This is a genomic window from Sphingobium xanthum (genome assembly GCF_019737615.1).
GTDB lineage: Bacteria > Pseudomonadota > Alphaproteobacteria > Sphingomonadales > Sphingomonadaceae > Sphingobium > Sphingobium xanthum.
This window is the reverse complement of sequence record NZ_JAHKKS010000002.1, coordinates 509994-567664: the sequence shown is the minus strand read 5'-3', so window position 1 is coordinate 567664 and position 57671 is coordinate 509994. Positions and strand designations below refer to the sequence as shown.

The following is a 57671-nucleotide window of genomic DNA, read 5'->3' as shown; positions in this document are numbered from 1 at the left end:
GCGGTGATTCTGCCGAAGGGTGCCATGTGGGCGCGCAACATCCAGCTATCCGAGATCGACGTCGGGGTCTTCCTGCAGAAGATGTTCGAGAAGAAGCTCAAGGAGCCGGTGCAGATCAATTGCGGCCTGATCGCCTTCACGGTGCGCGACGGCGTGGCCTCGGCCGACCCGATCCTGATCGACACGCAAAAGAACGTGATCCTCGGACGTGGTTCGTTCAGCTTCAAGGATGAGAGCCTCGACCTTGCGATGCGCGCGGACGGCAAGAAATTCAGTCTCTTCTCGGGCCAGTCGCCGGTCGGCGTAAACGGCTATTTCGCAGCGCCGGGCATCAACGTGATCAGCCCGGAATTGCTCGCCCGGGCAGGACTCGGTCTGGGTGCGGGCATCGCTGCCTCGCCCTTGGCCGCCATCCTTGCCTTCGTGGACGTAGGCGATGCCAAGGCGGCCGATTGCGGCCCGGTCCTTTCCGGCGCGCAGGCGCTCTCGCAGCGCACGACCAAAGGCAAGCCGCGCGACGATGTCGGCCGCGGCACGCCGTCGAAGAGCGAGAACGGGCGCTGAGGTCCGGGCTGTCCTACAGACCTTCGTTCATGCCATGAACTTACCCACGCGGCGCGAAGATCGCCGCTCTTTGATCCTGTAAAATCCCGCAGAATCCGTGGCTCCCTCAAGGCCTCTGGCGGCTTCCGGCCATTCACCATGGACGATATGCGAGAAGTTTGTGAAGTTTTCGCCAGGAACTGGCTGAAATCTGGGCTTTTCGTCTTGCCGGACAATGCTTCCAATGGCGCAAACCGGTGAACTTTCCGGCCAAATCGTCATGATGATTGACGAACGGCCCCATTTACGGATGATCCGCGTACCAAATCGTGCGGGGGAAGCGATGGAGGGACTCGGGCCACTGGTCGTATTGGGCCTGATGCTGGCCGGCGTGAGCGCGCTGATTGCGAAACTGGTGCCGTCGCGGCGACTCGTCTGGGTGCTGGTCGGCTGGTCACTCGCACCGGCCATCTTGATGGCCTTCACGCTGCTGCTCGCCAATCTGCTCTCGCCGGCGCGCGACAGTACCGGCTCCAACGCCACCTTCGCGATCATGTTGATCGGCTCGTTCATCGTCGTCCCGTGGTTCATCGTCTGCGTCATCGGCTTCGCGATCGGTGGAGCCATGCGCAGGAAATCCCCGCCGGTTGAGCAATCCGCGCCGGAGCCGCCAGCACCAGCGCCTGTGCCCGCGCTTGCGAGGGCGACGGCGCTGCCCCGGGTCGCTCCGGCCGCTTCGGCCCCGCAGCAGCATTTCCTCTCTGCCGATGCGCCGCCCGCGCATTTCAGCCATGCTTCACCTGACGGCGGCATCCGTATCGACATTGATCCATCCGAGTTGGGGCCGAACCAATGGGTGCATCGGCCGCGCGTCGTTGAAACCGACACCGGACGCATCCTGCTCGATCTGCTGGATGGCGATTGGCAGGCGGATACGGCCTTCCCGCGTGAGGGCTATGTCTGGCTGGGGCTGCGCCGCTATCACTCGCCAGGCTATTTGTTCGCGGAGTTCGATCTGGCGGCCGGCGTTTATCGCATTGCAGTTCAGTCGCTCGACACGCCCGACGAGGAAGGGCCGGTCGGCGACATCAGCGACCGGCTGGAAGCCTGGTGGCAGCGCGCGACGGCACTGGCCATCGCCAATGCCCCGGCGCCGGAGCTACCGCTAAAGCCCAACCCCTTCGCCGCATGGCGCACGGCGCTGGTCATCCTAGGCGGCGCGATCATCGCGATCGCGGGCCTGACCTGGCTCTCGATGGAGACGGGCATCGAGCCACCCCGCATCCCGATCCTGCGACCGGGCGGCTACGGGACGCACCCGCCGGGCTAACTCACGAAAGCCATCAGGTCCGCGATCAGGTTCGCCTCGCCCGCCGGCTTGTCCTGCCGGATGCGGGCAATGCGTGGGAAGCGCATGGCGAGGCCGGACTTGTGGCGCTTGGAAAGATGGATGGAGTCGAAGGCGATCTCGATGACCAGCGTCTTCTCGACCTCGCGCACCGGGCCGAAGCGATTGGTCGTGTGCCGCCGCACAAAGCTGTCGAGCCATTTCAGTTCTTCGTCCGTGAATCCGAAATAGGCCTTGGCGACCGGCAGCAGCTCGCCGCCATCGCCGGGCGGCGCGGTCCAGCAGCCGAAGGTGAAGTCGGAATAATAGGAGGATCGCTTCCCCGATCCGCGCTGCGCGTACATGAGCACGCAGTCGGCGGTGAGCGGCTGGCGCTTCCATTTGTACCAGAGCCCGGTCTTGCGGCCCGGCGAATAGACGCTGTCGCGCCGCTTGAACATCAGGCCCTCATAGGCCTGCGCGCGCGCATCATCGCGCAGCTGGATGAGTTCCGCCCAGTCGGTGGCCCCGATGAGCTGCGAGATGTCGAACCGGTCCGGCGGCAGACTGTCCAGCGCGGCTTCGAGGCGGGCGCGGCGGACGCTCCAGGGGTGACCGCGCAGATCCTCCCCGCCGTCGATCAGCAGATCGTAGAGCCGCACGAAGGCCGGAAACTCGTCGATCATCGCGGCCGTGACCTTCTTGCGGCCGAGGCGCTGCTGGAGCGCGTTGAAGCTCGCAGCCCCGCCTTCCTCACCGCCCTGCAAGTCGCCGCGCACCAGCAGCTCGCCATCCATCACGCCACGAAAGCGGTAGGCGCTGGCGATCTCGGGAAAGGCGCCGCTGATCTCCTCGCCGCCTCGGCTGAACAGGCGCGTGGTCTCGCCATCGCCAATAAGCTGGATGCGGATGCCGTCCCATTTCCACTCGACCGCAAAGTCCGCGAGATCGAGCTGCTCCTCGCCTTCCAGGGAATGCGCCAGCATGAACGGCTTGAACTGGAATGGATCGGCAACGGGTGCGCTGCCCTCGGGCGAGGTCGCCCACGCGAACAAGCTCGCATAAGGCGGCTTCACCCCGTGCCAATGCTCCTCGACTTCCTCCACATCGAGACCGAAGGCCTGCGCGAAGGCGGTGCGGGCGAGGCGGCCGGACAGGCCGGTGCGCATCGCCCCCGTCGCCATCTTGATGAGCGCGAAACGGCCGTCCGGCTCCAGCCTGTCGAGCAGACGGGAGAGTTCGGCCATCACCGTCGAGCGTGACATGCCGGCCATGACCTCGACTGCCTCGGCCACGGTCGGCGGCGGCAGGTCGGTCGGCTGGCGCGGCCAGATCAGGCTCGCGGTCTCCGCGGTATCGCCCACGAAATCGCGCGAGAGGGAATAAAGCACCGCATCGACCCGCGTCGCGACCACCTCGCGAATGGTCGAGGCCTTGACCGCCGGGAAGTCCAGCCCACTGGTGAGCGCCGCCAATGCCCAGCCGCGATCGGGATCGGGCGTCGTTTGGAGATAGGCGGCGACGAGCGCGATCTTGTCGTTGCGCGAGCGCGTGTAGATGAGCCGGTCGAGCAGATGGGCGAAGCGCTCCACGGGCTACATCTCGTCTTCATCGTCATAGCCGACCAGTTCCAGCGCTCGCGCACGGATCTGGCGCATGCTGCACCAGTGGACCAGCGCATCCTCGCGGCCATGAGTGATCCAGGTCTCCTGCGGCGCGACTTCGACGATCGTGGCGGTCAGTTCCTCCCAGTCGGCATGGTCGGAAATGACCAGAGGCAGCTCAATCCCGCGCTGCACGCCGCGCTGGCGCACCCGCATCCAGCCCGAGGCGAAGGCCTGCAAAGGATTGGGGAGGCGTCGCGTCCAGCGATCGCCCAGCGCGGAGGGCGGGCAGATGACGAGCTTGCCCTTGAGATCGTCAAGATCGGCATCCGCAACCAGCGCAAGCGGGCCGAGCGGCACGCCATGCGCTTCGTAGAGCGCGCACATGCGCTCCATCGCGCCGTGCAGATAGATGGTGTCGGCAAAGCCACGCACCCGCAGCTCCGCGATGATCCGTTGCGCCTTGCCGAGCGCATAGGCGCCGACCAGCACGCAGCGGTCCGGCCGCTCGGCCAGCGCGTCGAGCAGCTTGTCGAGCTCCTGTCCGATCGGCGGATGGACGAAGACCGGCAGGCCGAACGTCGCCTCGGTGATGAAAATGTCACAAGGCGTCGGCACGAACAGGGGGCAGGTTGGATCGGGGCGGCGCTTATAGTCGCCAGTGATAACGACCCGTTCGCCGCGCCGCTCCAGCAGGATCTGCGCGGAGCCAAGCACATGGCCGGCGGGAAGATAGGTGGCGCTGATGCCGTCGCCAAGCTCGGTCGTCTCGCCATAGTCGACCGCTTGGGCGGCGGGCGTCTCGCCATAGCGCAGCGCCATGATCGCCAGTGTCGGCGCCGTCGCCACCACATGGCAGTGGCCGCCGCGCGCATGATCGCTATGGCCATGTGTGACCAGCGCCCGCGCGACCGCGATCGACGGATCGATCCAGGCGTCGACCGTCGGCAGGTAGATGCCCTGCTTCTCCGGGCGGAGCCAGCCGAACCCGCTGCTCATGGCATTGGCCTGGAGGATATCAGGGATCGCATCGTCATCGAAGTTAGGAACGCGCCGGCGCGCTGTCGAGCGTCGCCGCAGAAGGCGTGCGCGCTTTGCATGGACGCGGTGCCGACAAGCTGGCAAAGGCGAGGCATGACTTCCGCTGAGCCGGACCTGCCGGCCTCCACTTTCCCATTGCGTGTACTGCTCGTCGAGGACAATCCCGTCATCGCGATGAACACCGAAGCGCTGCTCGAAGATCTTGGCGCGCGCGAGATCATCATCGCAGCGGGCGTTACTGACGCGATGCGGTTGATCGACGATCGGTCATTTAATCTCGCCATTCTCGATCTCAAACTCGGCGATGGCGAGGATAGCCTGCCGGTAGCGGAACGGCTGGGCGAAGCGGGCGTTCCCTATGTCTTCGCGACGGGCTTCAACGAGGAGGATGGACTGCCTCCGGATCATGGCGCACTCGCGATCCTGAAGAAGCCCTATAGTTTCGAGGATCTGAGGCGCGCGATCGGCCGATGATGATCGCTTGAGGAACCAACTCGCCTCCCGTTTATTCTTCCAACAGAACGAACGGGAGACAGAAAATGGGCATTATCGTACTTCTTATCGTCGGCGGCGTCATCGGCTGGCTGGCGAGCCTCGTCATGCGGACAGACGCCCAGCAGGGCATTTTTCTCAATATCGTAGTCGGTATAGTCGGCTCGGTCTTGGCCGGACTTCTGCTGTCACCGCTGCTCGGCGCCGCACCGATCACGTCTGGCGCGATTTCGCTGACGTCGATCCTCGTCTCGCTGCTCGGCGCGATCGTGCTGCTTGGCATCGTCAATCTGCTGCGTCGCGGTTCGCTCCGTTAAGCTAAATCAGATTTGGATTGCGGAGGCGCCGGGCCGATGGCCGGGCGCCTCCTTGTATGTGGGGTCAGGCCGCGCGGCGCGCCCGCCCGCGGGTCCGCTCCGTCTTGGGCGTGGGCAGGAACTTGGCGCGGAATTCCTCCAGCGCGACCGGCCGGCCGACATGATAGCCCTGGATGATGTCACACTCCATCCTGGCGAGCGCATCGAGCACCTGCTGGTCTTCCACGCCTTCGGCAACCACCTGCATGTCCAGCTCGTGCGCGAGTTTGATCGTGGAGTTGATGAGCACGGCGTCGGAACGGCTGGTCAACACCTGACGCACGAAGCTCTGATCGATCTTGAGTTCGGTCGCCGGCAAGCGCTTGAGATAGGACAGGGTGGACTGGCCGGTGCCATAGTCGTCGATGGAGATATTGACGCCCATCGCGCGCAGAGCCTCCAACTCGGCAAAGCCCTGATCGTCGGCCATAGTGGCCGATTCCGTAATCTCGAGCGTCAGCTTCTCCGCTGGCATGCCATAGGTTTCCAGCAGCACGCGCAGCGGCGCCTCAATGCGGTTCTTGCCGAGCATGCGCATGGAGAGGTTGACTGCGACCGAGAGCTTCAGCGGCGCAAAATCGGCGATGGCGCGCTCCAGCACATAGAGGGTCAGCTTCTCGATGCGACCGGCGTCTTCGATGGCGCGGACGAACCGGTCGGGCCGGATGAAGCCGCGATCGGGATGTGTCCATCGGATCAGCGCCTCGGCACCGGAAATGCCTTTCTTGTGGAGATCGAGCTTGGGTTGATAGGCGACCCAGACGTCGCCACGGCCGAGCGCCTGCTCGAACTCGTTGAGGATGGAGAGCTTCCAGAAGACCTCGTCCTCGTCCGTCTCGTAGCGCTCCCAGAGGATGCCGCGATTGATCGCGTTGGTCGCGGCGAGAACGGCCTTGGGGAGCGCGTCTTGGACGGAAAGCGTGATTTCGTCGCAGAAGCCGGCATGCAGCGTGATGTCCACGGTCAGCTTGTCTACCTGGACGCCAGGTGCGAACAGGGCTTCGAGACCCTCCAGGCTCGCGACGACCTCGGGCACTTCCTCGGTGCTGCGCCAGGCGAAGCTGTGATTGTCGATCTGGTAGATGCGCTCATGGCCGGCAGCGAGGATGAGGCGATCGCGGATCTTGTTCAGCAGTTTGCCCTGTGCCGCGAAGCCGAGCAGGGCCGTCGTCTCGACATAGTTGCGCAGGCACACGACGACCGTGACACCCGGATCGCGTTCGTTCAGTTCCATGGCCGCCAGATTGGGGAGACCGGCTTCGGCCGACTTGGTGATGCGATCGAGCATGGCCTGAGCGATACCGAGCAGTGCGGTCGCCAGCAGCGCGGCGCCCAGAGCGACCGTGGCGGCGCCGACATCGAGACGCAAAAGTGTGAAATGCTCGACGAAGATCTGCGCGGGCGCTAGCGCGAACATGCCGGCCGCGAGAAAGGCATAGCGCCAGACCGGCCGGAACAGCAACGACATGGCGACAACCAGCAACCCGGCGAGCAGCGCCGGCCCGTCACCCAGCTCGATTGGGCGGCCAGCGCGTAACGTCTCTGATGCGGCCGCCTGAATATACATGCCTGCGAGCCTGCGATGGAAAGGCACGCTATACTGATCGCCGATGCCGAAAGCATCCCAGCCGACGAGTACGCTCTTGCCCCGGAAGAAGCCCCTGGGGAAGCGGCCGGCCAGCACATCCGAATAGGAAATGCGCGGGAACTCGTAGGGCCAATACGACCAGTCGATCAACACCCGGCCATCGTCGGGATGATGTGTTCCGGCGAGCGCCTGCGCCATGACTGGCAGATGCTTTCCGAGAACCGGCGCGTTAAGCGGAACGCGACGATGATATTGGTCCGCATCGCTCTGGACCCAGATGCTGACAGGCGTCACATAGGGTAGAACAGCAGCCGTCGGCAGTGCCTCGTGACGACCCCGCTCGTTGGCGAGATTTTCGAGGAGGGCAGCGAGGTACACTTCCGTCCGCGTCGTCGCTAATGCCTTCGCGAAGAGCTTGTCCTGCTGTGGATCGGCAGCCGGTTGATCGAAGATCACGTCGAACGCGATACGGCGCGCGCCAGCACGGTCCAGCGCGGCAACGATCTCGCCATGGCGGCCACGCGGCCAGGGCCAGGCACCCAGCGCCTTGATGCTCGGCGTGTCGATGGTGACGAGCACCAGATCACCGCTCGGCTTTTTGGGAAGGTAGTGATAGCGCTGTTCGCGGACCTGATTGTCGATATCCCGACCGGCACCAGTGAACGCCACGGCAATGCCGATCAGGCATGCCACGGTGAGCAAGATACTACGGGCCGACTTGGTCAGCCCCGCGAGGAGGCGTAATCGATACATGGTCCGTTCTCGAGGCGGAGCGACCCGCCGGGACCGTTTTTTTGACAGAAAACTATGAAGAAGTTCTTCTCAAACACCGGAAAACACTGGACCCCTATCAATGTAGGAAAAGATTGGAGCGCAGGAGGAGTGCTGCCCCAAGCCCTTCAAAACAGGACGTTTCTGATCATAATCACACAGAGGGCAGGGCGGCGGGAAGGCGGGTTCCGCGCATCGACCTCCGGCCCAATCGATATTCTGTTACGGCCGGCTCGAAAGCGTGTCAGTCCGCATCGATCTTCCCGGCGACGAGCCGCACGACCCGGCTGGCTGCGGCGATGGTCTGGGGCCGGTGCGCGATGATGATACGGGTGATGCCGAGATCGCCGATAGCGCGATTGACCTGCGCCTCATGCTCCAGATCGAGATGGGCTGTGCCTTCATCAAGCAGCAGCAGGTCCGGCTGACGGTAAAGCGCGCGCGCCAGCAGCACGCGCTGGCGCTGTCCGCCTGAGAGTGTGGAGCCCATGTCGCCGACCAGGGTATGGTGGCGCATCGGCATCGCCTCGATGTCATCGAAGATCGCGGCCGCCTTCAGGCATTGCGTCAGCCGCTCGTGATCCACCTCCTCGAAGGAGGCGACATTGTCCGCGATCGAGCCGGCGTAGAGTACATCGTCCTGCAGCACGGCGGCGACATGCTGGCGGAACGCGCGGCGGCCATATTGGCTGAGCGGTCGCCCATCGATCAGCACCTGGCCCTCGATCGGGTCGATCAAGCCGAGGATGATCTTGGCAAGCGTCGTCTTGCCCCCGCCTGATGGCCCGGTGATCGCGATATAGTCGCCCGGCGCGATCGAGAGATCGGCCCCCGCAAGGACCAGCGGATCATGCGGGCCATAGCTGAAATGAATGTTGCGCAGTTCGATGCGCCCCTCGAATTTCGGCTGGGTCAGCGGCTCGGAGAAGCCGCCATCTTCGTCGCTCTGGGCGATGTCGGCGAGTTGATCGAGATGCAGGTCGAGCAGTCGCAGCTTGATGCCTTCGTCGAGCAGGGACTGGCCCGCGGTGACGAACTGCTGACGATAGGCGAGATACGCGAACAGCGTGCCGAGGCTGAGCGCGCCGGCCATGCTGCCGCTGATCGCCAGATAGACGATGATGACCAGCTCGACCGCCGGAATCAGCACACGCGCCGTCTCGTGCCAGGCCTTGACGCGCTCGTGCAGATAGCGGGCGCCCAGTGCATCGGTCAGGCGGTTCTGCCAATAGGCATGGCGCATCGCTTCCCGTCCGGCGAGGCGCAGGGTGACGATGCCACGTAATGTCTCGATGATCGCGCCTTGCTCACGGCCAAGCGCCTTCACATAGTCCGCCTCGCGCAGCTTTTCTTCGCGCAGCAGGGCAAGGCGAATGACGCTGTAAATGAGCAGCCCGACCAGGGTGACGAGCGCCAGCAGCGGCGCGGTCAAAAGCATCATGCCGAGCGTCAGGATCGAGAGCAGCCCGTCGATGAGCGCGAGCGGCGCACTTTCGATGAGGAATCGCTGGATCGGCAGAACCGACTGAAGCTTGGTGATAATATCGCCGACCTTGCGCTTCTCGAACCAGGCGATCGGCAGGCGGAACAGGCGCCGGGCGAGATTGGAGGTGACGCCGTAGGAGAGCGCCGCACCGGACGAGAGCAGAACGAACTTGCGCAATAGCGCCGCGCCCGCGCCGATCACGGCGAGCGCGGCGAAACCGATCGCCAGCGTCACCAGCAAATTGGTGTCGAGCGCGGGCAGCGCCTCGTCCACGGCCGCGCGCAGATAGAAGGGCGTGGCGAGGATATAGGCCTGCATGACGATGCTGAGGATGATCGTCTGGACCAGCGCACGGCGGAAGCCCGTAATGCCGCTCCAGAGGTCCGAGAAGCGCAGCTTGCGCCTGGCGTCGATCGGCTGGAAATCGTGCGACGGGCGCAGCTCCAGCGCGACGCCGCTGAAGTGTCGGCCAAGCTCGGCATGATCGTACCAGCGCTCGGTCCCGGCCGGATCGATCACCAGCGCTCGATCGCGCTCGACTCGCTCCAGCACCACGAAATGGTTGAGATCCCAGTGCAGAATCGCCGGCAGATTGAGCAGGTGAAGCCCGGCCAGCTCCAGCTTTAGCGGGCGACTGAGCAGGTGCATGCCGTCCGCCGTCTGCATGAGCTGGCGCAGGCTCATGCCGCGCGCGCTCACGCCGAAGCGCTGCCGCAGAATGTTGAGATCGACATCATGGCCGTGCCAATTGGCGATCATTGCCAGACTGGCTAGCCCGCACTCGGCAGCCTCGGTCTGGCGGATCAGCTCGACGCGCTTGCGCCCGCTGAAATTGGCCGGGAAGATGTTCATTGCCGCGCCACTGCCGCCAGCGGATCGAACAGCCATTGCAGGAAGGAGCGGCGCGCCAGCACGATGCGGGCATTGAGCGCCAGATCAGGGCGAAGAACGACGCCGCGCGCCCGCTGCCGCTCGCTGAGTGGCGCGACCTTGGCCGTCACGAGGAAATAGGGCTCCGCACCTTCGACGGATGCCGAACCGACCGTTTCGATCACGCCATGCAGTACGCCATAGTCCTGAACCGGATAGGCGGGCAGGGTGATCCGCACGTCCTGACCGCGTTCGACCTGCGCGATGGTCGAGGTCGGGACGCGCAACTCGACCTGCCAGCTCGTCGCTGGGGGCACGATGCGCCCGTAGATGGCGCCCTGCGGCACGCTCTCGCCTTCGCGATAGCGCAGCGCGGTGAGCGTGCCGGCGCGGCTCGCCACCAGATCGATGATGCCGGCATTGCCGAGCGTCGCGCTTTCGCGGCGGAGCTGCGCGAGCTGGGCGTCATAGTCGCTCTGGCCGGCGCGCAAATGGCTCGGGGTCTGTGCCAGCTCGATCTGCGCCGCGCTCAGCGCATTGGCGTGCAGGCTGCGGTTCTGCTCAAGTTCGGCGAGAGCCTGACGCCGAGTGATCAGCAGTTCGCGCCGCTGCTGGAGGTCGCGGCCGGAAATGAAGCCGCGTTCGGCCACGCCCTCGATACGGGAGAGCTCTTGCTGCGAGGAGGCAATGAGCGCCTGTTGTGCCGCGATCTGCGCGTCGATGGCGCCGAGCTGGCGCTGCTCGTCCTGGATGCGAGCGGCAAGCTTGCGGCGGTTCTCCTCGACGGCATCGCCCGCCGAGCGCCGCTGCGTGACAAGCGCACTTTCCTGTGCGGCGAGCGCCTGGCGCCGTTCCTGCGTCAGCGATTGCCCATCGGCGAGCTGCGGACGGATCAGCCGGGCGACGATCTGGCCTTCGCGCACCGTCTGACCCTCGGTTACCAATATGTCGGAGACGACGGCGTCTTCGGGCAGCGCGATGCTGGCGATGCCGGTGGCAGGACGGAGCGCGCCGCTCGCCGAGATGCTGCGGCTGTAAGAGCCGAACGAGAGGAACAGGGCGAGGGCCGCGACGAGCGCGAAGAGCAGCCAGCCGATCGCCTGCCAGCGCAGCGGAGGGACGAGAAAGACCTCGCCATGGAGACGATGCTGATGATCGAGCGCCTGTTGTCTGAATAGCTGCATATCACGACCCGCTCCGCTTTTAGGTCGGGAGGGGGTGGGAGAGCCACTGTAAAATGCTGCCGCTGCCATTCGGCCCCGCTTGCTGTGCCGGACACGAAAATCCGGGCGAACGCACTGCGTCCGCCCGGCCATTTTTTTGCCCCGAGAGGCTGGCTGCGGCTAGCGATTAATTCTGGCCGCGAACGCCGGTGTTCGACTCATCGCTCGGCGCACCGCCGGCGACGACATCGATTTCCTGCTCGTTGAGCTCAACGAGCGCCGTTTCATTAACCATCGACGACTCCTGTTATATGTCGGTTTTTGAACCGACTTTTTCGGAATACCCGAACGTTAAGAAATCGTAAACCAAGTTAACCCTTGCATGCGATGAGCTGAGTTGAGGAAAAGCGCGGGAACCTTTTTAACCACAAATCCGTTGTTTACCGCCGTGAAGATCATCCGCTCCAGGCGGAACCGGAAGGTTCATTGGTTCGCCCCGTCAGCAGCCCCGCCGAAAAATACGGGAATCGGCCAATTCCGAGTCGCAATCTCATGGCGATGGCGAAATTGACGTGCTTGGCGGTTCGCGGCGCCGACCCTTGAGAAGGCTGGGTCGTGAGTGGTCGGCCGGAATCGACGCTCGTCCGGACGCAGAATCTCTCGCAAAGGATTCCCGATCTGGAACAAGCGGCTCGATGCCGGCTTGTCCTTCGGCACCACTCGGACTGCATCGCGGATCGGCTCGCCGTAGGCAGCGCGCGGCGCCCTCGCTATGAGGGGCATCTAGCCGCCATTCACTATGCAGGAATTTCCATGACATCGGTACGCGAAGCGACGCAGGATGCAGGCAGGGGCGAGGCGGTGATCGCGCGGCTGAAGGCGGAGCTTGGCGGCGATATCGTCAAGGACGCGGCCGAGGCGGACTTCGCACGGCACACGACCGACTTCACCAATGTAATGCCCGCCGGGATCGCACTGCCGGGCATCGCCTATCCGCGCACGACCGAGCAGGTCTCGCAGATCCTGCGCATCTGCAACGAGGAGCGCTATCCGGTCGTGCCGCAGGGCGGGCTCACCAGCCTGTGTGCGGGTGCCCTGGCCGATCGGCCGTGCCTGCTCCTTTCGCTGGAGCGCATGCGCGGCATCGAGGAACTGGACGAAGCAGGCCGCACGATGACCGTGCTGGCCGGCACGGTGCTGGAGACGGTGCAGATCGCGGCCGACGAGGCCGGTTTCCTCTTCCCGCTCGATCTGGGCGGGCGCGGCACGGCGCAGGTCGGCGGCAATGCCTCGACTAACGCCGGCGGCAATCGCGTGCTGCGCTATGGCATGATGCGTGACCTGATCCTGGGCGTGGAAGCCGTGCTGGCGGACGGCACGATCGTCAGCTCGCTCAACGTCATGATCAAGAACAATGCCGGCTATGATTTGAAGCATCTCTTCATCGGCAGCGAGGGCACGCTGGGCGTGATTACGCGCCTCGTCCTGCGCATGTTCCCCAAGCCGACGACCGCCTGCACGGCGGTCGTCGCGGTAGAGGACTATGCCGCGACGCTGGAACTGCTCAAGCGATGCAATTCCGCTTTCGCCAGCACCTTGTCCGCCTTCGAGGTGATGTGGCCGGACTTCTATCGGCTTGGCACGACGGCGGTCGGGCGCCAGCCGCCGCTCGCGGCCGGTTATGAGGTCTATGTCCTGATCGAGATTCTCGGTACCGATCCCGCGCGCGATCCCGAACGGTTCGAGGAAGTGCTGGGTGCCATGATGGAATCCGGGCTCGTGCTGGACGCTGTCATCGCCCAGTCGGACAAGCAGCGGCAGGAGATCTGGGCCGTCCGCGATTCCCCGGGCGAATGGCATCAGGGCGAGCACTGGCCGCAGGTCGCTTTCGACGTCAGCCTGCCGACGAGGCTGATCGGCGATTTCATTCCCTATGTGCGCGATCTGCTCGTCGCGAGATGGCCGGATTGCGTCACCATGTTCTTCGGCCATCTGGCGGACTCCAATCTCCATCTCTCCGCGCGCGTCCCGCGCGATCCGATGCCGGAGAAGGAGATGGAGGAGCTGGTCTACAAGGCGGTCGGCGAATGGGGCGGCTCGATCACCGCCGAGCACGGCATTGGCAGCATCAAGCGCGACTTCCTGCACTATTGCCGCACGCCCGAGGAACTGGCGCTCATGCGCATGCTCAAGACTGCGATGGACCCGAACAACATCCTCAATCCGGGGAAGGTGATTTAACCGGGGGTTCCCGCCCCCGCGCTCGTTGCAAGCCGACAAGGCGCCATCGCCATTCGATCGTTTATCGGTCTTTGCAGCAGACGGCAGATGCCGTTTGCCTTCATGCTGCTGATGGATATTGTGCAGGTGCGGCATAAGCGAACGGCGAGCAACTGATCGTGAGACCTGCCGTGCGCCAGGCGCGCAGAAGCAACACTTCTCCATGGGCGGCGCGTGACACTGGAAGCAGAGGCAAGGGCAGCACTCAAACGCGGTGACTTGCCGGCCGCAGTCGCCGCCGCGAAGGATTTGATGCTTGCCAGCCCGGAGCAGCCGGAGGGCTATTTTCTGCTCGGCATGGCCGCCGCGGAGGCCCGGCAGATCGCCAAAGCGATACCGCTCGTCGAAGCCGCCGTCGCGCGCGGGCCGCAAGCGGAGCATCTGGCCCAGCTTGCCCGGTTGCTGATCCTTCTGCGACGGGACGGCGAGGCCGCCGATGCCGCGCGTGCTGCCCTGGCGCTGGCGCCCGGTGAGGCACTGACACTGGACACCATCGGCTGCGTGTTCGCGCGGCTCGGCGATCATGAGGCATCGGTCGTGCCGTTCAGTGCCGCCGTTGCCGCCGAGCCGGCCAATCTCGATCTTCGTTACAATCTTGCGGCAGCGAGCGGCTTTACCGGGCGAGTCGATGACGCCCGCGCGCATTATGAGACCATCCTGGCCGCCGATCCCGGAAATGCGCGGACGCATTATGCGCTCGCCATTCTCTCCCGCCAGACGGCGCAGGCCAATCATGTGCCACGACTGGAAGCCGCGCTGGCAGCCGCAGGACGGCCCGGAGATGCCTTGCGCATTCGCTATGCGCTAGCGAAGGAACTGGAGGATGTCGGGAATGCGACCGATGCCTTCCGGCACCTGTCCGCCGCCAATGCCGCGCACAAGCAGTCGATCCGTTACGATTTCGCGCAGGACGCCGCGATCTTCGACGCGATCGAAGCCCTGTTCGAGCACGGCTCTGTCGCAACCGGTATCGGCAATTCGGACCCCGCGCCCCTGTTCGTGATTGGCATGCCACGCACGGGGACCACGCTCGTCGATCGTATCCTGTCCTCGCACCGTGACGTTGGATCGGCAGGGGAGCTTCAGGCCATGCCGCTCGCCGTCAAGCAGGTCACGGGCACATCCTCGCCTGTCGTGATCGATCCGGAGACGATCGCGGCAAGTGGCCGTATCGATCCCACCATGATCGGCGACGCTTATCTGGCGCGCGCGACCCAGCATCGCCCCAAAGGCGGTGCCTGGTTCATCGATAAGCTGCCGGCTAATTTCCTTTATGTCGGCCACATCGTGCGGGCTTTGCCCAATGCGCGGATCGTGTGCCTGCGCCGCAACCCGATGGATACGATCTGGAGCAATTACAAGAATCTGTTCGCCAGCCAATCGGCTTATTATGCCTATTCCTACGACCTGATGGACACGGCCCGCTATTACGCCCGCTTTGATCGGCTGATGGCGCTGTGGGAGCGTCTCTATCCCGGCCGGGTGCTACAGCTTTCCTATGAGGCGCTGGTCGCCGATCAGGAAGGTGAGACGCGGCGTCTGTTGGCGCACTGCGGACTCGATTGGGACGAGGCCTGTCTGTCATTTCATAAGAACAAGGCGGCCGTGGCGACACCGAGTGCCGCGCAGGTGCGCAGGCCGATCAACGCGGATGCCGTGGGGCGGTGGCGTGCCTATGCCGACGCTCTGGAGCCGGCGCGTGCCTGGCTGGAGGGGCAGGGGATCAGAACGAGGTTGCAGTAGTTTGGAGAGGGGCTCTCCGTTGCGGAGCAGCCCCTCTCTCGCCTCCTGGCGATCCTAGTATTTAAAGCTGGCCTCGATGCCGACGGTGCGCGGCGACAGCACGGCCTGCCCATAATAGCGCAGACGGACATCGTCGTTCACGCCCACGCGCGACCGGTCCTGATTGACCGACGTCACCGCATATTTGTCGAAGATGTTGGTCGCGAACAGGCCGATGCTGTAGCGGTCCGTATCATAGGTCAGCGATGCACGATGCGTCGTATAGGCCGGAAGCAGATCGCCAAAAGCGCGGTTCCAGCCGAGGCGCGACACCACATTACCGCGATAGGTGGCCGTCCAGTTGGCGATGATTTCACCGTCACCCATCGGCTGGGTATAGGTGATGCCGAGGCTTCCCGCGTTCTTCGATGAGCCCGGCAGGCGGTCACCGCTCAGGGCGGCAAGCTGGATCGGTCTGCTGGGATAGGTGCCGGCCGGAGAATTGACCGCGATGATGGCGGGCACGTCCTCGGTCAGCTTGGCATCCGTGTAGGAATAGGTTCCCTGGATCGACAGTTCCGGGATGGGCTTGATCTGGAATGACGTTTCAAAGCCCTTCGATTCCGCCGCGCCGCCATTCACGGTGATGCCGGTAATGCCGTTCAGCGTCGCCGAGGCCACCTGGATGCCTTCCCAGTCGATCTTGAACACGTTGAAGTTGAACGACAGCTTCCGGTCGAACAACTGCGCGCGCAAACCGACTTCGATGTTCTTCGTCTCATCCGGCCCGAACTGGATTTCGTTGGGCAGGGCGCAGATGAGCTGCGTGTTGTTGACATTGTCGCCGTCCGGATCGTTCGGCAGCGGCTGTGGGCAGGGCGCGACGCGGTTTGGTCCGCCGATGCGATAGCCCTTGCTGTAGGTCGCGTAGAGCATCACGTTCGGCGTGATCTTGTAGGAGCTGTTGAATTTCCAGACCGTGCCGTCCTTGCCGGCCGAGCCGCCGCTTGCCGGCAGATCATAGGCGCTGATCGGGTCGCCCAGGATCGGGAGAGCGGCGGCGCCTGCTAGTGTCGAGCTATAGTCGAAGTAACGAATGCCGGCCGTCACTTGCCACTCCGGCGTGACCTGGAAGGAGCCTTCGCCGAAGATCGCCTTCTCGGTCACCTTCGAGGAGACGTAGCTGATATATTCGATTTCGTCGGGATTGGTGGCGATATCGACCCACGGGTGGTTGGGAAGATGCTCGACATAATCGCTCTGATATTTGTTTTCGTTGTAGAAGCCGCCGATCACCCAGCTGAACGGGCCGCCATGGCTCGAGACGAGGCGGATTTCCTGGTTGAACTGCTCGCGCTTCGTGGCCGTTTCGTTCCAGCTCGAAAAGGCCGGGAACAATTCATAATCATAATCCAGATCGAGTAGCAGGTCGGTATTGTCCCCCATGCTGTCGGTGCGGACCTGCGTGTAAGCGGTGGTGGCCACCACATCGAAGATATCCGCGATGCTCGCGTTGATTTCCATGCTGACGAGATGGGCATGGCGCTCCGCCGGCTCGATATAGCGGGCAGCGTTCTCATAATTGTCAGTGCCGAACACGCCGGCGCTGTTCACTTGCGCGCCGTCGGTCTTGGTCTGCTGATAGGCATAGGTGAAATTGACGATGAGCCCTTCGGTAATGTCGAACAGCAGCTGGTTGCGCGACGTGAACGTCCTTTCGAAGTTGAGGTCGTTCAGCCTGTAGAGGTTGGCATCGTAGCCGGCCTGCGAAATTCCGTTCGGGCCGTCCGGCTGTGGCAGCGAGACGCCCGGCTCCTGGAGGAGCAGCGGATAGTCGATGAAGCCGGGATCGTAATAATAGCCGGTCGCGGATCGGAAGGCGACCACCCCAGGCACGATGGGGATGTTGATCATCGCGTCGGCCTGATAGCCCAGCTTGCTGGCGTGCGCCTTGGTGTAGATCTGGCCGTGACCCGCGGCTTCGAAGTCGTTCACGTCGGGCCGGTTCGGGATATAGCGGATCGCGCCTGCGAGCGTTCCGAGACCATAAAGCGTGCCCTGCGGCCCGAGCAGCGTCTCGACGCGCTCGATGTCGAGTAACTTGAAGTCGTAATAGAGCGGCACTTCGCCGAGATAGACGCCCATCGCGCTGTCATAGTTGCTGCCGTTTGCCGACACGTCGGACGCGCTCAGGCCGCGCATGACGATCTTGCCGGTGGAGCCCGGACCCGTGTCCGAGATCGTGAGGCCCGGCGTGAAATCGGCAAGATCGCGCACGTCGTCGATGCCCTGGCGCGCCATCTCCTCGGCGCCGAGTGCCGCGATGTTGATCGGCGTATCCATGAGCGTGGTGGAACGGCGCGTGCCGGTGACGACGATCGAGTCGGCATCGGCCGCGGCGGCTTCCTGCGGCTCCTGCGCCTGCGCGGGCATGGCGAGCAGTCCGCCCGTCAATATCGTCGCGGACAGAAGGCCCAGCCTGAGTTTCGCACTGTAACGCATATGCTTCCCCTTTTTTTGGAATAAGCTTTCCCGCGCCCTGACGCGGCTGCGTCAGAAGCTGAATTACCTTTGATGGGAGGATCGTCCGCGAGCGTCCGCCACCGCTTTTCCGGTTTTGGGCTGATGCTCGTCGTTTCGGGCCTGGCTTATCTCGTTATGCCAAGCCGTCCGATCCGATACTAAACTACCGCCTGGGCTCTCCGCCCCAGGTCAGCTTGCTGCCGGCGCGGAGCCGGCTCGCTTTGCCTTCATCCGCGTGATCAGCGGGACGAACGGGAACAGAAACTGCTCCCGGATCGACAAACGTTTGCGCTCGTCCTGACCGACGATGCTCGATTCACCTTCCCGATACGTACCCAAGACGCGATCGATGAGAATAAGCGAATTTGCGTAGTTGCAGCGCGTATCCTCATAGCTCAGCGCCGTATGGTGCAGGCTGTGGTGACGAATGGTCGTGAAGAAGAACGAGTAGAACAGGGGCGGATCCGAACGCACATTGGCGTGCGCGTAGCCCGACACCGCACCCAATATGTTGAACGCGCAGAACTGGGCGGCGATCGGCAGATCGAACAGCGCCAGCACGCTGAGACTGATCAGGAACAGTTCGATCGGGTTGCCGATATAGCCCTTCATCGCATTGAGCTGGGTGATGTGGTGATGCGGCGCGTGGGTCAGCCAGAAGGGCAGCCAATTGTGCATCAGGCGGTGCATCAGATATTGCCCGAACTCAAAGACCACGATCACCAGGGCGACCTGCGCGAGGAAGGGCAGCTGCATGGCCCATGCCGTGGTGATCCCGAAGGATTCCTTGAGCGCGGCCAGAGGTGCATCGGCAAGCCGGGCGGCCCAGGAAATGGCCGTGTAGCTCAAGGCGACATAGAAGATGTCCGTCGCGAATTCGCGGCGGTTCATGCGCCAGCCGGCATGCCGCTCGAAGACATATTCCATAGCCTGGATGAAGGCGGTGGTTAGCAGGCCCACCGCGACGATGGACCAGGGATTGCTCGTCCAGGATTCGGGGCCGAAAGCCCAGAACAGGATGATGACGGCGACCGTGGCAGGCGGCAGCAGGTTGACGAGCGTCCGCTTGAGGGCGCGATCGGCGTTAGCAGCGTCGTTGCCCGCAGCGGGGAGCGCGGCGCCTGAGAGAACAGCACTGGAGTCCGGTTGCTGGTCCAAAGAAAGTCTCCCGCATCGAGCCGGCAACCGGCCCAATCCTTTCGATCCTCTCTCTGCTGACCTTGCTGTTCAAGACTTATCGGCACACGGTATCGATATTACCTATTGCGTCAAGAGTATTATTTTGGATCATTGGGCGACGCATCGGAATCTCGGAAAATCAACGAAAACCGGCTTCTCACTGGGAAAAGCCGGTTCGAATTCACGCCTAATATTGATGTCGAGCGGATCGACACGATCATGGCGCCGTGTCCTAGGTACAGGGCCGCTGATTCGTCTCGCGCGCGTGGCGAAGGCGCCCAACGGCTATTCCCCATCCTTCGGTGTCGCGCTCCACCAGGAGAGGGTGTGGACGTCGTGCGCGCTCGTCCAGATGCCCTCCGGCGTATAGCGCAGAGCGCCGCTGCCGGCGGCCTTGCCGAGGCGCGCAAGGATCGTGGCAGTCTTGGCGTCAAGTACGACGAAGACCTGGTCGTCGGTCGTGCGGAGCCACACCTTGCCGTTGCCGGTATCTATGTCGCCCCATTTGAGATTGGCGCCCACCTTGGTGCGCGTGACCACCGTCACCGTCGCGGGATCGATCTTAGCGAGCGTGCCGTCGCCTTGCTCCTGAACCCACACCGCGCCCTCGCCCGCGACCAGGAAGCCGGGCATCTTGCCGAGCGCGAGCGTGTGGGTGACGGCATTGGTCTTGGGATCGATGCGCTGCAGCGTCTGCCCCTTGCCGCTGACGACCCAGAGCGCATCGAAGCCGAAGGAAAGGTAGGACGTGTCGGTGGTTACGCCGATCGTGGCGATCACCGTGTTGGTCGTGGGATCGATGCGGCTGATCTTGCCCGCCGTCTGGTCCGGCGCCCAGATCGATCCCGCGCCCGCGGCTACGTTCAGCTCGCCGCTCGGGCCGATCCCGGCGGGAATGGTCGCCAGCACCTTCGCGGTCTTCGGGTCGATCCGGTAGACTTCGCCGCCCTTGCAATTGCCGACCCAGAGTGAGCCGAAGCCCATCGTCATCGCGCCGCAGGGCTTGGGTACATCGACCGACGCGACCTTGCCGCTGGTCGACCATTGCTCGACCCGCCCGTCATTGGTCGCCCAGACCGTGCTGCCGTCGACCGCGAGGAAATCCGCGAAGCCCGGCACGCTGATCTCCTTCTCGGTCAGCGCCGCCGGATCGGGCGGGGATGCCGCAACGAGCGCGGCAGATAACAGAGTGATACCAATGGGTTTCTTCATGCGTCGCTCCTGCCCGATGCTTCAATATCGATAGGGATTGCGGTCGATCGTCGTCGTGCCCCGCGTCTGATTGCAGAGGAAGACGGTGCCGGTGAAATATATGCCTGGCTCCGTGATGGTCTTCGCCATCGCGAAGGCGTCGCGCAACTGCTGCACGGTCATCTCGACCGGCGCTTCGTCGGGCTGCCAGGTGACACCATAGGGATAGTCCTCGCCGGACTTGCTGATCTCGACATGGCATCCCATCACATGGGCGACGGGATGCGTGTCGCAAAAGTCGATCAGCCGCTTCATGCTGTCGAACCAGGGTTGCCAGAAGCTGATATAGCAGCGCCCCCGGTAGAACATGTCGCCGGTGTAGAGGATCTGCGTGTAGCTGTCGTAGAAGGCGAACTCGGACCGGACATGGCCGGGCGATCCCCAGATGAGGATATCGCGCCCGCCGAGGTCCAGGGTCACACGCTCTTCGGGGAAATTGGTCATGCCCCAGAAGCCGACCATCTCCTCATGGGTCTGGCCCATATAGCGCGTATTCGGCCGGTCGGCGAACTGGTTGACTGCCATATAATGGTCGCCGTGCAAGTGGCTGAACGCGACCAGCAGCTCGAGGCTCGCCGGATCGCGCCCGTTGCGGCGGCACCAGTCGTCGATGCACTCGTCGACCACGCCGCGCAGATCCCATTCGTTGCGCAGCTGCGTGAAGCCCTCGTCGAGCAGCAGCACGCGATCGTTGCCGAAATAGAGCGGAGCGAACGGCGCCTCGTAGCTATAGGCCTTGTTCTGCCGCAGGATCGCGGTGTGCGGATTGTACCAGTGGACCTGCACCGGCGGATCCTTGTTGTCCATGCAGGAGGAGGAGCCGCAGTCCCACTTCTCGGGAAAGGAGCCGGTCGCCGGGACATTGCTCTTGAAGTCGACCGGCGCGGGCCGGACGGCAGCCGATGCGGCGCCGGCAATGCTGCTGAGCGCCGCGCCGGAGAGCGGGATGGCGGCCGCTGCCGCATTGTAACCGAGGAAAGTGCGACGATCCATGGAGGCTCTCCTGCGTCGTCAGAAGTGGAAGGGCGGGGTGATGTTGGGCACGCCCGCAGGCCAGACGGGGGTGCGCTGATCGGGGCTGACCCCGTTGAACAGCACGAAGTCGGGCCGGATGAGCATCATGTCCTTGCCCTTGACCTCGCGCGCATAGGTCAGTGCCTCGTCGATCAGGCCGGGGATCATCTCCAGCACCCGCTCATAGGGTTTGTAGTTGACGAAGCGCCGGTAATATTTGCCGGGCACGAACATCATGTCGATATGGCCGCCGAGGATCCATTTCACCGAATGGCCGGCCACATAGGCCTTGAGCCGCTCCAGCGACGTCACGAAATCGCCGTCGTTGCTGATGTTGATCTTGCCGGGGAACAGCAGGTCTCCGGTGAAGAGAAAGTCGCAATAGGGATCGTAGAAGCTGACCCCGTCCTTGTGCGTGCCGGGCGTCGGGATGACCTCGATCACGCGGTCGCCCAGATCGATCTTTCCGGTGCCGCCCGGCCAGCTCGTGCCGAGACCGTAGAAGCGCTTCATCACTTCCAGCGGAGCTGGAACGAGGGTCGTGTCCGGCCGTCCCGCAAACTGCACCAGACCCTGATTCTGCGCGATGTCCTCGCCAGAGGTCAGCGCGACGGTCAGCGGTAGCTTGCTGCGCCCGCGCGCCTGGCACCAGCGGGTGATGATCGCGTCCACCATCGGTCGCAGCGGATAATGCTTCATGTCGCTGGTCGCGCCGGTGTCGATCAGCAGCACGCCCTTGTTGCCGAACAGCAGATAGGTGAACGGCGCTTCCCAATGGACGCAGACATTCTCCCGCAGGACGAACGTGTCTTCATTATACTGCACCACCTGCACGCGCGGATCGCGGTTCGTGGCAGCGACGTTGGACCCGAAGATCCAGCGGAAGGCGAGATCGCCGGGCGCCGGGCCATCGCTCGCATAATTGTGCAGGCGCGGCCCCTTCGGATGCAGCGGGATTGCGCTGTCCGTATTGCGAATGCCGGGAGGGTTATAGCTGAGTTCGGGATTTCCGTTGGGGTAAGTGCGCGCCGAAGCCGATGGTGGCGGTGCGGAAGTGGCAGTCGAACTCTGCGCCATCAAAATACCCCGAAACTGGCCGCAGACGCGGCTTTGAGTGAGCTGCCTTTGATGGACGTCCTCCCCGGCGAGCCGTCTTGCGGGCCAGTTTTATCTCCGCATGCGACCCAGCCATCATATTGATATTACTAACGGCCGCAATAGTAATAATCGAGCATGGACAAAGCGAAATTTTGCGGCAATGCTGCACTGCGAAAGGGGACGAATCATGCTGAGCGCCATCCGAACCGCGAGGAATATCGCACTGACGATATGTGCCTTGGTGGTCGCCTCCTGTTCGCCCTCTGCGACCGAATCACCCAAGGCGAAGACCGAGTTCAGCATCGGCTGGTCGATCTATGCGGGCTGGATGCCCTGGCCCTATGCGCAGCAGGCCGGCATCGTGAAGAAATGGGCCGACAAATACGGCATCAAGATCAACATCGTGCAGGTGAACGACTATGTTGAGTCGGTGAACCAGTACACCGCCGGCAAGTTCGACGGCGTGACGGTTGCCAATATGGATGCGCTCACCATTCCGGCCGCGGGCGGCAAGGACACCAGCGCGATCATCGTCGGCGACTATTCCAACGGCAATGACGGTGTCGTCATCAAGGGCGGCGACTCGCTGGCCGCGATCAAGGGCCGGCAGGTCTATCTCGTCGAGCTGTCCGTCTCGCATTATCTGCTGGCGCGCGGCCTCAATTCGGTCGGCATGGCGCTTACCGACGTGAAGACGGTCAACACGGCGGATGCGGACATTGTCGGCGCCTTCGCGACGCCGGACGTGACGGCGGCGGTGGCCTGGAACCCGCAGCTCTCGGTCATGAAGACGACGCCGGGCGCGAAGCAAGTGTTCAGCTCGGCCGATATTCCGGGCGAGATCCTCGATCTGCTGGTGGTCGATACGGCGACGCTCAAGGCCAATCCCAATCTGGGCAAGGCGCTGGCCGGCATCTGGTATGAGACGCTGGCGCTGATGCAGCGGCAGGATGCGGAAGGGAAGGCGGCGCGCGCGGCCATGGCGAAGCTCGCCGGAAGCACGCCCGAGCTGTTCGACCAGCAGCTTGCCACGACATTCCTCTATGCCGACCCTAAGGCGGCTGTCGCGGCAACGTCCGATGCGGCGCTGATCACGACCATGACGCGGGTGCGCGACTTCAGCTTCTCCAAGGGCCTGTTCGGCCAGGGCGCGAAATCGGCCGATGCGGTCGGCATGTCGTTCCCGGGCGGCAAGACGCTGGGTGATGCCAACAATGTGACGCTGCGCTTCGACGCGAGCTACATGCAGATGGCGGCCGATGGGAAGCTCTGAGCGGTTGGCGCCGGGCAGGACATGATATCATGCGCTGGGTGAACCGACATGTCCGTCCGGGCAACCGCATCCTGCTGGGGGCGATCCCGATCCTGCTGCTGGTGCTGCTCTATCTGGTGATGGCGGCCGGTCGTCATGCGGCTAATCCCAGCGACAAGATCCTGCCGCTGCCCGGTGCGATGGCGGAAGGCATGGCGGCTCTGCTGTTCGTGCCGGATCAGCTTTCCGGGCAGCTCATTTTCTGGGCCGACACGGTCGCAAGCCTTCAGCGGCTTGGCCTCGGGCTCGGCATCTCGACGCTCTCGGCGCTGTTCGTGGGCCTGCTACTCGGCGTCCTGCCGCCGGTGCGGGCGACCTTCGGCCCGCTGGTGACCGGCATCGCCGTCATCCCGCCGATCGCGCTGTTGCCGGTCCTGTTCATCGCCTTCGGTCTCGGCGAGATGGCGAAGGTGGCGCTGATCGTCATCGGCATCGCGCCGTTCATGGTTCGCGATGTCGCGGCCTATGTCGCCGATCTGCCGCGCGAGCAGATGATCAAGGCGCAGACCCTCGGCGCGAGCAGCTGGCAGTTGATGCTGCGCGTGGCGCTGCCGCAGGCGATGCCGCGCCTCATCCAGGCATTGCGCCTCTCGCTCGGCCCGGCCTGGGTGTTCCTCATCTCGGCGGAAGCGATCGCGTCCGACATCGGGCTTGGCTACCGGATCTTTCTCGTCCGGCGCTATCTCTCGATGGACATCATCCTGCCCTATGTCGGGTGGATCGCGCTGCTGGCGATCCTGATGGATATGGCGCTGACCTGGAGCAGCCGCAAGGCGTTCCCCTGGGCGCATGGAGCGACGCATTGAGCGCGCTGCTCAGCCTCCGCAACGTCTGGGTCGAATATGGCGACAAGATCGTGCTGGAGCGCGTCGATCTCGATATCGAGGCGGGGTCGTTCGTCTCGATCATCGGGCCATCCGGCGCCGGCAAGAGCAGCCTGCTGCGCATCATCCTGGGGCAGGAAGTGCCGACCAGCGGGACCATCCTGCTCGACGACATACCGCTGACCCCGGAGTGCGGGCCGGATCGCGGCGTCGTGTTCCAGCGCTATTCGGTCTTTCCGCACCTATCGGCGCTGGGAAATGTCGTGTTCGGGTTGGAATGCGAGCAGGCCCCGTTCACGGCGCGGCTGTTCGGTGCGAAACGGCGCGGGGCCATCGCGCAAGCCACCGAAATGCTCAAGGCGGTCGGTCTTGGTGACAGCCTGAATCTCTATCCGGCGCAGATGTCGGGCGGCATGCAGCAGCGGCTTGCCATCGCGCAGGCGCTCATCAAGCGGCCGCGCATCCTGCTGCTCGACGAGCCGTTCGGCGCGCTCGATCCAGGCATCCGGGCGGACATGCACGCGCTGATCACTCAGCTTTGGCGCGACTATTCGCTGACCATCATCATGGTCACGCATGACATCCGTGAGGCGTTCGCGCTCGGCACGCGCGTCCTGACGCTCGACAAGCGCCGCCGCGATCCGCACGCGCCGCACCGGTTCGGGGCGACGGCCGTCTATGATTTGCCGCTCACGAAGAAGTTCAAGGCCGAAGCGGAAGCGGAAGAAAGTATTACGCTTGACCGAGTTGGTAATAATTGAGAGGATGAGATCATGAGCAACGAACCTGCCAGCCTCGCCCGTCTCAGCATGAGTCTTCCGGCCGAATTGTTCCGTCAACTGGATGTGATGGTGGAGGAGCGGGGCCTGCCGTCGCGCTCCCAGCTCATCGCCGAATTGATCCGCCACGCGCTGGCCGAGCATGAGGCGCTGACCCGACCCGAGGACATGTTCGCGGGCACGGTGACGATCGTCTATCGCGGCGACAAAGGCCGGGTTCGGCACCAACTCGCCCAGACGCAGGCCGAGTATCTGAAGGAAGTCATCTCCTCGCAGCACGTCTTCCTGGAAGACGACCAGTCGATGGAAGTTCTGCTCGTTCAGGGCCCGGCCGTCCGGCTCAAGGAATTATGCGACGCCCTGCGCAGCATCCGCGGCGTGAACCAGCTGCAGCTCGTCACGACTACCGCGCTGCTCCCGCCACTTCACGAGCAGGACGAGCTCGAACCCGGCAATAGCCCGACCAACAAAGGAGTCGCTGCGTGACGGAAGTTCTCGCCGATCCGATGGCGGCGCGCGATCATGCGCGTGCCATGGGCGGCACGATCGTGGAAGCGATGCCGACATTACCGCCGGTTGCCGGCGATCTCCCGGCCGGCGTGTCCGCCGACGATCTGCTCTGGGAAGAGACGATCGCCGCGGGTGGCTATGCGACGCGCAGGCTGGCGCGCGGAACGCGCCTGCGGCTCATCGATTTGCAGGGCGATGCCTGCGCTTCCGTGCTGCTGTTCAATGCCGAGATGCCGACAGAGCGGCTGAATGTCGCGGATACCGTCAAGGTCCAGTGGAACGCCTATCTCGGCGCGGGCAAGCTGCTCCTGTCGGACATGGGCCGCGTGCTCATGAGCATTCTTGAGGATGATGCGGGAACGCATGACGCCTTTTGCGGCACATCCAATGCCGCGACCAACGCAGCGAAATATGGCGAGGGCCGCAACAGCGGTGCCTATCCCAACGGACGCGATCGCCTCCTGCTCGGATCGGCCAAGCACGGCCTGCAACGGCGCGACGTCCATCCTTGCGTGAACTTCTTCAAGGGCACGCGGATCGAGACGGACGGCACGATCACACCCTTGGTCGGCCCCTATGAGTCCGGCCGGAGGATGATCCTGCGCGCGGAGATGGAGGTGATCGTCGTGATCGCCAATTGCCCCCACGTGCTCGATCCGCGCGCGGCCTGGACATCGACGCCGCTGCGCGTCTCGGCCTGGCGCGGCGCGGTCACGCCCGAGAACGACCCGATCCGAAACGACACGCCGGAGGGCCTGCGCGCCTTCCTGAACGTCGAAGACCTTTACCGCCGCTAGGAGCCGCCATGACGATCGATCCGCATATCGCCGGTCTTCCGGGCGCGATAATTCACGACGAGGTCGTGGCCGCGCGCGCTCCCTGGCTGCATCATGTCGCCGCCGGCCAGACGCTGCGCATCGTCGATCTGGAAGGCAATCAGGCCGTCGACTTCCTGCTCTATGCGCAGGCGGACGATGCCGAGCGCTACAGCGCGCAGGACACCGTGGCCGCGCAGGGCAATCTGTTTCTGCGCGCCGGCACGGTGCTGCGCTCGAACGAAGGCCGCGCGATGATGACCATCGCCGGAACGACGGTGGAGTATCACGATACGATCGGCGGCGCCTGCTCCTGCGAATCCAATACGTTGCGCTACGGGCATCACACAAAATCGCAGCATGCCTGCGTCGAGAATTTCCTCGAGGCCAATCTGACCGAGGGCCGCGGCAAGCGCGACATCGTCTCGAACATCAATTTCTTCATGAACGTGCCGGTCGAGGCGGACGGCGCGCTCGGCATCGTGGACGGCATTTCCGCCCCCGGCCTAACGGTCGATCTGCGTGCCGACATGGACGTCATCGTCGTCGTCTCGAACTGCCCGCAGATCAACAATCCCTGCAACGGCTTCAATCCCACGACTGTCCGGATGATCGTCACGGCATGAGCTTCGATACCGTCCTGATCGCGAACCGGGGGGCCATCGCTACCCGGATCATCCGGACGCTGCGCCGCATGGGCCTGCGCTCCGTAGCCGTCTATTCCGAGGCGGATGCGGACTCGCTCCATGTCTCGCTGGCGGACGTGGCGGTCTGCATCGGCCCGGCACCGGCCTCGCAGAGCTATCTGGATGTCGAGGCGATCCTGAAGGCGGCGCGCGAGACCGGTGCGGGCGCGATCCATCCGGGCTATGGTTTCCTGGCCGAGAATGCCGATTTTGCTGAGGCCTGCGCTGCCGAGCGGATCGTTTTTATCGGCCCCACGCCGGAGAATATCCGCACGTTCGGTCTTAAGCACAGCGCGCGCGCGCTGGCCGCCGCGCATGGTGTCCCGCTCGTGCCCGGCACCGGCCTGCTCACCGACGAGGACGAGGCGGTCAGCGCGGCGCGCGAGATCGGTTATCCGATCATCCTGAAGGCGACGGCCGGCGGCGGCGGCATCGGGATGCGCATCTGCGAAGATGAAGCGGCCGTGCGCGAGGGCTTCGCGGGTGTCGCGCGCCTCGGCAAAGGCAATTTCGGCGACGCTGGCGTCTTCCTCGAACGCTATATCGGCCGTGCGCGCCATATCGAGGTCCAGATTTTCGGCGACGGCAATGGCCGCGTCCTGGCACTGGGGGAGCGCGATTGTTCGCTCCAGCGCCGCAATCAGAAGGTGGTCGAGGAAGCGCCCGCGCCCAACCTGTCGGACGCGGTGCGCGCCGAGCTGATCGCCTCCGCCATCCGTCTCGGCGAGGCGGCGCGCTATCAGTCGGCCGGCACGGTGGAATATCTCTTCGACGTCGAGCGGCAGCAATTCTTCTTCCTGGAGATGAACACGCGGCTTCAGGTTGAGCATGGCGTCACCGAGGAAGTGACAGGCATCGATCTCGTCGAGTGGATGATCCGGGGCGGGGCGGGGGATTTCGCCTTCCTCGATGCGCCGGTGCCGGCTCCGAACGGCCATAGCGTGCAGGTGCGGCTCTATGCCGAGGATCCCGCGCTCGATTATCGCCCGACCTCTGGTACGCTGACGGCTGTCAGCTTCCCGGACAATATCCGCGCCGAGACATGGTGCATGGCCGGCAGCACGGTCAGCGCCTGGTACGACCCGATGCTTGCCAAGCTGATCACGCATGCGCCCACGCGCGATGCGGCGATCGCGGCGATGCAGGACGCGCTGGACGAGAGCCGTGTCGACGGCATCGAGACCAATTTGCGCTGGTTGCGCGAGGTCGTGCGGACGCCCGGCTTCGTCAGCGGCGAGGTCTCGACCCGGCTGTTGGAGACCGTTTCCTACAGCCCGCGCAGCATTCGCGTGATTGCCGGCGGCACCGCCACCACCGTGCAGGATTGGCCGGGTCGTCAGGGCCTCTGGGCGATCGGCGTCCCGCCCTCGGGTCCGATGGACGATCGCTCGTTCCGCATCGGCAATCTGCTGCTCGGCAATGAGGAAGGCGCAGCGGGGCTGGAAGTCACCGCAAGCGGGCCGACCCTGCTGTTCAACGCGCCCGTGCGCATCTGCCTCGCCGGGGCCGATTTCGGCGCGAAGCTGGATGATGTGCCGGTCGAGCGCGGCAAGGCGATCGAGGTCAAGGCGGGACAGACGCTCACGCTTGGGCGCGTCTCTGGCGGCGGCATCAGGGGCTATATCCTGTTCGCAGGCGGGCTCGACATCGCGCCCTATCTGGACAGCCGCAGCACCTTCGAACTGGGTCAATTCGGCGGCCATGCGGCACGGCGACTGCTGGGCGGCGACACGCTGCATCTGGGCGAGGCGACCGCAGGCGTTGCCGCGCCCGCATTGCCGGTGCCCGATCTGGGGACGACCTGGACATTGCGCGTGCTCTATGGCCCGCACGGTGCGCCGGATTTCTTCACCGACGACGACATCGGCACCATCATCACGGCCGACTGGCAGGTCCACTATAACAGCAACCGCACCGGCGTCCGCCTGATCGGCCCCAAGCCGCACTGGGCGCGCAAGGATGGCGGCGAGGCGGGGCTGCATCCCTCCAATATTCACGACAATCCCTATGCGATCGGCGCGGTCGATTTCACCGGCGACATGCCGATCATTCTGGGCCCCGATGGTCCCTCGCTCGGCGGGTTCGTCTGCCCGTTCGTCGTGATCGCGGCGGATCGCTGGAAGATCGGGCAGCTCGCGCCCGGCGACCGGCTGCGGTTCCTGCCGGTGACCGCGGAGGATGCAGCGGCGGCGGATCGCGTCCAGCTGGCGCCCGCGCCGCTGGCGGACATGCCGGCGCGCGATATTGCCACGCTCTCGCCGATCCTTGCCGACATCGAAGGGCAGGGCGCACGCCCGCGCACCGTCTATCGTCAGCAGGGTGATCGCAACATCCTGGTCGAATATGGCCCGATCGTCCTCGACATCGAGCTGCGCATCCGCATCCATGCTCTGATGGCCGAGCTGACGCAGCAGGCCATAGCCGGCGTCATCGACATCGTGCCGGGCATTCGCTCGCTGCAGCTGCATTTCGACGGCAAGGTGCTGGATCAACAGGGTGCGCTGGCGGCGCTGATGGCGGCCGAGGAGCGGCTGGGCGATCTGGAGGATTTCTCGGTGCCCTCGCGCATCGTCCATCTGCCGCTCAGCTGGCGGGATCCGGCGACGATCGAGACCATCGAGAAATATATGGGCGCGGTGCGCGACGATGCGCCCTGGTGTCCGGACAATATCGAGTTCATCCGGCGCATCAACGGCTTGCCCGATGCCGATGCGGTCGAGAATCTAATCTTCGAGGCGAGCTATCTCGTGCTGGGCCTCGGCGACGTCTATCTCGGCGCGCCGGTCGCCACGCCGGTCGATCCGCGGCACCGGCTGGTCACGACGAAATATAATCCGGCCCGCACTTGGACGCCTCCGAACGTGGTCGGCATCGGCGGCGCCTATATGTGCATCTATGGCATGGAAGGGCCGGGCGGTTATCAGCTCTTTGGGCGCACCATCCAGGTCTGGAACACGCACCGGCAGACCGATGCCTTTGTCGAGGGCAAGCCCTGGCTGCTGCGCTTCTTCGATCAGATCCGCTTCTATAAGGTGAGCGCCGAGGAGCTTGTGGAATGGCGGCGCGACTTCCCGAGTGGCCGCCGTTCGATCCATGTCGAGCAGTCCGAGTTCCGGCTGGCCGATTACCGGGCGTTTCTGGCCGAGAATGCGGCGTCGATTGCGGCCTTCGAGGGACAGCGTCAGGCGGCGTTCGATGAGGAGCGCGCCGAGTGGCAGCGGTCCGGCGAGTTCGATCGCGTCACCGATCTGACCGACGATGCGGGCGGCGGCGCGACGGCCATCACGGCGGTCGAGGTGCCGGAAGGCACGGATCTGATCGAGGCGCCCTTTGGCGGGAGCGTCTGGAAGCTGCTGGTCGCGCCCGGAGACAAGGTGAAGGCGGGCGACGTCATCGCGGTGATCGAGGCGATGAAGATGGAATCGCCGCTGGAGAGCCCGGCGAGCGGCACGATCGCGGCGCTCTACATGCAGGAAAAGCAGGCGCTGCAGCCCGGCGCGCCGATGCTGGCGCTGAGGCGGCATCCATGACGGCGCTGGACCGGCGGAGCGTCGCGGACGTCGCGGCGGCGGTGAACAGCGGGGCGTCGAGCGCGGTCGCGGTGGCGGAGGAGACGCTGGCGCGGCTCGCGGCCTATGATGCCGTGCAGCCGCAGATCTGGATCAGCCGGATTGCGCCGGACGACTATCTCGCCGCCGCGCGCGCCGTGGATGCGCGGATCGCGGCCGGGGAGAAACTCCCGCTCGCTGGCGTGCCCTATGCGGCGAAGGACAATATCGACGTTGCCGGGTTCGAGACAACGGCGGCTTGTCCGGCCTTCGCGTACAAGCCGGAGGCGTCTGCGGGCGTCATCGAGCGGCTGAGCACGGCGGGCGCGATTTGCATCGGCAAGACCAATCTGGATCAGTTCGCGACGGGCCTCGTCGGCACGCGCAGTCCCTATGGCATTCCGCGCAACGCCTATAATCTGGTCTATGTGAGCGGCGGGTCGAGTTCCGGCTCGTCGGTCGCCGTCGCGGCGGGGCTGGTCGGCTTTGCGCTCGGCACCGACACAGCGGGCTCGGGCCGCGTGCCGGCGGCTTTCCAGCATCTCATTGGCTACAAGCCCAGCAAGGGGCGCTGGAGTACGCGCGGCCTCGTCCCCGCGTGCCGTACCCTCGATTGCATCACCGTCTTCACCGACGATGTGGCGGATGCGCGGCTGGTGGATGAGGTCGTGGCCGGCTTCGATCCGGCCGATCCCTATTCCAAGCTGCTGGCCAACCGTCCGCTGCAGCCGAAGCGCATCGGCGTCCCGCGCGTCGACGAGCGTATCTTCTTCGGCGATCCGGACGCGGAATATTTCTACGACCGCGCCATCGCCAAGCTCGGCGAGACGGCGCAGATCGTCGAGATCGACATCGAGCCACTGCTGGAGGCGGCACAGCTTCTCTATGGCGGCCCCTGGGTCGCGGAGCGCACGGCAGCCACTGCCGACCTGCTCGCCGCCAATCCCGATGCGATCGATCCGACCGTCCGCGAAGTCGTCGCGCCCGGAACGGAGATCAGCGCTGTCGATCTCTGGAACGGCATGTACCGCCTCGCTGCGCTCAAGCGCCATGCGGACCAGATGTGGGACGATGTCGATGTGCTGGCTTTTCCCACGACCGGCACGACCTATCGCGTCGCCGAACTCGCGGCGGCGCCGATCGCGCTCAACAGCAATCTGGGCCGCTACACCAATTTCGTGAACCTGCTCGACATGGCGGCCATCGCCATTCCCGCCGGCACGCGCGCCAACGGCACCGGCTTCGGGATCACCCTGATCGGCCCGGCCGACAGCGACCGGGGCCTGTTGACACTGGCGGACGATTATCTCGCGGCGGCCGCGCTTCCCGGCCCGCCCGCGCTCGATCTGGAGGGAAAGATGCAGACTGTGAAGATCGCCGTGGTCGGCGCCCATCTCAAGGACATGCCGCTGCACTGGCAGCTTACCTCGCGCGACGCGACGTTCGTCGGTGCTTTCGAGACCGCGCCGAATTATCGGCTCTATGCGATGGCCGACAGCATCCCGCCGAAGCCGGCGCTGGTCCACAGCGACGAGGGCGCGGCCATCGCGCTCGAAGTCTATGAGCTGGACGTCGCGGCGTTTGGCAGCTTCGTCGTCGAGGTGCCGGCGCCGTTGGCCATCGGCACGGTGACCCTGGCGGATGGCAGCAGCGTCAAGGGCTTCGTCGCCGAGCCGCGTGCCATGACCGGCGCGGAGGACATCACGCATCTGGGCGGCTGGCGGGCCTATATCGCGCGCGGCTAGGCGACTCGGCGAGAGGTGACAGATGCGCTCCGCGTGACGCCTATTTGGTCACGAATGGGTCAGTCCGACGCGGTTCTGGCTGTGAGGGCGGCAAACTTCACATATTCCTGCATCCACCGGACGCGATAGCGACGGAAGAAACGGCGCATTTCCGCGATTTTCGCGGGCAATTTTCGCAAACTTCCCTCGTGTCGCGCATGGTGGACGGCGACGATGTGCCGCGACTTGATAGCAAGTTGCTGTTTTCACAGAATTTTACGATTTCAAAAGAGCGGCGGCCCAGGATGTGGGCTGCGCAATTATCATAGCATTGCGCGCAGGCCGTAGGACAGACGCCAACAAGAAAGGGAGCAGCATCACGCCCCCCGAGGGGCATCGTGAAGGCCGTTCTGGCCGTCGCGGTCAAAGAGTTATTCGCGGGGGAACAAGACCGTAACCGGCCTCGAATGGCTCAATCACGATCAAATGAGGGAGCATTCCGGACAGCGGAAGCCCTGCGGAGAGGCAAACCGCTTCGGGGGACCAGGGACATGTCAAAGGGACTGAACGCAAAAAGATTGATCATCGCGGTGGGTGTTTCATGGCTCGCCATCACACCGGCGCTCGGCAGGGATGATCTGGAGCAGGGCGCCGCAGCGAGCGTCGCGCCGGATGACGAGGAAGGATCGAGCGACGACATCATCGTGACGGCCTCCAAGCGCGACAGCAGCCTGCAGGAAGTCACGCTGTCGGCGACCGCCATGGGCGCGGCAGCGCTCAAGGAGGCCAATATCACGGAAATAACGGGACTTAATGGCCTCGTTCCCGGCCTGGTCGTGGCCAGAAGCGGCGGCGGCGAGCGCATGATCTCGATCCGCGGCGTCGGCTCGGAAACGCCGGAAAATGCCAATACCCAGCCTGGCGTCTCGTTCCACGTCGATGGCGTCTATATCTTCAATTCGATCGCGGCGAGCGCCGCCTTCATCGACGTCGCGCAGGTCGAGGTGCTGCGCGGACCGCAAGGCACGACCTTCGGCCAGGGATCCACCGGCGGTACCATCAACGTGGTGAGCAAGCAGCCGAGCCTGTCCGGCTTCGAGGGCTCGCTCAGTGTGGGCGTCGGCAATTACGGCATGATGAAGGGCGACATGGCGATCAACGTGCCAGTCGGCCAGTTCGCGATCCGCGGTGCCGTCCAGTATCAGAAGCATGACGGCTATTCGATCGCGACCGGAACGCCCGGCACGACCGAATATGATCTCGACAACCAGAACGACATCGGCTGGAAGCTCGCCGCAATCTGGCAGCCGAGCGACAGTTTCTCGATCACGCTGGCGACGATCCAGAACGAGAGCGATACGCACGGTCCGGCGCAGAAGAACATCCTCGATCCCTCGACCGACCCGCGTGTCCTGACCCAGGATTATCCGGGCCGCTCGATCGTCGATACGGCACTCTATTACGGGGTTATCAACCTCGACACGGCCTTTGCCGTTGTGAAGTCGATCACCAGCTACCAGAAGCTCTACAGCGCGCAGTCGTGGGACGGGGATGGCCTCACCGGGGACCTGTTCGAGCGCAATGTGCTCGGCGGCTACAAGCCCGCGCTCAACGGCAATCCGGAACGCCTCGGCGCCCGCTATGACCACGTCGCGCTGTGGAAGATGGAGACCGAGAGCTGGACGCAGGAAATCAACCTGGCGTCCAATGGCACGGGGCCATTTTCGTGGATCGTCGGCGGCGTCTATCTGTGGTCCAAGAACCCGCAATATATCGTCGAATATCGCTCCGCGACGGGCAATCCCTATGCGGCGCCGCTGCCGGTGGACACGCCCTACAACAGCCCGCTGGTGCCGACGGTCACGTTCGCCGAACTGTCCGAGATCACGCGCGAAGCCTATGCCGCCTATGTCGAAGCCTCGTTCGACATCACCGATGCGCTGACGCTGACCGGCGGCATCCGTTACAATCATGACGAATATTCCGGCGTCAGCGATTCGAACAGCGGCGGCCCGGCCATCACGTCGGGCGCCTATCTGCAGCCGCGCGTTTCGCCCGGCCTGACCACCGAGGAATGGACCGGGAAGGCGGCGATCGACTACAAGATCACGCCCGACAACATGGTCTATCTGAGCTACACGCGCGGGTTCAAGCCGGGCGGTCTCAACAGCTCGGCGTCGGGCGCCGCGCCGCAGGTGCTGGGGTTCGCGAACGGCATTCGACCGACCTACAAGCCCGAGACGGTGAACTCGTTCGAGATCGGCTCGAAGAACATGTTCGCGAACGGAACGGCGAAGCTCAATCTCTCCGCTTTCTACTATGATTACAAGAATATGCAGTTCCTCGACGAGGACGCGATCCTGTTCGGCGAGGGCACGGCCAACGCGCCGGGCGCCGAAATCTACGGCCTCGAGATCGAGGGAAGCTGGAAGCCCAGCCCGAACTGGATCCTCGAGGGATCGCTCGCCTACACGCGCGGCAAGTTCACCAAGGATTTCCTCGCGCTCGACCCGGCGGCGCCATCCTCGCGCAGAATGCCGCCGGCTACTACGGCACCGGCGAGTTTTTCGGGAACTTCTTCATGGCGTCGCTCGCCCGCGATTCGGCGCGCGCGAACATCAACGGCAATGAAGTACCGAAAATCCCCGAGTTCCAGGGCACGGTCTCGCTCGGTTACGTCAACCAGGTCGGGCCGGGCGAGCTGACGGCGAAGGCGTCGGTCACCTACCGGGGCGAGTATCAGTATCGCCTGTTCAACAACTCGCGCTATGACGTCACGCCCGACTACACGCAGGTCAATCTGTTCCTGCAGTACGCGCCGGACAACACCGATCTGACGTTCAGCCTGTCGGTGACCAACCTGTTCGACACGACAGGCGTGAACTCGCGCTTTTCCGATCCTTATGGCAGCGCACAGACCTACGAAACATACATCACGCCGCGTCAGGCGATCTTCTCGGTCGGCTACAGCTTCTGATATTTGCGCAGGGAAGTCCTGGGGCGGCGTGGCAACACGTCGCCCTTTTCTTTTGCTGCCCGCGCCGACTCGTCCCGACTTGCCGCGTCGCGCCCGCAGGCTTGTGCTGACGCGCTCGCGGTCAACGGGGCGGCGATCAAGTGTTCGGGCGCCCGTGATCAAGCCTTGTCGCGCGGATCACATAGTTTGTCGTCGGCTTCAGTGCAGCGCGGAGGGCAGCGACCTATGTCTCGGAAAATGACCATCTTGATGGCCGTGTCGCTCGGCTTCTTTTTCGTGACCGCGACGACGTTCACCTCGCTCGGCTATGTGCTCTTCACGATGGTTGCCGAACTCGGCTGGTCGCAGGCGGCGGCGGGTGCGAGCTTCGCGCTTCTCGGCCTCACCTGCGGTCTCGGCAGCCCGCTGGCGCCGCTGCTGATGAAATGGGTAGGCTCGCGCCTCACGCTCACCATTGGCGGGCTGGTCCTGGCGTCCGGCTTCCTGCTCGCCTCTGTGGTGCAGGGCCTTGGCCTCTTCTTCGTCGCGACGGCGCTGATGGGCGTCGGTTTCTCGCTGATCGCGACATCGCCCGGCGTGTATCTGATCGCGACCTGGCTGCCCGAGCGGTCGTCGCGCCTGATCGGCTTCTATTTCATGGCCGGCGCGGCCGGCGGCATCGCCGGGCCATTGATCGTGAAGACGATCGTCACGCTCAGCGGCAGCTGGCGGACGCACTGGATGGCGATGGGCATCGCAGCGATCGGACTTGCGATTCTCTTCTTCGCGACCATTCGCGACGCCGTCCGCGTCGAATCCGCCGAGCAGGTGAAGCGGGCGGCGCATGGGCGGCCGGCGGTCACCGAGGCCTCGCCCTGGACCGCGCGGCAGGCGCTGCTGAGCCCGAGCTTCCTCACCATCGCGCTGGCGCTGCTGGTCGTCCAGACGGTGATCACCACGATGCACTCGGTGCTCGTCGCGCATGTCGCGAGCTTCGGCATGGGCAGCGACCTCGGCGCATGGGCAATGAGCCTGCTCGCGCTGAGCGGCACATTGGCGAAGGGATTTACCGGCGAGCTCTCCGAGCGCTTCGATCCCAAAAGCCTCACCGTGATCGGGCTGGTCCCCATGACGGTCGCCATCCTGATGCTGTGCGTCGTTTCGGCGCCGGCCTGGGCGATGGTGGCCTCCGTCGTGCTGGGCATTGGCTGGGGTCTGACCTGGGTGGCGACCCACATCCTGCTGCTGCGCTATTTCGGCTCGTCGATCGCCGGCGAGGTGACTGCGATGGCGACGGCATCGACGACGTTCGCCGTGCTCGGGCCGCTCACGGCAGGCTGGATCGCCGACACGACCGGCAGCTTCGTGCCGGTGTTCGCGGTCTTTGCCGGCATGCTGGTGCTGGCGACCGTGACCACCATCTTCCTCATGCGGGCGCCGAAACTGCCCGACCCGGTCAATGCCGATGCCGCACGGCCCGATGGCGATGCAGCACCCGCGCTCGCCATCGCCGACTGACCGCCAACTTACCGATATCAGCCGGGAAAACAGCATGACCGTCCTGACCGACACTTTCTTCGACAGCCTCGCCAGCTCGATTTCCGGCACGCTCGAAGCCGAGACCCTGCCGCCCGCCTGCTACACAGACGAGGAATTCTATCGGTTCGAGAAGGAGGCGCTGTTCCATCACGAGTGGCTGTGCGTGGGGCGCGTGGAATGGCTTGAAAAGGCCGGCGACTATTTCACGTGCAGTCATGCCAACGAGCCGCTGGTCATTGCGATGGACCGTGAGGGTGCGATTCGCGCCATGTCGTCGGTGTGCCAGCATCGCGCCATGCTCGTGGCGGAAGGGCAGGGGAACACCCGCGCCTTCGTCTGCCCTTATCATCACTGGACTTATGATCTCGACGGCCGGCTGGTGAACGCACCGGCGATGAGCAAGACCTGCAATTTCGATCGCAAGAAATACGGCCTGCCCACGCTCAAGGTGGAGCTCTGGCACGGTTTCATCTTCGTCAATTTCGATGCGGAGGCGGAGCCTCTGGCGCCGCGCCTCGCCGCGCTGGAGCCGGTGATCGGCAACTACGAGTTCGCGAAGCTGCGCGGTCCGGCACCCGCCCAGCATGAATTTGCCTGGAACTGGAAGGTCCAGTTCGAGAACAATAATGACGGCTATCATGCCAATCGCCTGCACCGGGGATTGCATGACTATATTCCAAGCTCGCTCGCGAGCTTTCCACCGGTACCGCCGGGCACAGCAGGCTACTACAGGCTCAACGGGTCGCTCCACGCCAATGCCAGCTTCAATCCGACCGAGAAGGCGCTCTTTCCGGTCTTTCCGAAGCTGACGGAAGAGGAGCAGCACCGACTGCTGTTCGTGAACCTGCCGCCGAGCCTCTCGCTGGTCGTCCTCAACGACGTTGTCATCTACCTCATCATGGATGCGCGTGGCGCCGCGCTGCACGGCCTGACCTTCGGCAGCCTCTATCTGCCCGAAGCGATGGAGGATCCCGGCTTCGAGGGGAAGCGGGCGCTGAACGACGACTATACCGCGCATATCGTCGCGCAGGATCTGCATGTCGATCTGCTGGTCCAGCAGGGCCTCGGGTCCAAATTCGCGCCGCGCGGCCGCTACAGCTGGCAGGAAGACGCGCAGCACCAGTTCAACCAGTGGCTGGTCGAGCGCTATTGGCGCGAGTGGCACAGCCGGCGTGGACCGTCCGCCCCGGTGACCGAGATCAAGCGCGCCGCATCCTGATCCCAGCGCCAAGCGCGCTCCTCCCCGATTTTTCGCTGCCCATGCGGCCGACCCTGTCACGACAACCGAGAAAGGCTTTCGCTTTCCCATGACCAACACGCTGATCTTTGTCGATCTCGCCAGTGACGATCCTGCCGCGGCCGGCGACTTCTATGCCAAGGTGTTCGGCTGGGAGAATGATGCGCGGCCGCAGGGCATTTATCACCGCATGGTCCCGGGCGGCTTCTTCAAACACAAGGACGGAAGCGACAGCCAGATCGGCAATCTGCACCTTGGCATCTTCGACGCGGGCAATGCCCGCCCGCATCCGGAAGCCGCCGGTGTCGAACCGCGCACGATCTCGACCGAAGGCCGCAAGCCGCGCATCTGGGTCCTGATCAGCGACGACGACAGTGCCGATCGCATCCTCTCCACCGCGCAGACGCTGGGCGCGACGATCCTGTGGCGCGATCACTATTGGAAGGAATTCAACGGCTATAATCACGCCTTTGCCGATCCATGGGGCAACGAGATCGTCCTGTGGGGGAAAGCGGGCGAAAATCCCCAGATTCCCGATGAATTCACGAGCGAGTGAAGACGGCGAAGCGATGTGTCCGCACAAACTCTTGTGCGCGCCCGCTCAAGACCGGGAAAGCCGCACATGCGTAGCGTTGCGCTTGTGGAATCGGTCGGATCATCGCCGACAAACGGGGCTGACGCGAATGCAAGTGCGTGACGAGGTTTTGCGATGAGCCGGATGCCGGTCGTCTTCTTCGGCCATGGTCACCCGATCAATGCGCTGCAGGACAATGAAGCGACGCGCGCGTGGAAGGACATTGCCGACCGGATCGGCAAGCCCAAGGCGATCCTCTGCATCTCGGCGCACTGGCTGACCCGCGGCACGGCGGTGACCGGCATGGCGCGACCGCAAACCATTCACGACTTTGGCAGATCGCTGCCGGCGCCGCTCTTCTCGGTCAGCTATCCCGCGCCCGGCGCACCGGCGCTGGCGGAGCGGGTGCGGGATCTGCTGGCGCCGATCCCGGTTGCGATGGATCAGCAATGGGGGCTCGATCACGGCACCTGGTCCGTGCTTGTCCATGCTTGGCCGGATGCCGATGTGCCGGTCGTCCAGCTTGGAATGGATATCGGACGATCGGCCGAGGCGCATCTCAAGCTGGGCGAGGCGCTGCGCCCGCTGCGCGACGAAGGCGTTTTGATCGTGGGCACGGGCAACATTGTCCACAATCTCGGCGTCATGGATTGGGCCGACGCGGATGCGCCGCCTTATGACTGGGCGACCAGCTTCAACGAGGCGATGGCGCGGGCCGTGCTCGAGGACCGGCCCGAGGCGGTGATCGACTATGCGGCGCAGGGTGAGGCAGCAAGGCTATCGGTGCCGCATCCCGATCATTTCTGGCCCCTGCTTTACGTTCTGGGCGCCCGCTATCCGGGGGAAGCGGCGGAGCTTGGGCCCAATTTCATCGCATACAAATCGATCGGCATGACGAGCATCCTGATCGGGGCGGCTCGGCACGCCCCGGCACAATGAACGGTTGGCAAAACAGGGGTTATCAATGGGTTTGATCCTTCATAAGGGCATGGTGCGAGACGATGTGCAGCCGACCGCCCTGCATCACCTCCGCGCGACGCCGGAGACTGTGCATTGGGGCTATTTCTCGCCGGAGATCAAACCGGCGCTGACCGTAAAGAGCGGCGATCTTATCCAGGCGCAGGCGGTGACTCATCATGCCGGCGACGATCCCGAACTGATGTTCGACGAGGAGATCCGCCGCATCTTCACCGAGATCGATCCCGCCGCGCGCGCACCCGGCTGCCATATCATGACCGGGCCGATCTATGTCGAGGGCGCTGAGCCCGGCGACATGCTCGAAGTGCGCTATCTGCAGATGACGCCGCGCTTCAACTATGGGTCGAACCTGCAGGCGAACTGGGGCCATCTCTATCAGGAATTCGGCGAGACCGAGCGCGTCACCATTTATCGGATCGATCCCAATGCCTATACGGCAAGTGCGGTCTATGCCTATGATATTCCGGATAAATATCTCGTGCCGGGGCGGATCACCAATTGTCCGGTCTGCGACCGGCAACCGGCGCTGCCGGGCATCACCATTCCGGCGCGGCCGCATCTCGGGACGGCCGGTGTCGCGCCGGCGGTCGACGAACATGTCAGCACGATCCCGCCGGGGCTGCACGGTGGCAATATCGACAATTGGCGGATCGGCGCGGGCGCCAAGATGTATTATCCGGTGCAGGTGAAGGGGGCTCTGTTCTCGATCGGCGACCCGCATGTGAGCCAGGGCGACGGTGAGATCAGCGGCACCGCGATCGAGGCCTCGCTCGACGTGCTGTTCCAGATCGTGCTGCGCAAGGATTTCAGCTTCCCGTCGCCGCTGCTGGAGACGCCGGAGTGCTGGATCGTCCATGGGTTCGGCGCCGATCTGGACGAGGCGATGAAGAGCGCGTCCAAGGACATGCTGCACCTCCTGACCGAGCATCAGGGACTCTCGGCGGTCGATGGCTATTCGCTGATGAGCATCGCCAGCGATTTCGGCGTCACCCAGGTGGTGGACGGCACGCAGGGGATCCATTGCCGGATCGAACGGCGCATCTTCGGGAGCAAGGGGACGGTCCGTGATCCCGACGGAATATGAGACCTTGAGAAGGGGCGGTCATGCCGCGCGCAACCGCGCCCCGTCCCACTATGTCCGGGGAGTAGTCCAATGACCTATGAGGTGCTTGACGTCCGGCCGATGACCAAGCGGATAGGGGCCGAGATTTTCGGCGTCAATCTGAACGAGCCGCTGAGCAACAAGGCGGTGAGCGAGGTACATGATGCGCTGATGGCGCATCAGGTCATCTTCTTTCGCGATCAGCTGCTGACGCATGAAGGGCACAAGCGCCTCGGCCGCTATTTCGGCGATCTCGCCATGCACAGCGGTGTGGCCGGCCTGCCGGATCATCCCGAGATCGTCGCCATTCATGCCGATGCCGACAGCAAGTTCGTGGCGGGCGAGAACTGGCATTCCGATCTGAGCGAGGATGCCGAGCCGCCGATGGGCAGCATCCTTTACATGCACATCGTTCCGCCGGCGGGCGGCGACACTTTGTGGTCGAGCATGTATGCAGCTTATGACGCGCTCTCGCCGGCGATGAAGGCATTTCTCGATCCGCTGACTGCGATCCACGATTCCAACCACATCTATCGAGAGCTGTTTCCCGACGTGGAGAAGAAATATCCGCGCAACGTTCATCCGGTCATCCGCACGCACCCGGTGACCAAGCGCAAATGCCTGTTCGTCAGCCAGTCGAAGACGATCCGGATCAACGAACTCTCCAAGCCGGAGAGCACGGCGCTGCTCGAATTCCTGTTCGAGCATGTCAAGGACGCGAACTTCCAGGTCCGCTTCCGCTGGCAGCCGCATTCGGTCGCCTTCTGGGACAATCGCTGCACGCAGCATTTTGCGACCTGGGATTATTTCCCCGAGACGCGCTCGGGCTATCGGGTGACGATCGCCGGAGACAAGCCATATTGAAGCTTGCGCTGGCGCTTCTTCTCACGCCTGCTCTGATGGTGACCGGCGTTCCGGCGGTCGCTTCGCCCGTCATGCAACCGGCCGAGGCCAATCTTCGGGCCTCGCTCGCAAAGATGGTCGATGCGGGCCAGTCGCCGAATGCGCAGGTGATGATCTCCCGTCGCGGCAAGCTGCTCATCGATTTCCGTCTCGGCCATCTCGATGTCGAGGATCGTGCGGCACTGCCAACGGAAGCGGTGTTCCGCCTCTATTCGATGACCAAGCCGATCACGAGCGTGGCGGCGATGATGCTGGTCGAGGAAAAGCGGCTATCGCTGGAGGATCCTGTCAGCCGCTTCCTTCCCGAGTTCGCCGATATGCGCGTCTACGCAAGCGGCGGCCTTGACGACATGCAGACCGTGCCCGTCGCGCGGCCGGTGACGGTCCGCGACCTGCTTACGCATAGCAGCGGACTGACCTATCAGTTCATGGGCAACGGACCGGTCCCGCAATATTATCGGCGGTACGGGGCGATGCGCGACACCGCCGTCGGGCGACAGCCAGGCGATGCGGCGCCTGCGGCCGATCTCGATGAGCTCGTGGCGCGGCTCGGCAAGGCGCCTCTGCTGCATCAGCCGGGCGCGCGCTTCTCCTATGGCTATTCGACGACCGTGCTCGGTGCGCTCGTGGCGCGCGTGTCGGGCATGAGTCTTGACGCTTTCCTCAAGGTTCGCATTCTCGACCCGCTCGAGATGCGCGACACCGGTTTCGTCGTGCCGGATGCGCAATTGCCCCGGTTCGTGACCCTCTATCGCGCGACGGAAACGGGTATGGCGCCGGTCGAGCGTGCGGCGGCGTCCGAATATCGCGATCCCGTCCGGCTGCGCGATGGCGGCGGTGCGCTGGCGGGCACGGCGCAGGACTATCTCCACTTTGCGGAGATGATCGCGAACGGCGGCAACTGGAAGGGCCGCCGGTTGCTGTCGCGCGAGACCCTCGCAGCGATGGTGCGGCCGCTCCTGCCGACGGGGGGCACGGGTCTGGAAGAGACGCAATTCGGCCTCGGCTTCGCGATCGGCGACGCCCGAAGCGAGGCGATGGGTGGGCTTCCCGTTGGCGCGGTGAGCTGGGCGGGATCGGGCAATACCTATTTCGTCGTCGATCCGAAGAGCGGCGTCGCCGCGCTGGTGATGACAAACATCCTGATGTCGGGCGAGCGCACCGACGCGCTGCGCAAGGCGCTGAATGCGGCGGTCCTTCGCCTCAGAGATTGAACAGCGCCTTGCGGATGATCGCGTGGACCCCCCAATTGCCGTTCACGACCTGCGAAATGCCAAAATCGACGCCGACCGAGAGCAGCGAAATCGCCTCGTCCTCGCTCAGTTCCTTGGTCGTCATGAGGAACCGGCGGGCCTTGCGGAAGGCATCGCGCATCGCCGCGTCGATCGAGCTCGTCTTATAGACTGCGCTCTGCGCGTCCTCGCCGAGTTCCTTCAGATAATCCGGGTGACTGAAGCCCATGATGACCCACTCGGTCGCCGTCTCGATCATCGGATAATCGAGATCGCGCAGGTGATCGCGCAGATCCTTCGCCGGATGATGGATTACCTGGATGAGCGCGGTCATCGAGCATTCGATCGCGGTGCCGCACAATTCGGAATCGCCCTGCGAGGCATGCGGGTCGCCCAGCGACAGCAGCGCGCCCGGAACCTGCACCGGCAGGTACACGCTGGCCCCCGGGCCGGAGCGCCAATTGTCGAGATTGCCGCCAAACGCATTGGGCGGCACCGAATCGACCAGCCGCCCATGCGCCGGCGCGACCGCGATCACGCCGAAATGCGGGCGAACCGGTATCTCGATATTGCGCAGAACGTCGTAGTTCCGCTCGATCGTCGCCGGATCGACCGGCACACCGGGATAATCGTAGCGCTGATGCACGCGGCCCGACGGATCGGTCTGCGGCGTCCAGCGAAAGGAATAGACGGCATGCGCGGAGGGCGGGCGCCCGCCACCAGCCTCCACCTCGTAGATGGTGACGACCTCGCGCGGCTTGGGTTCGGTCAGCAGATCCTCATACTGGAAGCCCCAGTAGGTCGCGGCATTGCTGCCGAACGCCTTGCCGGCGAACCGCGCATTGCCGGAGGGGCGAGGCTTGAGATCGAGGATACGCACTTCGATCACATCGCCCGGCAGCGCGCCCTGGACGGCGATCGGCCCCGTGCAGATATGCACGCCGAACCCCTCGCCGGGGCCGCGACCGAGCGCGCTGGCATCCATCGGGCCTGCGCCCCTGCGCTCGACCGCCATATGGCCGGCATCCCAATGATAGACGCTCTCGGCACCGGGATCGCCCTGCACCATGCGCTCGGGATCGTCATTGGCGTGATGGGTCAGGGTCTCGACCGTCACGAAATCGCCGGAGCGGATTTCGAGCACCGGCTTCAGCGCACGGCTGAAATAGCCCCAGTGAACGGTCTTGGGGTTCACCGGCAGAAAATGGTGGCGCACCGGCTCGGTGACCGGGGGCGCGGCCACCGCGTTGATCGCGGCGGCCTCGATTTCCTCATCCTCTCGCTCGACCGACGGGTCGGGATCAGGGGGTGACAGGTCGCTGCGGGCAGGGCGACCGCGCCGCAACGTCCCAGCGGATGGCGCATCGTCCGACGCCTTGCGATATTCGCGCGGCGACATGTCGAACTGCTCGCGGAACGCACGGCTGAACGATGCGGAGTCGTTGAAGCCCCACTGGAAAAGAATGTCCGAAATCGATTTCTGGACGTGCAGCGGGCTGCGCAGGTCGAGCCGGCAACGCTCCAGTCGGCGCATCTTCACATAATGGCCGAAGCTGTCGTCGATCGATTCGAACAGTTTCTGCAGGTAGCGCGGCGAGACTCCGTGCTCCGCCGCGACCTGACGATAATTGAGATTGGGGTCGGCGAGGCGCATCTCGATCGTCTGGAAAATGCGCTCCAGCAGCGCGGCACGCATGCCCGCCGCGCCGCCGAGCGCTTTGGGCGGCGCCTTGTCCAGCAAGCTGGTCAGCAGGAACTCGGGCAAGGCCAGCTCGGCGGGCGCGGCTTGCTCCGGCGTGATGTCGGTGATCGTGTCCGCAAGGGAGCGCAACATGCCGGCAAAGACGCGCGCGCTGCCGCTTTCCGTTCCGATCGTGCGCGGATGGACGGGCAGCGGTGCCTTCAGGCGGGAGGTCAGCAGTTGTTGCGGCAACCGCACGATCAGCGCGCGATGGTCGCCGGCAAAACGCAGGCCCACCGCCGCTTCGCTGCGCCCGGCGATCAGATCGCCATCGACCACCGACAGCGTCTCCTGCGACGTCGTGACCGTTGCGGCGCCGTCGAGCAGCAGCGCGATCCAGAAGGCGCCCGGCTTCTCGCTGAAGTCGATCGTCCAGCATTGCGGCGTGCCGGTCAGCCGGGTGAATTCGATGCCCTGTCCGCTGCGGAAGTGGATCAGCTCGCCGTAAAGCTCCTCCTGCGCCTCGTTGAGCGAGAGCGACAGGCGCTGGAGCGCGAACCGCCAGGCATCACGACGCTGTTCTTTCGGATAGGTGTTCGTGGTGAAGCGCAAGTGGCAACGGCATCCATGTTAGCGGCTGCCTCTCCCACCCATGCCGGTCTGCCGCCGGCTGCGCCGAAGCTAGGTGGGGTTGGCCGCCCTCGTCAATCCATCCTTTGGTCAGGCGTCGAACGGCGCTGTATCGTCTCCGTACACCGACGTTGCCGTTACCTGGCCGACGCCATCCGGTCCGCGGCCGCAGACGGCGAGCATGGTGAGCGCATAGACAAGCGTGCTCGATGCCATGTCCTGCGGTGTCGGGCGCCAGCGCGGCATGCCGGTCGTGATGGCCGGCACGCGGTGCATGTTGAACACATTGTGGTCCCGCCACATGCTGGAATAGACGGGGTGCGCGCGCTCGACGGGCGTGCCGCGCGCCAGCCGGGTCGCGGCATCGAGCGCGCCGGCCAGCGGCGCGACCTCGTCGTCACGCGCTTCGAAGCCATGGCGCACGACCACCGGTTCGACATCGAAGCCGGCAAGGTCGACCGTGCGCATCGCCGCCATGATGCCGTGCATCGCGTCTGCCGCCTTCTGGCGCGGATTCAGGATCACATCGAGATAGAGCGCGCAGACTTCCGTCCCCGCGCCGAAATCGAACGGCGCACCACCGCGAACGGACGCGAGCTGTACCTTCGGGATGACATGCCCGCCCGGCAGATCGAGGATCGACGCGGCTTCCCATTCCCGGCTCCAGCGGTGAATGGCATCGATCGCGGGGCCAAGGCGATAGATCGGATTGGGATGCGCGGCGGGATCGGCCGGCGCATCGAGGATCGGCGTGAAGACGCCCTGGCCATAAAGGCGGATGCGGAACAGCGCATAGCCGCAGCCGTTCCAGGTCAATCCGAAATCGGTGCCCTCCGCAGCGATGGCGTAGTCCGGCGCGACCCCGCCATGATGGAAGAGATAATGGGCGCCGATATCCTTTCCGCAATATTGGATGCCCTCATATTCCTCGATCGGCTCCGGACCGATCTCGCCGGGGCAGGCCGTGATCCAGGTCTTGCCGGCCAGCGTGATCTCTGCCTTGCGCAGCGCCTTGGCCGCGATGAGGAAGCAGGACATCGGCCCGCGATCGTTGGAGATCGGATAGCCGCGCAGCCGCCCGTCCTCGATCCAGCATTGCGTCCATTCCGGATCCGCCAGCGTGGTGGGGCGATAGCGGAACCGGTCCTGATGCGCGATGCCGCTGGGGCTTTCGGTATCGAGATGCGCGGTGAAGAGCAGATTGGCGCCGATGCCATGGCCGCCATATTCGCCGATCACATTCGGCCGCTCGGGCGTCGCGCCGACCTTGCGCGGCGAGAAGCCCTCGTTCGCCATCCAGTCGTGGACGAAGGCGGCCGCCGCGGCCTCGGAGCGGGAGGGTGCGAGGATGTTGCCGAGCGTGAGCGCCAGTTCGACGAGCTCGTCGATATCGATCTGCGCGGCGACGGCGTCGCGCTCCGCGTCGCTCACCTGATAGGGTGCGCGCTCGGGGTCGGCGAAGGTGGGGATGATGGGATCGGGGCGCTCAGCCATGATGTCGGTCTGCCTGGTTCATTGATCGTGTCATGCCGTCGCCACGGCGGGGTCGGCGTCTGGCATGACGGGTGCGGCCTCTGCGCGGTCCGGATAGCCCGGGAGCAGGAGCAGCAGGGCCGTCGCGCCCGCGAGCGCGGTGCAGGCAGCAAGGACGGCGAAGCGATATGTGCCCTGCACGTCATAGGCGTGATCGAGCAGGACCGGCGTGATGCCTTGCATCGCGATCACCGCGGAATACATGGTGCCGATGATCGCGCCGAAAGCGCGCATCCCAAAATAGCGGGAGATGAAATAGGGCAGGGCGCCATATTGCGATCCCATCCCGATGCCCAGCAGCAGGCCGGCCAGCGCCAGCGTCGCCAGGCCCGTGCCGAATTCGAGCAGAATCAGGCCGACGATCGCCATGGCGACGGTCGGGATTACGATGCGCGGCGTCTGGAACCGATCCATGAGCCGACCGCACAGGATCTGTGCGGCGGAGGTGGTGAGCGCGAAGATGCTCAGCACGGTCGTCGCGACATCGATGCCATAGCCGCGATCGGTGAGGATCGGGACGACATGGCTGAAGATCGCGGTCGTGGCGCCGCCGCCCGAGGCGACCGCAACGATGATGAGCCAGAAATGTGGCCGCCCCAGAGCTTCACGCAATCCCATGCCACTCACGGAGGCCGTCGCTTCGCCTGTCGCGGCGGGAGCGGATCGGGGTGCGTCGCGCAGGAGCGCCAGCATGGTCGGCAGGCCGATCAGCAGCACCAGCGTGCCGATGACGGCATAGCCCGTCCGCCAGCCATATTGGCTGACGACGATCGCCGCGATCACAGGGAAAAATACGGCGCCAAGGCCGTTGCCGAGGCCCGCGCTGATCCCGAGCGCCGTGCCGCGTCCCCGATCGAACCACTCGGCGACCACCTTCGAATAGATCGGCGTGGAGGCTATCGACCCGAAGCTCCCGATGACGAAGAAGACCGCGTAGAATTGCCACAGCGTGCCATCCATCAGGGCGAGCGAGGCAACGGCGACAGCATAGACGAACAGGCTCGGGATGAGAATCGACCGCGCCCCGCGCGTATCCGCCACTCGACCCGCCAGCGGGTAGATGACAGCCGCTGTCAGCGCCATGATCGTCAGCACGACGGAAATCGCGGCGCGGGGCCAGCCGAAAGCCTCGGACAGGGGTACCAGGAAGGTGCCGAACACGGCCTGCACCGCCGGGGTCTTGCTCACGATGTTGCCGATCGTGCAGGCGGCGAGAACCCCCAGCTTCTGCTGCCGCGCGCTGCTCATGCCTGCAAACCCTTCATACCGGCGCATAGGAGGCGCGCGCCATCTGTTCGATGTGATCGCCGATGGTGAACTCGGCGGTGTCGGGATAGGCGGGATCGGCAGGGCAGGTGGGTGCCCGACCCATGCGGTAAAGCGGCTCCAGCTCGAAGAAGGAGGCAACGGAATAGCGCGCGGTGTCCGCTGCGTTGTTGCAGACGCGGTGCATGGTCGCGCGGTAGATGCCGGCGGTGAACCGCTCCATCATCTGGCCGATATTGATGACGAAGGTGCCGGGGATCGGCGTCGCGCCAATCCAGGCGCCATCGGCGTTGCGTACTTCCAGTCCGGCGATCGCGCCCTGCAGCAGGATGGTGATCGATCCCCAGTCGGTATGCGCGCCCGCGCCGAGCAGATTGTCCGGTGCATCGGCCGGCTGGGAGGGGTAGCGCAGCAGGCGGATACCGCATTGCGGCTGGCCGAGTCCCGAGCGAAAATAGCCGTAGGGCAGGTCTACCGACATGGCGAGCAAGCCCATGAGATGCCGGCCCAGCCGGATCATCGCTGCCTGATAGGCCAGCATCTGCTCGACGAAGCCGGGAATCGCCTCGGGCCATTGATTGGCGCCCTGGCCGGGCAGTCCCGCGATCACCCAGGGATGGTCCTCTGGCAGATCGACGGCGATCGAATAGCTTTCCTTGTGATCGGGTGCCGATCCGGGGTCGAGGGTCTGCGCGCCCGGCCCCTCATAGCCGCGCCAGCAGGGCGAATTCATGCGCGCGACGGCACGCTTGGCCAGCTCCTCTTGGGCAAAGAAGTGTCGTGCCGCCTCGAGCTGCCCCGAGATCAGCTCCGCATCGATGCCATGGCCGGACACGTAGAAAAATCCGATCTCGCGGCAGGCACGATGGATCGCATCGGCGGCCATCTGTCGATGCTTCGGATCGGCGAAGCTGCCGGAGAGATCGACGACCGGGATCTGCGCGGTCGCGGAGGGCGGCTGATAGGGGATCATGCCCGCGGCGCCCGGCGCATCGCGGGGGCGATCATCGGGCCCATGCGGACAGCACGGCTTCGCTGGCGACAAGCAGCGCGCAATTCTTCTGGAGGATGTTGAGCGCGCTTACATGGAGGTCGTCATCATAGGCGGCGCAGGCATCCGAGACGATGAAAGCGTGATAATCGCGGTGGAAGGCGGCGCGCGCCGTCTGATCGACGCAGCAGTCGGTGCTGAATCCGGTGATCAGGAGCGTCTCGATGCCCCGTGCGCGCAGCTGCGCATCGAGATCGGTGCCGTGGAAGCTGTCGTAGAGCAGCTTGTCGATCTGGATATCGCCCGGTTCGGCGGTCACGACATGATAGTCCGCACCGCCATCGTCGCTGCGGCAGATCGCCTCGCCGCCAGGCATGCCTTTGCGCGCCATCAGGGTCTTGAGGGCGTTGGAATCCGTTTTCGGGCTGGTCACCACGCGCATGAAGGCGAGGGTGGCGCCGGCCTTTCGGGCGGTGGCGATCAGCGCAATGATGTTCGCGAGCGCTGGCGGCACCGAGGAGAGATCTGTGCCGACGCGGCCGAGCAGTCCTTCCGGCGAGGCGAAATCAGTCTGCACGTCCACCACGACCAGAGCGGTCGTGGCTGGCGTCAGCATGTCTTTCAGGTCGTTCGCGCCGACATGCGGCAGCGTCGCGGCATCAGCCATGCGCTGCCTCGGGTATTCGACCCGGGAATCGCGCGCGCAGCTTCGGCAGCACTTCCTCGCCGAACAAGGGCATGCCGGTCAGATAGTCAGGGAAGATCAGCATGAGCCCATCCGTGCCCGACACTTCGAACAGCTCGCTCAGCCGATCGACGACGGTTTCCGGCGTGCCGAGCACATAAGGCGCCATGAAGGTGGATCGCGCCTTTTCGACAAAGGCATTCTCCTTGCCGCCCTGTTCGCGATCGAAAAAGCCGTAGGCGCGCAGCATGCCGTTCAGGGCGCCCTCGTCGAGGCCCGCGCGGAAATGGTCGGCGGTCGCCTGCGCCTGCGCGTCCGTCTCGCCGAAGACGATCGTCATCATCGAGTAAGTGCGCATGTAGCGCCCCTGTTTCGCGGCGGTTTCCTTGGCGACGCGGCTGGCTTCGCCCAGCTGGACCGGATCGCCGCCGGAGAGGAAGATCGCGTGCATCTCGTCCGCGGTGAACTGCATGCCCTTGCCGGAGGTGCCCGCGCAGACGGTGAAGGGCTGGCGCGACGGTTTGGGCCAAGAGGTCGCATCCTCGAGCGTGAAATATGTGCCGTGAGACGTGACGCTGTCCTCGCTCCACAGCCTTTTAATGGCGCGAATCCATTCATAGGCGAGGTCATAGCGGCCGTCGTGATCGACACCTTCGGGCCAGGCGCCGAATTGCGCGAACTCGCCTTTATAGGATCCCGTGACGAGATTGAGCCCGGCGCGGCCGTGGCTGATCTGGTCGAGCGTCGCGATCATCTTCGCGGCGACGCCGGGATTCTGGAGGATCGTGTGGATGGTCGCCCACACCTTCACCCGGTTCGTCGCCTCGGCCAGTGCGGCCATCATCAGCACCGAGTCTAGCGAGGACTCCCACTGGCGTATCTCGCCGCCGTAGCCCTTGAACTTGGCCATCGCCATGATGAAGTCGAGGCCGGCGGCTTCCGCGGCGATCGCGACCTTGCGGTTGTAATCGTAGGACCCGTCGAGCCGGGGCGCGTTTTTTGACAGAATCCAGCCGCCATTGGCCATCGGCATGAAAACGCCCATGTCCTTGCCGCCCGTGTCGGACGGCAGGCCGAACGGTGCGGGCATGGGCAGATCGGTCATGCTGTCATTTCTTTCAAAGCTTGTCGCAGACTAATCTATCTGGACCCCGGGCAGGTTCTTGACTGGCGACGCACGATCTTTTGGCAGGTCGCAGAAGGCCTCGACGGCTGCGCGGCGGGGCATCGCCGGCGCGGCGCCCCGCGCCTGCGTGCAAAGCGCGGCCGCGGCATTGGCGATGGGCAGCGCCGCTTCGAGCGTGAGACCCTCCGCGATCAGGGCTGCCAGCGCGCCGCAGAAACAATCCCCCGCGCCAACAGTATCGACCGGGCTGACGGGCAAGCCCGGCACATGCAGCGCCCGATCCTGCCAGACCGCCAGCGCGCCGTCGGCTCCAAGTGTGACGACCACCGCCTGACCGCTATGGGAGATCAGCGATCGTGCCGCTGTTTCGGCGTCCCCATGCGTCTCGACGGAAGCACGGCCGGCATACAGCGCAAGCTCATGCTCGTTTACGATGACGATGTCGCTCTCCGCGAAGAGGAAGGCGCCATCGACGAGCGCCGGGGCGGCGTTCAGTATGCGTGGCCCGTGTGCTGCCGCAAAGGCGGCGGCGATCGTTTCGAGAGGGATTTCGAACTGTGCCAGAAGCACATCGTCGATCCCTGGCGGAAGCGCGGCCGAAGTGAGCGAAGCATTGGCGCCGGGCGCAACGACGATCAGGTTTTCGGCCCGCGCATCGACCGCGATGACCGCCGCCCCGGTCGCGATCCCGGACAGCGTCAGCACCATATCCACCGCAACACCATCTTCCTGGAGAAGTCCCCGCATCCAGACGCCGTCCGCATCGTCGCCCACCGCGCCGATCATTCTCGTCGATGTGCCCATGCGCGCGGCCGCGACGGCCTGATTGGACCCCTTGCCGCCCGGCGCCCGCACGCTGCCGCTCGCCATCACCGTTTCGCCGGGGCGCGGGAGGGCGGAGACCGAGAATATCGTGTCCACATTGATCGAACCCAGCACCGTGACGCGCATCTTTGCCTCCGATGCGCAGCCGACCATGCCGTCTCCGCCACGGCAAGGGGCTGAGCACCGCCATGCGCCGCGCGGCAAGTTTTGAGTGGCGGCTTGCAAAGCCTGTCCGGCGCCGCGCTCTCTATTCTGCCCTTACGAACAGGAAGCGGGAGTCGAACATCGTGGCGAACTGGATGATTACGGGCGCTAGCAACGGGCTCGGCAAGGCACTGGCACAGGCTGTGCTGGCCCAGGGCGACTCCGTCGTCGGCACATGTCGCCGGGAGCCCGACGCAGAAGCGTTCGAGGCGCTCGCGCCGGGCCGGGCATTCAGCGTCATCCTGGACGTGTCCGATCACGACGCGGCCGCCGGCGCGGTCGCGGCGGCGGAGAAGGTCATCGATCGCATCGACACGCTGGTCAACAATGCCGGCTACGGCATGGTCGGCGCGATAGAGGAGACCAGCATCGCCGAGGCAAAGGCGCTGTTCGACGTCAATCTGTGGGGCGCAATCGCGATGATTCAGGCCGTTCTGCCGGCGATGCGCGCGCGGCGCAGCGGGCGGATCGTCAACATCACCTCGCTCAGCGGTTTCGCGCCATGGTGGGGCACCGGCATCTATGGCGCGAGCAAATATGCCTTCGAATGCATCGGCCAGACATTGGCGCAGGAAGTGCGCCCGTTGGGCATTCAGGTGATCAATGTGGCTCCCGGGGGGTTGCGCACCAGCTTCGCCTCGGGAGGTCTCGTCGAGGCGGCTCGGCAGATCCCCGATTATGACGACGGCGCGCGCCAGTCCAAGCAGAGCCTGGTCGCCGGGCGGGGCAGGGAACATGGCGACCCGGCCAAGGCGGCCGCCGCGATCCTGATCGCTCTGGCGGCCGAACCGGCGGCGCAGCATCTGTTCCTCGGCGAGGATGCGCTGCGCCACGCCAACGAGCATTTCGAGCTGATCGAGGGCGAGATGAAGCGCTGGGAGACGCTGTCGCTCTCCATCGCGCATGACGCATGAAGCACCGGATCGATCTTCCCGACTGGGCAGTCGCGCGGGGCAGCGGGCTCAACCTGTTCGAGACGATCGATCCCGCCCGCACCGCTCTCGTGGTGATCGACATGCAGCGCATCTTCCTTTGCGAGCAGGAAGTGTTCGGCAATCCTTACGCGCTCGGCATCATTCCGGCGGTGAACCGGCTCGCTGCGGCGATGCGGGCTGCTGGCGGGCGCGTGATCTGGACACGGCAGACGGTGAGCGCCGCGCCGCCACGGGCCATGCCCGCGTGGCAATATGACATGAGCGATCCTCGCGTGGCGTGCGCCGTCGAAGCGATGGTGGCGGGCGCACACGCCCACGAATTGCACCCCGCAATGGCGGTCGGGCCGGACGACATCGTGATCGACAAATATCGATACAGCGCCTTGCTTTGCCCGGACCGGGCGCTCGAACAGGCGCTGATGAAGCACCGCACCGAGATGCTGGTGATCGCCGGGACGCTCACCAATGTCTGCTGCGAAAGCACCGCGCGCGACGGCAACATGATGGGGCACAAGGTGATATTGGTCTCGGATGCGACGGCCGCCTTGAGCGACGCCGAGCATAACGCGGCACTGCTCAACCTGCGGCTAACCTTTGCCGATGTGCGAACGACCGACGCGGTCTGCGCGATGCTGGGCGAGGGCTGAGCGCTCAGCTGAGCAGGCGCGGCACGGACATCGTCGCGACCGAGAAGCGCGCCTCGGGATGTTCGCTGCTGCCGTCGCGTGGTGCGGAGCGCTTCAGCACGACGCCGTTCTTGCCGAAGTCCGGCACGACCGGCCGATCCGTCTTGCTGCTCAACCACAGGCGCAGCAGATGACGGCGGCGTTGCGGCTCCGGCCAGTCGTCGAAGCGCGTGCGTGCGTGGAGCGCGGCATAGTTGGAGAGCCACTGGATATCGCCGGGACGGAAATCCATCTCGATCGCCATGCCCGGCTCATAAGTGATCTCGTCGAACAGCCGCAGCACCTCGAGCTGGTCTTCGGTGAGTTTCGGTACGCCGGGATAATTCTGCGCGGTAACGATGTAGAGCGATCCGGCATACATGCTGAACACGCCATCGACCATCGAGATGACCGGCGAGACATAGGTGTCGGCAGGCGCTTCACGATCCTGCCGGCGCCAATCCCAGTGAAACGGCTGCAGCAGCAGCGGCGCCAGATCGGGACGGCGGCGCAGGATCTCATTGTAGATCTCGGCGCCGGAGACGAGACAGGAGGCGCCGCCCGACCTGGCCGGGCGCAGGCACATCAGCGCCACGATGTCCGAGCTGTCCGAGTGATAGACGAGCTGGTCACGCACCTTGGAGGACTTGGCCGTGGGGTCGTCCATGGTCTTGTCCGATGTCGCGTAGACATGATCGATCAGGTCGCCCATCTCGTTCTGCCGGATCGGGTCGCCCATGTAGAGGCCCAGAATATAGTAGATCGCGGCGGAGAGCGCGTCGGAATAGAGATAAGTGCGCAGGCCCCGCACCAGGATGAAGCCGCGCCCAAAATCGACTTCGTTGCGCCATTGCTCCACCGCGTCGCGCACGGTGTCCAGCGGGAAGTCCCCGGCCTGAACGGTGCGAAGATCCGGATCTTCCGCCACGAACCGCGCACCCAGCCGTTCGAGTTCATTGACCTGCTCGGCCGAAAGCTCATAGATCCAGCCACCCTTTTCCGTCAGGCGATCTCCGCGCCAGGCCGCAGCGGTGGTGACGGGGGGGACGGAAGTGAGGACGGACATGGCGGACTCCGATGGCTGCGGCCGTGCATTCTTGAGCGGAGACTAGTCGTCCAAGTCGGTCAAGACTTGTCGAACGCCGCCCAAAGCATGTCCCGGAGACGAACATGGGCGTGGGGGGAAAGGGGGTGTCTGCCGGCAAGAAGCGTGCCGGCACGATGGTGAGCCCTGCTGGATTCGAACCAGCGACCTACTGATTAAAAGTCAGTTGCTCTACCGACTGAGCTAAGGGCCCCTCGCGTGGATGCCGGACCCCTAGAGAGCGCGAGCCGGGCGGTCAACCGGCTTGGGCTTGGCGAGGCGTGCGGCAAGCTGGGCGACGGTGCGTCCGGTCACGGGATCGCGCCAGCGCGGGGCGATGGCGGTGAGCGGGGTCAGGACGAAGTCGCGATTGCGCATCGCCGGATGCGGTACGATGAGCCGCTTCTCTCGGACCTTGCCGCCCGACCAGAGAAGCAGATCGAGATCGAGCGTGCGCGCCCCCCAGCGCCGATAGCGCCGCCGCCGGAACAGTCGCTCGATCGACTGTAGATGGTCCAGCATGGCGAGGGGTGGGAGGTGGCTGGCAACGAGCGCGGCGGTGTTGGCATAGGTTCGCTGCGAGGGGCCGATTGGCCGGCTCGAGATTATCGGTGCATTCGCGAGAAGGGCGAGCGGTGCTTCATCGAGCAGGGCGAGCGTTGCCGCGATGATTCCGAGCGGCATGAGGCGATGGCTGAGCGCCCGGTTGGAACCAATCCCGATTGCATAGAGATGCTTGCGCAAGAGTGGATATTGCCGCCTCATGCAGCCCCCTGTAACGGCTCAAGAGACCGTCCCAGCCAAGCTTTGGTCGCACGAGTTCTAGCCTTGCGGCCGGCCAGGCTTGCCTGCGCTCGCCTCATTTAGCGCGCGGGCTGGCCGGACGGGCTGTGCAAGCCAGTCTCCTCAAGACTGTCTTGTAGCGACAACGTTGAGCGGCGCCACGGGCGAGAATTTGTCATTCGGGTCATGCGTTGCCACTTTCGACGAGCCGCCTGCTGCCTCGACCAGCGCTAGACCGGCAGCGACGTCCCACCAATAAATACCGCGCTCGCTATAACCATCCATTCGTCCATCCGCGACCCAAGCGAGGGACAAGGCTGCGGAGCCAAGCATGCGCACCTTGAGGAATGGGACACCTTGGGAATCTATTCCGGCTTTGCTGCCCTGTCGCGCTACAGGGAAACCGGTAGCCAGAATACCGCCCGTGCGCTCGGTCCGAGGCAGATCCCGGCATATTCCGTTTCGCCGCAGTCCAATTCCGGCACCTCCGATATAGACATCTCCGCGCGCGACGTCATTCACGCATCCGAGTATCGCCGAGTCGTCAATGCAAAGCGCAATCGCCACGGCAAAGAGAGGCAGGCCAAGTAAATAATTATAGCTGCCGTCCAGCGGATCGACCACCCAATAGGGACATCCAGGCTGGCTCTCGCCACCGGTCCAGCCGCGCTCTTCGGAGAGGATGGGGAATGGGGAGCGCGAAGCAAGAACATCAATGATCAACGCTTCCGATTTACTGTCCTCGGCCAACTTGACATCTTCCCCCCCCATGCGCGCTATCGTTGCATTGGCGAAGCCGGCGCGCAGCAGATCTTCGCTGACGCGAGCGGCCTCGCATGCAAGGCTTGCATAGCCGGGAATATCGATGGCAGAGGTCGCCTTTGCGGGCGTCATGACGGCATTGCTCGATCGAGGGAAGGGACAGAAGTCATTAGCGATACGCTTGATTCCGCGTCAAACGCTTTCGCAAGGGCGCTTGGCGAGGCCATGCGGACTGGCTGCGCCATCAAGCCGGATGACAGGCTGGCGAAATTGTCGCCGGAGCAGGCCGCTGCCGTGCAGGTCGAAGCCTGGCGTCTCACTGGCCTGTCGCCCGGCGCCTGGAAGCTGGGCGCCAGCAATTTCGCTTCCCGCGAGGCGCTGGACCTCGAAGAATGTTTTCTTGGTCCCATCCCGACGGCGCGAGTTCATGAAGGCAACAGTCTGGAGCTTTCAGCCCCGGCTGCCATCATCGAAGCCGAAATTGCCGTCCGACTGCATCTCAAAAGGTGGATCGAGGCCACGGACACGACTCTGGAAGACAATCTGATCTCGATCCACCCGGCATTCGAACTGCCCGAGAGCCGATTTGGAACTATCGGCGCTGCCGGAACCGGCGGACTTATAGCGGATTTCGGCGCAGCAGGCGCGGCCATGATCGGACAAGGTGCCAGTCCGGCATTGCTGATGGTGGGAAACAAGCGACTGTCCTGCCGCCTTTTCGTCAATGGCGAATTCATTGCCGAGGGAGATACTGGCGCGCTCGTCACAGAGCCGTTGGCGCTGCTCGAAGGGCAAAGGAGAAACTTCTCCAAATATCCTTTCCTGCCCGAAACTGCGTTTGTATTGCTCGGCGCGATGAGCGCGGTCCGACATATCGGACCGGGCGACCGGGTGGATTGCCAGTTCGACTTTCTCGAAATGATTTCGATCGGAGTTCAGGCGCGATAGCTGGCATATTGCCAAGGAGTGTAAGGTTTTGGAGATTGTCGTTTGCTCGCGTTCATTTTCACGCAACCCGGTTCTGCGATCTGAATTGGAGGCAAGGTGTCGGCAGGAAGACGATACTCGCCTGCGTTTCAACGATGAGGGCGTCACGCTCCTTGGCGCGGAACTGTCGCGCTTTCTTGCCGGAGCTGAACGCGCGATCATCGCGCTCGAGCCGGTGGACGAACTGTTGCTGCAGTCTTGCAGCCAGTTGCGCGTCATAGCGAAATATGGTGTCGGTCTGAATAACATCCATCTCCAGGCCTGCGCGGATGCAGGCGTGCAAATTGGATGGACCGCGGGCGTGAACAGCCAGTCCGTTGCGGAAATGTGTGTCTCCCTCATGATCGCCGCCCAACGCAGGCTATTCGAATCCAATCGCAATTTGCTTGCGGGAAAATGGGGGCAGCTTTCGGGGCCGCAACTCTCTGCGTCTACAGTCGGGATCATCGGCTTTGGTCATGTTGGGCAGGCGCTTGCGCGGTTGCTG

At 64.3% G+C, this 57671-nt stretch carries 47 protein-coding genes and 1 tRNA gene (2 of these 48 cut by a window edge); 27 read left to right on the top strand and 21 right to left on the bottom strand.

Annotated elements, in window-relative coordinates; genetic code table 11:
- On the top strand, window positions 1–564 hold the end of the coding sequence (locus KM135_RS05785) for an AsmA family protein (protein WP_221713006.1). The gene continues 1557 nt to the left of window position 1, outside the view; only the last 564 of its 2121 coding nucleotides appear in the window; the start codon falls outside the window, past its left edge; its stop codon occupies window positions 562–564.
- Window positions 565–823: 259 nt separating this feature from the next.
- Window positions 824–1873 (top strand): hypothetical protein, encoded by a 1050-nt coding sequence (locus tag KM135_RS05780; RefSeq protein ID WP_221713005.1) that lies wholly within the window; start codon window positions 824–826, stop codon window positions 1871–1873.
- Here the strand turns inward: KM135_RS05780 and KM135_RS05775 are convergent.
- Together KM135_RS05775 and KM135_RS05770 are read right to left on the bottom strand one after the other, a co-directional pair.
- Window positions 1870–3462, bottom strand: coding sequence for a cisplatin damage response ATP-dependent DNA ligase (locus KM135_RS05775; protein ID WP_221713004.1), 1593 nt, complete (start codon window positions 3460–3462; stop codon window positions 1870–1872). The two genes, KM135_RS05780 and KM135_RS05775, sit on opposite strands and share 4 nt — an antisense overlap.
- A gap of 3 nt (window positions 3463–3465) precedes the next feature.
- Complete coding sequence (locus KM135_RS05770; protein WP_221713003.1) at window positions 3466–4473, bottom strand: ligase-associated DNA damage response exonuclease; 1008 nt, start codon at window positions 4471–4473, stop codon at window positions 3466–3468.
- A 135-nt stretch (window positions 4474–4608) separates the two neighbouring features.
- Here KM135_RS05770 and KM135_RS05765 point away from each other — a divergent pair, with 135 nt between their 5' ends.
- Window positions 4609–4989 carry a response regulator gene (locus KM135_RS05765; protein WP_221713002.1) on the top strand — a complete coding sequence of 127 codons (381 nt, stop codon included), beginning with the start codon at window positions 4609–4611 and terminating at the stop codon, window positions 4987–4989.
- A gap of 65 nt (window positions 4990–5054) precedes the next feature.
- Window positions 5055–5324, top strand: coding sequence for a GlsB/YeaQ/YmgE family stress response membrane protein (locus KM135_RS05760; protein WP_221713001.1), 270 nt, complete (start codon window positions 5055–5057; stop codon window positions 5322–5324).
- A 64-nt stretch (window positions 5325–5388) separates the two neighbouring features.
- On the opposite strand, the gene KM135_RS05755 is transcribed toward KM135_RS05760, so the two are convergent.
- From KM135_RS05755 to KM135_RS05745, 3 genes are all read right to left on the bottom strand, one after another.
- Window positions 5389–7704 carry an EAL domain-containing protein gene (locus KM135_RS05755; protein WP_221713000.1) on the bottom strand — a complete coding sequence of 772 codons (2316 nt, stop codon included), beginning with the start codon at window positions 7702–7704 and terminating at the stop codon, window positions 5389–5391.
- 262 nt (window positions 7705–7966) lie between these two features.
- A complete protein-coding gene (locus tag KM135_RS05750; protein ID WP_246605760.1) occupies window positions 7967–10096 on the bottom strand; it encodes a peptidase domain-containing ABC transporter in 2130 nt (709 codons plus the stop codon).
- On the bottom strand, window positions 10057–11262 hold the full coding sequence (locus KM135_RS05745; protein WP_221712999.1) for an HlyD family secretion protein: 1206 nt from the start codon (window positions 11260–11262) through the stop codon (window positions 10057–10059). The genes KM135_RS05750 and KM135_RS05745 overlap by 40 nt, the downstream gene beginning before the upstream one ends.
- A 792-nt stretch (window positions 11263–12054) precedes the next feature.
- On the opposite strand from KM135_RS05745, the gene KM135_RS05740 reads away from it, so the two are divergent.
- Window positions 12055–13482, top strand: a complete 1428-nt coding sequence (locus KM135_RS05740) for an FAD-binding oxidoreductase (protein ID WP_221712998.1) — start codon at window positions 12055–12057, stop codon at window positions 13480–13482.
- Window positions 13483–13695: 213 nt separating this feature from the next.
- On the top strand, window positions 13696–15264 hold the full coding sequence (locus KM135_RS05735; RefSeq protein WP_343228153.1) for a tetratricopeptide repeat-containing sulfotransferase family protein: 1569 nt from the start codon (window positions 13696–13698) through the stop codon (window positions 15262–15264).
- A gap of 54 nt (window positions 15265–15318) precedes the next feature.
- On the opposite strand, the gene KM135_RS05730 is transcribed toward KM135_RS05735, so the two are convergent.
- The 5 genes from KM135_RS05730 to KM135_RS05710 all read right to left on the bottom strand — a co-directional run bounded on the left by KM135_RS05730 (window position 15319) and on the right by KM135_RS05710 (window position 22287).
- Window positions 15319–17745, bottom strand: coding sequence for a TonB-dependent receptor (locus tag KM135_RS05730; RefSeq protein ID WP_221712996.1), 2427 nt, complete (start codon window positions 17743–17745; stop codon window positions 15319–15321).
- A 210-nt stretch (window positions 17746–17955) separates the two neighbouring features.
- A complete protein-coding gene (locus KM135_RS05725) occupies window positions 17956–18924 on the bottom strand; it encodes a sterol desaturase family protein (RefSeq protein ID WP_221712995.1) in 969 nt (322 codons plus the stop codon).
- 306 nt (window positions 18925–19230) lie between these two features.
- A complete protein-coding gene (locus tag KM135_RS05720) occupies window positions 19231–20157 on the bottom strand; it encodes a Vgb family protein (protein ID WP_221712994.1) in 927 nt (308 codons plus the stop codon).
- Window positions 20158–20178: 21 nt separating this feature from the next.
- A complete protein-coding gene (locus KM135_RS05715; RefSeq protein ID WP_221712993.1) occupies window positions 20179–21189 on the bottom strand; it encodes an MBL fold metallo-hydrolase in 1011 nt (336 codons plus the stop codon).
- Window positions 21190–21207: 18 nt separating this feature from the next.
- Complete coding sequence (locus KM135_RS05710) at window positions 21208–22287, bottom strand: MBL fold metallo-hydrolase (protein WP_221712992.1); 1080 nt, start codon at window positions 22285–22287, stop codon at window positions 21208–21210.
- 208 nt (window positions 22288–22495) lie between these two features.
- Here KM135_RS05710 and KM135_RS05705 point away from each other — a divergent pair, with 208 nt between their 5' ends.
- From KM135_RS05705 to KM135_RS05630, 17 genes are all read left to right on the top strand, one after another.
- The gene (locus KM135_RS05705; RefSeq protein ID WP_221712991.1) at window positions 22496–23581 is read left to right on the top strand and encodes a putative urea ABC transporter substrate-binding protein; all 1086 of its coding nucleotides are present in this window, start codon (window positions 22496–22498) and stop codon (window positions 23579–23581) included.
- Window positions 23582–23610: 29 nt separating this feature from the next.
- Window positions 23611–24426, top strand: a complete 816-nt coding sequence (locus KM135_RS05700) for an ABC transporter permease (protein ID WP_221712990.1) — start codon at window positions 23611–23613, stop codon at window positions 24424–24426.
- The gene (locus KM135_RS05695; RefSeq protein WP_221712989.1) at window positions 24423–25205 is read left to right on the top strand and encodes an ABC transporter ATP-binding protein; all 783 of its coding nucleotides are present in this window, start codon (window positions 24423–24425) and stop codon (window positions 25203–25205) included. The genes KM135_RS05700 and KM135_RS05695 overlap by 4 nt, the downstream gene beginning before the upstream one ends.
- A 12-nt stretch (window positions 25206–25217) precedes the next feature.
- Window positions 25218–25709, top strand: coding sequence for a CopG family ribbon-helix-helix protein (locus KM135_RS05690; RefSeq protein ID WP_221712988.1), 492 nt, complete (start codon window positions 25218–25220; stop codon window positions 25707–25709).
- The gene (locus KM135_RS05685) at window positions 25706–26530 is read left to right on the top strand and encodes an urea amidolyase associated protein UAAP1 (protein ID WP_221712987.1); all 825 of its coding nucleotides are present in this window, start codon (window positions 25706–25708) and stop codon (window positions 26528–26530) included. The genes KM135_RS05690 and KM135_RS05685 overlap by 4 nt, the downstream gene beginning before the upstream one ends.
- An 8-nt stretch (window positions 26531–26538) precedes the next feature.
- The gene (locus KM135_RS05680) at window positions 26539–27174 is read left to right on the top strand and encodes an urea amidolyase associated protein UAAP2 (RefSeq protein ID WP_221712986.1); all 636 of its coding nucleotides are present in this window, start codon (window positions 26539–26541) and stop codon (window positions 27172–27174) included.
- The gene (uca, locus tag KM135_RS05675; RefSeq protein WP_221712985.1) at window positions 27171–30764 is read left to right on the top strand and encodes an urea carboxylase; all 3594 of its coding nucleotides are present in this window, start codon (window positions 27171–27173) and stop codon (window positions 30762–30764) included. Before KM135_RS05680 ends, uca begins: the two co-directional genes overlap by 4 nt.
- Window positions 30761–32527 carry an allophanate hydrolase gene (gene atzF / locus KM135_RS05670; RefSeq protein ID WP_221712984.1) on the top strand — a complete coding sequence of 589 codons (1767 nt, stop codon included), beginning with the start codon at window positions 30761–30763 and terminating at the stop codon, window positions 32525–32527. The genes uca and atzF overlap by 4 nt, the downstream gene beginning before the upstream one ends.
- Before the next feature lie 530 nt (window positions 32528–33057).
- The gene (locus KM135_RS05665) at window positions 33058–35211 is read left to right on the top strand and encodes a TonB-dependent receptor (RefSeq protein WP_343228152.1); all 2154 of its coding nucleotides are present in this window, start codon (window positions 33058–33060) and stop codon (window positions 35209–35211) included.
- Window positions 35124–35483 (top strand): TonB-dependent receptor domain-containing protein, encoded by a 360-nt coding sequence (locus KM135_RS19685; RefSeq protein ID WP_343228155.1) that lies wholly within the window; start codon window positions 35124–35126, stop codon window positions 35481–35483. Before KM135_RS05665 ends, KM135_RS19685 begins: the two co-directional genes overlap by 88 nt.
- Window positions 35484–35720: 237 nt before the next feature.
- Complete coding sequence (locus KM135_RS05660; protein WP_221712983.1) at window positions 35721–36980, top strand: MFS transporter; 1260 nt, start codon at window positions 35721–35723, stop codon at window positions 36978–36980.
- Window positions 36981–37014: 34 nt separating this feature from the next.
- The gene (locus KM135_RS05655; RefSeq protein ID WP_221712982.1) at window positions 37015–38220 is read left to right on the top strand and encodes an aromatic ring-hydroxylating oxygenase subunit alpha; all 1206 of its coding nucleotides are present in this window, start codon (window positions 37015–37017) and stop codon (window positions 38218–38220) included.
- Between the two features lie 88 nt (window positions 38221–38308).
- Window positions 38309–38794, top strand: coding sequence for a VOC family protein (locus KM135_RS05650; protein ID WP_221712981.1), 486 nt, complete (start codon window positions 38309–38311; stop codon window positions 38792–38794).
- A gap of 153 nt (window positions 38795–38947) precedes the next feature.
- Entirely contained in the window at window positions 38948–39751 is an 804-nt protein-coding gene (ygiD, locus tag KM135_RS05645; protein WP_221712980.1) for a 4,5-DOPA-extradiol-dioxygenase, read from the top strand.
- Between the two features lie 25 nt (window positions 39752–39776).
- Window positions 39777–40874: an acetamidase/formamidase family protein gene (locus KM135_RS05640; protein ID WP_221712979.1), complete on the top strand. Its 1098-nt coding sequence runs from the start codon at window positions 39777–39779 to the stop codon at window positions 40872–40874.
- A 69-nt stretch (window positions 40875–40943) separates the two neighbouring features.
- A complete protein-coding gene (locus KM135_RS05635) occupies window positions 40944–41756 on the top strand; it encodes a TauD/TfdA dioxygenase family protein (RefSeq protein ID WP_221712978.1) in 813 nt (270 codons plus the stop codon).
- Window positions 41757–41791: 35 nt separating this feature from the next.
- Window positions 41792–43009, top strand: coding sequence for a serine hydrolase domain-containing protein (locus KM135_RS05630; protein ID WP_221712977.1), 1218 nt, complete (start codon window positions 41792–41794; stop codon window positions 43007–43009).
- On the opposite strand, the gene KM135_RS05625 is transcribed toward KM135_RS05630, so the two are convergent.
- The 7 genes from KM135_RS05625 to KM135_RS05595 all read right to left on the bottom strand — a co-directional run bounded on the left by KM135_RS05625 (window position 42999) and on the right by KM135_RS05595 (window position 51917).
- The gene (locus KM135_RS05625; protein ID WP_221712976.1) at window positions 42999–45320 is read right to left on the bottom strand and encodes an acetamidase/formamidase family protein; all 2322 of its coding nucleotides are present in this window, start codon (window positions 45318–45320) and stop codon (window positions 42999–43001) included. The genes KM135_RS05630 and KM135_RS05625 overlap by 11 nt on opposite strands.
- A gap of 108 nt (window positions 45321–45428) precedes the next feature.
- A complete protein-coding gene (locus KM135_RS05620; RefSeq protein ID WP_246605758.1) occupies window positions 45429–46832 on the bottom strand; it encodes a zinc-binding metallopeptidase family protein in 1404 nt (467 codons plus the stop codon).
- A 30-nt stretch (window positions 46833–46862) separates the two neighbouring features.
- Entirely contained in the window at window positions 46863–48119 is a 1257-nt protein-coding gene (locus KM135_RS05615; RefSeq protein WP_221712975.1) for an MFS transporter, read from the bottom strand.
- Between the two features lie 13 nt (window positions 48120–48132).
- Window positions 48133–49110, bottom strand: coding sequence for an isopenicillin N synthase family dioxygenase (locus KM135_RS05610; protein ID WP_221712974.1), 978 nt, complete (start codon window positions 49108–49110; stop codon window positions 48133–48135).
- 31 nt (window positions 49111–49141) lie between these two features.
- A complete protein-coding gene (locus KM135_RS05605; protein WP_221712973.1) occupies window positions 49142–49795 on the bottom strand; it encodes a cysteine hydrolase family protein in 654 nt (217 codons plus the stop codon).
- The gene (locus tag KM135_RS05600; protein ID WP_221712972.1) at window positions 49788–50918 is read right to left on the bottom strand and encodes an LLM class flavin-dependent oxidoreductase; all 1131 of its coding nucleotides are present in this window, start codon (window positions 50916–50918) and stop codon (window positions 49788–49790) included. Before KM135_RS05600 ends, KM135_RS05605 begins: the two co-directional genes overlap by 8 nt.
- A gap of 30 nt (window positions 50919–50948) precedes the next feature.
- Entirely contained in the window at window positions 50949–51917 is a 969-nt protein-coding gene (locus tag KM135_RS05595) for a ribokinase (protein ID WP_221712971.1), read from the bottom strand.
- 134 nt (window positions 51918–52051) lie between these two features.
- On the opposite strand from KM135_RS05595, the gene KM135_RS05590 reads away from it, so the two are divergent.
- Together KM135_RS05590 and KM135_RS05585 are read left to right on the top strand one after the other, a co-directional pair.
- Window positions 52052–52882, top strand: a complete 831-nt coding sequence (locus KM135_RS05590; RefSeq protein ID WP_221712970.1) for an oxidoreductase — start codon at window positions 52052–52054, stop codon at window positions 52880–52882.
- Window positions 52879–53550, top strand: coding sequence for a cysteine hydrolase family protein (locus KM135_RS05585; RefSeq protein ID WP_221712969.1), 672 nt, complete (start codon window positions 52879–52881; stop codon window positions 53548–53550). The genes KM135_RS05590 and KM135_RS05585 overlap by 4 nt, the downstream gene beginning before the upstream one ends.
- A 4-nt stretch (window positions 53551–53554) precedes the next feature.
- Here the strand turns inward: KM135_RS05585 and KM135_RS05580 are convergent, their stop codons facing one another.
- The 4 genes from KM135_RS05580 to KM135_RS05565 all read right to left on the bottom strand — a co-directional run bounded on the left by KM135_RS05580 (window position 53555) and on the right by KM135_RS05565 (window position 56329).
- Window positions 53555–54634, bottom strand: a complete 1080-nt coding sequence (locus tag KM135_RS05580; RefSeq protein ID WP_221712968.1) for a TauD/TfdA family dioxygenase — start codon at window positions 54632–54634, stop codon at window positions 53555–53557.
- Window positions 54635–54790: 156 nt separating this feature from the next.
- Window positions 54791–54866, bottom strand: a tRNA-Lys gene (locus tag KM135_RS05575).
- 20 nt (window positions 54867–54886) lie between these two features.
- Complete coding sequence (gene folK, locus KM135_RS05570) at window positions 54887–55417, bottom strand: 2-amino-4-hydroxy-6-hydroxymethyldihydropteridine diphosphokinase (RefSeq protein WP_221712967.1); 531 nt, start codon at window positions 55415–55417, stop codon at window positions 54887–54889.
- Window positions 55418–55558: 141 nt separating this feature from the next.
- Complete coding sequence (locus KM135_RS05565) at window positions 55559–56329, bottom strand: inositol monophosphatase family protein (protein ID WP_221712966.1); 771 nt, start codon at window positions 56327–56329, stop codon at window positions 55559–55561.
- 162 nt (window positions 56330–56491) lie between these two features.
- Here KM135_RS05565 and KM135_RS05560 point away from each other — a divergent pair, with 162 nt between their 5' ends.
- The gene (locus KM135_RS05560; protein WP_221712965.1) at window positions 56492–57145 is read left to right on the top strand and encodes a hypothetical protein; all 654 of its coding nucleotides are present in this window, start codon (window positions 56492–56494) and stop codon (window positions 57143–57145) included.
- Window positions 57146–57173: 28 nt separating this feature from the next.
- Window positions 57174–57671 carry the 5' portion of a phosphoglycerate dehydrogenase gene (locus tag KM135_RS05555; protein ID WP_221712964.1) on the top strand. 456 nt of this gene lie beyond the right edge of the window, so only the first 498 of its 954 coding nucleotides appear in the window; its start codon is at window positions 57174–57176; its stop codon lies off the right edge, out of view.

Excerpts from the sequence above, each read along its gene's own strand:
- KM135_RS05780 (WP_221713005.1), top strand. The coding sequence starts at position 824 with ATGATGATTGACGAACGGCCCCATTTACGGATGATCCGCGTACCAAAT.
- KM135_RS05770 (WP_221713003.1), bottom strand. The coding sequence starts at position 4,473 with ATGAGCAGCGGGTTCGGCTGGCTCCGCCCGGAGAAGCAGGGCATCTAC.
- KM135_RS05765 (WP_221713002.1), top strand. The coding sequence starts at position 4,609 with ATGACTTCCGCTGAGCCGGACCTGCCGGCCTCCACTTTCCCATTGCGT.
- KM135_RS05760 (WP_221713001.1), top strand. The coding sequence starts at position 5,055 with ATGGGCATTATCGTACTTCTTATCGTCGGCGGCGTCATCGGCTGGCTG.
- KM135_RS05755 (WP_221713000.1), bottom strand. The coding sequence starts at position 7,704 with ATGTATCGATTACGCCTCCTCGCGGGGCTGACCAAGTCGGCCCGTAGT.
- KM135_RS05750 (WP_246605760.1), bottom strand. The coding sequence starts at position 10,096 with ATGGCTGTTCGATCCGCTGGCGGCAGTGGCGCGGCAATGAACATCTTC.
- KM135_RS05745 (WP_221712999.1), bottom strand. The coding sequence starts at position 11,262 with ATGCAGCTATTCAGACAACAGGCGCTCGATCATCAGCATCGTCTCCAT.
- KM135_RS05740 (WP_221712998.1), top strand. The coding sequence starts at position 12,055 with ATGACATCGGTACGCGAAGCGACGCAGGATGCAGGCAGGGGCGAGGCG.
- KM135_RS05730 (WP_221712996.1), bottom strand. The coding sequence starts at position 17,745 with ATGCGTTACAGTGCGAAACTCAGGCTGGGCCTTCTGTCCGCGACGATA.
- KM135_RS05720 (WP_221712994.1), bottom strand. The coding sequence starts at position 20,157 with ATGAAGAAACCCATTGGTATCACTCTGTTATCTGCCGCGCTCGTTGCG.
- KM135_RS05715 (WP_221712993.1), bottom strand. The coding sequence starts at position 21,189 with ATGGATCGTCGCACTTTCCTCGGTTACAATGCGGCAGCGGCCGCCATC.
- KM135_RS05710 (WP_221712992.1), bottom strand. The coding sequence starts at position 22,287 with ATGGCGCAGAGTTCGACTGCCACTTCCGCACCGCCACCATCGGCTTCG.
- KM135_RS05705 (WP_221712991.1), top strand. The coding sequence starts at position 22,496 with ATGCTGAGCGCCATCCGAACCGCGAGGAATATCGCACTGACGATATGT.
- KM135_RS05700 (WP_221712990.1), top strand. The coding sequence starts at position 23,611 with ATGCGCTGGGTGAACCGACATGTCCGTCCGGGCAACCGCATCCTGCTG.
- KM135_RS05690 (WP_221712988.1), top strand. The coding sequence starts at position 25,218 with ATGAGCAACGAACCTGCCAGCCTCGCCCGTCTCAGCATGAGTCTTCCG.
- KM135_RS05680 (WP_221712986.1), top strand. The coding sequence starts at position 26,539 with ATGACGATCGATCCGCATATCGCCGGTCTTCCGGGCGCGATAATTCAC.
- uca (WP_221712985.1), top strand. The coding sequence starts at position 27,171 with ATGAGCTTCGATACCGTCCTGATCGCGAACCGGGGGGCCATCGCTACC.
- atzF (WP_221712984.1), top strand. The coding sequence starts at position 30,761 with ATGACGGCGCTGGACCGGCGGAGCGTCGCGGACGTCGCGGCGGCGGTG.
- KM135_RS05665 (WP_343228152.1), top strand. The coding sequence starts at position 33,058 with ATGTCAAAGGGACTGAACGCAAAAAGATTGATCATCGCGGTGGGTGTT.
- KM135_RS05660 (WP_221712983.1), top strand. The coding sequence starts at position 35,721 with ATGACCATCTTGATGGCCGTGTCGCTCGGCTTCTTTTTCGTGACCGCG.
- KM135_RS05655 (WP_221712982.1), top strand. The coding sequence starts at position 37,015 with ATGACCGTCCTGACCGACACTTTCTTCGACAGCCTCGCCAGCTCGATT.
- KM135_RS05650 (WP_221712981.1), top strand. The coding sequence starts at position 38,309 with ATGACCAACACGCTGATCTTTGTCGATCTCGCCAGTGACGATCCTGCC.
- ygiD (WP_221712980.1), top strand. The coding sequence starts at position 38,948 with ATGAGCCGGATGCCGGTCGTCTTCTTCGGCCATGGTCACCCGATCAAT.
- KM135_RS05640 (WP_221712979.1), top strand. The coding sequence starts at position 39,777 with ATGGGTTTGATCCTTCATAAGGGCATGGTGCGAGACGATGTGCAGCCG.
- KM135_RS05635 (WP_221712978.1), top strand. The coding sequence starts at position 40,944 with ATGACCTATGAGGTGCTTGACGTCCGGCCGATGACCAAGCGGATAGGG.
- KM135_RS05630 (WP_221712977.1), top strand. The coding sequence starts at position 41,792 with ATGGTGACCGGCGTTCCGGCGGTCGCTTCGCCCGTCATGCAACCGGCC.
- KM135_RS05620 (WP_246605758.1), bottom strand. The coding sequence starts at position 46,832 with ATGGCTGAGCGCCCCGATCCCATCATCCCCACCTTCGCCGACCCCGAG.
- KM135_RS05615 (WP_221712975.1), bottom strand. The coding sequence starts at position 48,119 with ATGAGCAGCGCGCGGCAGCAGAAGCTGGGGGTTCTCGCCGCCTGCACG.
- KM135_RS05610 (WP_221712974.1), bottom strand. The coding sequence starts at position 49,110 with ATGATCCCCTATCAGCCGCCCTCCGCGACCGCGCAGATCCCGGTCGTC.
- KM135_RS05605 (WP_221712973.1), bottom strand. The coding sequence starts at position 49,795 with ATGGCTGATGCCGCGACGCTGCCGCATGTCGGCGCGAACGACCTGAAA.
- KM135_RS05600 (WP_221712972.1), bottom strand. The coding sequence starts at position 50,918 with ATGACCGATCTGCCCATGCCCGCACCGTTCGGCCTGCCGTCCGACACG.
- KM135_RS05595 (WP_221712971.1), bottom strand. The coding sequence starts at position 51,917 with ATGGTCGGCTGCGCATCGGAGGCAAAGATGCGCGTCACGGTGCTGGGT.
- KM135_RS05585 (WP_221712969.1), top strand. The coding sequence starts at position 52,879 with ATGAAGCACCGGATCGATCTTCCCGACTGGGCAGTCGCGCGGGGCAGC.
- KM135_RS05580 (WP_221712968.1), bottom strand. The coding sequence starts at position 54,634 with ATGTCCGTCCTCACTTCCGTCCCCCCCGTCACCACCGCTGCGGCCTGG.
- folK (WP_221712967.1), bottom strand. The coding sequence starts at position 55,417 with ATGAGGCGGCAATATCCACTCTTGCGCAAGCATCTCTATGCAATCGGG.
- KM135_RS05565 (WP_221712966.1), bottom strand. The coding sequence starts at position 56,329 with ATGACGCCCGCAAAGGCGACCTCTGCCATCGATATTCCCGGCTATGCA.